This is a genomic window from Eubacterium sp. F2, assembly GCF_046244355.1.
In the GTDB taxonomy this organism is placed as follows: Bacteria; Bacillota; Clostridia; order Peptostreptococcales; family Anaerovoracaceae; genus Aminicella.
In genome coordinates this window covers 1,211,103-1,268,773 of sequence record NZ_CP176393.1, presented here as the reverse complement: position 1 = coordinate 1,268,773, position 57,671 = coordinate 1,211,103, and the positions used below count along the sequence as shown (strand labels likewise).

Genomic DNA, 57,671 nt, shown 5'->3' with positions numbered 1-57,671 from the left:
ATAAGAAAGTTAATGGCAAAACCCTCTGGACGAAGTACAGTAAGGTAAAATCTGTCCGAGTAAAATAGAAACACCTATAAAGAACAGCAAGGGCCGCCGCGCCAGACATGAACGAACAATGGCGCGGCGGCCCGTTTTCCTATTACCAGATTCCATGGGTGTCAAATATCTCGAGACATATGGAAATTTTCTCCCATCTTTTTCTCTAAAAATTCCCCCAGCATTTCTCACAGCACGGATAAGCCTCTAATCACAGAAATTCGTTGGTAAAAATCAAGAAAAACGATATCCTGTACCAACGCGGAAAATATTTTGGTAAAATTGAATAATAATCATGATTCATCCCAACAAATTGTACAATTTTTAGCACATGCCAAATGTCTGTTTTTCGAAATCTGTGATTATAAAATTTCGCGTATACATATACACTATTACATACATCTGGCTCGCATAAAATATAACATGACGAACGATTTTTCAGAATAAATTGCAAAGTGTTTGGGCAAAAGCCCTCCAAATTACGCATTTTTACCAACATACATCCCGACCAGTAAAGTAAGTTTTAGGTAAGAAACATCAATTTTGCCCAATTATACCAAATGACACCGCACATTTGGTATGATCGACGATTATTCAGCGATTTTCCCAACTCCCTGCCCGTATTAAATCCAAAATCACCGGAAATCCTACCCGTGACTCCTGCATAAATGATGAATAGACGAAGCTGGGAACAAATCTCCAGGAATTGCGTCAGTATGCGTATACAGTATACCCTCATCGTCACTTCTCCCTTCCCTCGCCCGGCTGCCTCGCATTCTTCTGCACATGCCTGTCTCGCATTTTCCCGCAGCCGGCATTTTCGGCGGCCCAGTTTTTCCCGGTGGCCTTTTATTATCCTCTACGCTTACGTTACTCGTCAGCTTTTCTTCTCCCGGTCCCGGCATTTCCCAACGGCCAGTAAATAACCCGCACGCCGCTGAAGCCGCGGACGGATCCCGGGATTCATTTTATTGTCTGCCTGTAAGCGGATGAGAAAAACCGCCGCGCGGGCTCTATGCTTCTAACCATTCCGCGCGGCGGTTTCTTCAATCTCTATCCTCTGATATTCGCGATAATTTTCTTCATCAGTCCCACGCGTCCAAACGGCGTAATCAGATACCATCCGTCCGTGTAAGGCGCGATCTTTTCTGCGATGTCTGTGGAGAGGGAAACAGCAAGTTCTGCCGCCTCTTCCTTAGACAGGCCGTGATACTTTTCGATGATCTCCGGCGCTACGCTGATGCCGCTGATCTCACCGTCCATAAAGCGCGCATTCCGCTCGCTGACGATCGGAATGATGCCGCCCAGGATGTAGCCGCCATTCAGTTCCTTTCTGGCCAGTTTCAGATTTTCCAGGGCCTGATCACTCAGTACCGGCTGGGTGAGAAAGCCCACCATCCCGCGCTGCAGTTTTTCCTTTGCGCGGTTCAGCTCTACTTCAAAATTTCTGGCGTTCAGGTTCAGAGCGCCGAAAACGTGGAAAGGCGCAGGCAGCTCGGTTTTTCCAAGGCCCTGAATGAACGACGCCATCTTTCTGGAATTGAACTGGAAGACGCTCTTCACTTCATCGCGCTCCGCCGTCGGAATCGGGTCTCCGGTCACCACCAGTACATTTCTCACCCCAACCGCGCTGAGGCCCAGCAGAAGGCCCTTGGTGGCGTTCAGATTGCGGTCCCGGCAGGTCATATGCGGAAGCGCTTCCATGCCCAGATCTGACCTGATTTTACAAGCCAAAAGCGAGGAATCCATCCGGGCCCTGGCCACCGGGCAGTCAGCAATCGTCACAATATCCGTCCCCGCAACACCCAGCTGCGCGGCTCCGGCCATGTATTTCAGCAGATTTGTATCCGCCGGAGGGTCCATCTCCACCGCGATCACTTTTTCTCCGCGTTTCAGCTTTCTCCAGAACAGACTGTCATCCGGGTCTGTTTTTTTCTCCCTTGCCGCTTTGTGTTTTGTCTGAGGGGTGAATCCGCCTGCCTCAAGCGCTTTCCGGACTGCCTCGATATGCCGTGGTGTCGTGCCGCAGCAGCCGCCCAGAATCTTCACCCCGTCTGCCGCCAGCTGCGCCATGCCATCACCGAAATACACCGGGTCGCTGTCATAGAAGGTCCGGTTGTCGATAACCGTTGGATAGCCAGCGTTTGGCATGATGGACAAAGGCAGATCCGGCAAGGTCATATCGGAAAGCAGTTTCGCCATCTGACGGACACCAACCACGCAGTTCATGCCAACTGCATCGAAGAGCCCGCTCTCTGCAGCTTCATTGATCAGATCATTTCCAAACTGGCCGTCCCTGGTATATCCCTCCGGAAGCAGCGCAAAGGACACCACGATAAAGGGATCGGAAACGCGGCTGCGGATATAGGCAGCAGCTTCTTTCACCCCGTCCAGTGACGGAAGTGTCTCAAACAAAAAGTTCTCCGCGCCCATGTCGATAAATTTTCCGGCTGTCCAGCGGTATTCTTCTGCCGCCTCTTCTGCAGAGCGCCCGGTCACCGGGCCGAAATCTGCGAAAACTTCTGCCTGAAAGGGCTCTGCAGCTTTCACCGCGAGATTCCAGGAAGCATGAAGGATTTTTCCGCAGGTCTCCTCATCATAGATGGTGCGGTTTGCTGCAAAGGTGTTGGTTTTCAGGGCGCGGGCGCCGGCTTCCAGATATTCTCTGTGAATGGCGGAGACCAGGACCGGCTTATCGACAGAGGCCAGTTCACAGCCCTGGCCGGAAGTGTGCTCCTTTGCGGAGATGTATGTGCCCATGCCGCCGTCAAACAGCAGCCTTCCCTTTTTCAGTATTTCTTTTACGTGGTTCATCGCAGTTCTCCTTTTCCTCTCTAATCAGCCCAGCACTTCTTTTGCGGCATCGGCAGATGCCTTGGCATCACGGACGTAGTAATCGGCGCCCATCTCATCGGCGTATTCCTGGGTCATGACGGCTCCTCCTACCATGATTTTACACGGGTGGCCGGAGGCGTGAAGGGCGTCTACGGTTTTCCGCATGGAGACCACGGTGGTCGTCATCAGGGCGGACAGGCCGATCAGATGAACATCCTGCTCGATTGCCGTGTCCACGACTTTCTGCACCGGAACATCGCGTCCCAGGTCGATGACCTGATAGCCGTAATTTTCCAGAACAACTTTTACGATATTCTTTCCGATATCGTGAATGTCTCCTTCTACGGTTGCCACGATGATTTTTCCTTTGCTGACAGAGTCCCCGCTTCCGGCGATCTTCGATTTAATGTAGTCCAGTCCCGCGCAGGCGGCATCGGCAGCGTTGATCAGCTGCGGAAGGAAGAGGATCTGCTTCTCGTACTGGTCGCCGACAATGTCCAGGGCCGGAATGATCATCTGGTTGATGATGTCCATGCCTTCCATGGTTTTCATCAACTCGATCGTGATGTCCCTGGTTTCCCTCTTCATTCCCTTGAGAATGGCCCGTTCGATTCTGGCTTTTGGCGACTGGTCGGCATCGGATGGTCCTGAAGAAATGCTGCCGGACGGCGCCGCTGTTCCTGCTGCGGAAGGGGATGCTTTGGAAGCTGATTTTTCCATTTCCTTCTTTCTTTCCGGATCGGACATGCGTTCGATATAGGCCATGCAGTTTTCATCCTGCCCGGACAATGCGCGGAAGGAAGCGACAGCATCCATAATGGCGCGGCTGTTCGGATTGATAATCGGAAAATCCAGACCGCAGTACATGGCCTGGGTCAGAAAACTCTCTGTCACGTGCGTTCTTTCCGGAAGGCCGAAGGAAATGTTGCTGACTCCCAGAGCCGTGTGAAGTCCGAGCTCCTGTGTAACGCGGCGGACACCATCCAGGGTTTCTATGGCCTGGCTTTGCTGCGCAGAAACAGTCAGAGTCAGACAGTCGATGATCAGATCCTCTTTTGGAATTCCGTATTCACCGCAGGCCTTCTGAATATTTTCCGCGATCCGCACACGGTCGTCGGAAGTCTGTGGAAGGCCGGACTTATCCATGGTCAGGCCGATAACCGCCGCACCGTATTTCTTTACAATTGGAAGAATGGCCGCCTGCTTTTCCGGCTCTCCGTTTACGGAATTGACGATGGCGCGGCCATTGACGGCCCTGAGGCCGGCTTCTACGGCCTCCGGCTCGGGAGAATCGATCTGAAGCGGAATGGAAACAACGCTCTGCACGGCTTCCACGACTTCCTTCATCAGTTCTGCCTCATCCAGTCCCGGGACGCCGACGTTGACATCCAGAATTTCTGCTCCGGCATCCTGCTCGGCAATCGCGGTCTCCATGATATAGTCCAGGTCATGATCTTTCAGAGCCTGCTGAAAACGCTTTTTCCCGGTCGGATTAATTCTCTCTCCGACGACGTGGACATTTCCATTGAACTCTGCCATATATCCTGCCGAGCAGATGCCTCTTCTGCCTGCCCGCTGTGTCCGGCGCTCCTCTTCAGAAGGCCTTTCTGCTCCGCGGAAAGCCTCTGCAAGCCTTTCGATAAACTCCGGTGTTGTTCCGCAGCAGCCTCCCACAGCGCTGACCTGAAGCTCCTGATATTTACTCATCTGCTCTGCAAACTCAGCCGCGGCGATGGCATATTCACCTGTTTTCGGATCAGGAAGTCCTGCGTTCGGCTTAACAATCAGCGGAAGATCTGTCCAGTCACGCATTTCTTTAATCAGAGGATAAATTTCCTCCGGTCCCAGGGAACAGTTGATGCCGATGGCATCTGCGCCAAGGGAAGTCAGCGTCTGCGCCGCGCAGGACACGGAGGCCCCCAGAAAGGTTCTTCCGTTATCTTCAAAAGTCATCGTCACCCAGACCGGGAGATCGGTGTTTTCCTTAATCGCGAGAAGAGCCGCCTTTGCCTCATACAGATCCGTCAGGGTCTCGACAACGGCCAGGTCTGCCCCGGCCTTTTCTCCTGCCTCTGCCTCTTCTTTAAAAATATCATAGGCCTCTTCAAAACGCAGCGTCCCAAGGGGAGACAGAAGCTCTCCGATCGGTCCGATATCCAGTGCGGTTTTCGCGCGGCCTGCCGCCGCGGCTTTTGCGATTTTTACATTTTCTGTAATTACTTTCTCAGCGGAATGGCCCGTTCCCTCCAGCTTTCTCCGGTTGGCACCGAAAGTGCAGGCATAAATCACCTGACTTCCCGCGTCAATATAGTTCTGATGAATGGAACGGAGGACTTCAGGATGCTGCATGGCGAAAACTTCCGGATTTTCTCCGGTTTTCAGTCCTCTCTGCTGCAGCTCCGTTCCCATGGCTCCATCCAGAATGATTACCTTACTCATTGCTGATCTTCTCTCTTTCCCTTATCGGTCTATCCTATTTCCGGCCCCTGCGGGCCTTCCTTTTACCTTCTGATACAAGACTGCTCTTCCGACTATTACAGCGGCTCTCCCGTGCAGGTCACGCCTTTCTCCCGGAATCTGCAGTGTCTGAACATCGGGCAGTTTTCACAGCCCTTTTCTCTCAGTTTCAGCGGATGATCGGAAATTCCCATGATGGCCATAACCGATTTTCTCGGAATCATCAGATGCGTCGGGCTCTGGGTGACACCGATGCGTTTTTCTGCATTCAGCATCGAACAGAAATCCGGATTCTCGGAAAATGGGAGATCGCCATAGCCCGGACTGTAGCGGTCAGACAGGAACATGCCTTGCTCTTCAATTTTTGTCCTCAGATCCTGCTCAAAATTGTTACAGACGTTCTCAACGGCAGTGCTGGCGCAGGCATCCATAATCAGCGCATCGGACATGCTCTTTACTTCATAACGCATGAGCAGACGCTCCACCATGGCTCCGATGGTTGCCCCCAGCAGGACGGCCTCCTGACAGTTTTCCAGAAGATGGGCCATGTCGTTTCCTGCAAGGGTCAGCCCCTCCACATGACGCCGGCCGCCGCTTGCTTCAACCGGAAGACGCTTCCAGACGATCCGCGGAACAGATACGCGCATAACCTCTGCAATGCAGCTTCTGATCTGGCTGTGCAGGGCATCATCGATCTCCTGTCCGCGGTAGCCCAGATATTTCAGTATTTCATTCTCATTCAGATCGGTCAGTCTTGCCGAAATCATAGCAGTCTCCCTTCTTTACTCAAAACGTACTGCCATTATATCAAAAGAAAAGGACCTCTGCAGTGATTTTTGTGAAATCACCGCAAAAGTCCCCTGGTATTTTATTTCTGATTAACAAACCTGCAGCTGAGCATCTGTCTGATGCATCAGGAACTGACTTCCATCTACTCCTGAATCTGCTCGTCGGCTTCCGCTTCCTTCTCCAGCGGATCGTAGAGCGGCTGCTCTCTGTGACGGGAGAATCCGGACAGGTCGAACTTCTCCAGGTTCTCTACGATAGAACGTGTATCTGCCTTGTCCAGAATTTCCTTACGTGTATGCAGAGCCTTCGGGCTGTCGTCACGGCTGCTCGGTCCGTGGAAGCATCCGCCTTCACAGCACATTCCCTCGATGAACTCCTCAGGGAGTTTTCCGCGCTCAGCCAGAAGAAGGGTCTTCTTCAGTTCTGCGCCGCCGCTGACTCTGGCAACCTTCAGATCGCTGTTCTTTCCGGTTTCCTTCAGATACTCCAGGCAGGATCCGGAAACACCGCCGGATGTCGCATATTTCTTTCCGTAAACACTGGACTCCTGGTATTCGGTCTCAACCGGCTCCAGCTTGACGTCCTTAGCTCTCATGATGGCTTCGATCTCACTGTAGATCAGGGCATAATCTGCATTTCCTTCGATCTGCTGATCGACGATCTCCGACTTCTTTGCTACGCAAGGTCCAATGAAGACAACGACACATCCCTGATGACGGGCCTTCAGATAACGGGAAATCTCGCACATCGGGCTGACTGCCGTAGACACGGCATCTCTCAGCTTCGGATAATGACGAACGATCATGTTTACAAATCCCGGGCAGCAGGATGTGGTTCTCATTTCACCTTTTTCTGCAGCCTCGGCCCACTCATCTGCCTCTGCAGATGTGGTCAGGTCAGCGCCCAGGCCGACCTCGATAAAGTCTGTGAATCCGACTTCCTTCATGGCCTTCTTCCAGGATGCCATGTTGATGCCCTTGCCGAACTGTCCTTCTGTCGCAGGAGCGGCAACGGCGTAAACTTCCTTATCGGACTTGATTGCTTCGATGACCGGAACGATGGCATCCTTACTTCCGATTGCTGCGAACGGGCAGTGGTGGATGCACTGACCGCAGCGGATGCATTTTTCCTCATCGATGACGGAAAGTCCGTTCTCATCATAAGTCAGAGCATTAACCGGGCAGCTTGCCTTGCACGGACGCTTTAAATGCACGATGGCATTGTACGGACATGATCTCGCGCACATTCCGCACTCCTTACACTTATTCGGGTCGATGACCGAACGTTCTTTTCCCGGATGAATTGCGTCAAAACGGCAGCTCTTTACACAGGACTTGCCGACACAGTTCTGGCAGTTGTCGGTAACCACGTAGCTGGAAATCGGGCAGTCTGCGCATGCCGCCTCGATAACCTGAATGACATTTCCATTATCCTCAGGACCAGGTGCCTTGCCCAGGGCCAGATGTACTCTGCCCCTTACGATTTCTCTTTCCTTATACACGCAGCATCTCCAGTGAGGAATGGTACCCGGGATGATCTTCTGCGGAATAAACTCCGCCTTCTCCTCGAGCTCCCCCTCGAAGGCGAGTTTGGCAACCTCATACATGACGTCACGCTTCAGGTCCAAAATACTCTCATCTGCACGCATTTTATCCTCCATATCTTAATCTGGTATACAGTATCCGACTTAACTCTTTCATCATCGTATCAATCTTCGATTGGAATGTACAGTGAAATAAGCTTTTATTCAAGTACTTTTTTTGGACCATTGTAAATTTATGATAACGCACAAGAAAAGGCGGATTTTCTATAGATTGATAACAAATTATCATGTTCTCTCACTATAAAACACCCGTCTTTCTGGTATAGATGTATTGAATTATATTGTATACATAAATTCGTGAAATCTATCGGACATCCCTTCCGCAGATCGTGCTTCCCGCCGTCCATCCGGTGGACCAGGCAATCTGCAGATTGTATCCGCCCGTTTCCGCGTCCAGGTCCAGAAGCTCGCCAGCAAACTTCAGCCCGGCGCATTTCTTCGACGCCATCGTCTTCTGGTCGATCTCCTGTGTCCGGATTCCGCCCTGAGTAATCACGGCATCCCGGAAACCCTGGCTCCCGGTAATTGTCAGCTCCAGATTATGAAGATTCTCAAGCAGCCGATTCCGCTCCTTTTTCTTCAGCATCCCGGCCTCTTCATCCGGACCGATCCCGCTCTTCTCCAGCAGATCCCTTACTGCTGCCTGCGGAATCCCGGTGAACTTCACGTTCTTCATCCTCCGGTGGGGCTGTTTCTTCTGCTCTTCCTGCAGAAAATTATCCGTCTCTTCCCAGCTCTCCTCCGGCAGCAGGTCCAGAATCAGGCGCGCGCCCTCCGGGCTTTTCCCCTTCAGCGCGGACAAAAAATGACTGGACAAGTTCAGAACGGCGGGGCCGCTCAGACCGTAATGCGTCACCATGACCGGGCCTTTCCCCTCGGCCAGTTTCTTTTTGCCGCTTCTTACCTGAAGGCGGACATCCGGAAAGCTGACCCCCTGAAGGCCGCTCAGATCTTCCTGAAGAATCAGGGGAACCAGCGCCGGGCGGCAGGGCGTAATCCTGTGTCCGCAGGAGCTGGCCATGCGGCAGCCGTCGCCGTCTGAACCAAGGGCCGGTGCGGCCAGACCGCCGGTCGTTACGATCACCCAGTCCGCATAATATTCTTTTCCGGATTCTGTTCTCACCCCGCTGCAGCGCAACCTTACAGAGTTCTTTCCAGTCTGCTCTTCCGGCTGCTTTTCTTCCAGCAGCAATTCTTCCGCCCGGCAGGAGCAGCGGATATCCACGGAATACCTCTTCAGGAGGGTAATCAGCGCGTCCCGGACATCTTCCGCGCGGCCGGATGCCGGAAAAATCCTTCCGTTGTCTTCTTCTCTGGTTTTCAGGCCCGCGCTTCCAAGAAGCTCCAGCAGGTCCTGATTCGAAAATGTCTGAAAGGCAGAATACAAGAATCTCGGATTCGAGATCACGTGTCCGCGGATCTCCTCCATGTCCCGGCTGTTGGTCAGGTTGCAGCGCCCGTTTCCCGTAATCAGAAGCTTTTTCCCGAGAACAGGATTTCTCTCCAGCAGCAAAACACGGCAGCCGGCCCGGCCGGCGGCAATTGCCGCCGTCATGCCTGCCGGGCCGCCGCCCACAACAATTACGGATGGTTTTTCTTTAATATTCTTCATAGCTTCCCAGATATCTGAACTCCAGACTCATTTCCTGCAGCTGGTTGATCATCTGTGCGAACTCTTCCGAGTACACGGATTCCTCGATATCGAAATAGAACATGAACTCGAATTCTCTGCTCGGAAGCGGACGGCTCTCCAGCTTCAGCAGGTTGATGCCCATGGCGTTGAATCTTGCCATAACCTGATAGAGGGAGCCCGGCTCATGTTTCAGGACGATCATGATGCTGGTTCTGTCTGCGCCCGGATAGATCTCAAGATCCTTGGCGATGCAGATGAAGCGTGTGTAGTTATTGTCTCTGTCCTGAATGGATTCTTCCAGACACTCCAGTCCGTAAAGCTCACCGTTTTCCACAGAGCCGATTGCAGCCGCGTCCTTCCTCCCGGACTCAGCAACCATTTTGGCTGCCTGCGCGGTGTTCTCGCAGACGTGGAGGGTTGCCATCGGGAAATGCTTCAGATAGTCCTCGCACTGGGAAAGAGCCTGTTCATGGGAATAAATATCTTTGATCTCTTCCTTATTGGTTCCCGGGTTGACCAGAAGGCAGTGGTCAATTCTGATTCTCATGCTTCTTACGATGTGGAAATGGTATTCCTGCATGAGGTCGTAAACCTGGTTGACAGATCCTGCCGTGCTGTTTTCAATCGGAAGAACGCCGTAGTGGCAGAGACCGGAATCGATGGCCGCGAATACGCCTCGGAAATTCTTCATGTACATGATCACCGGCATCTTGAACATCTTATCGCAGGCCTGCTGGGAATACGCACCCTGCACGCCCTGGCAGGCAACGGCCGGTGCATCCGGGAATTTCTTCGGTGTATTTTTAATCGCGTCCATGATCTGCTCAACCAGCGGGGACGGCTTATCAAGGGTTCTGACCTGGTGGTCTCTGCTCATCTCCATAATGGAAGAGAAGAGAAGACGGTTGTAGTAAGCCAGATCCGGAGAGGAAATCTCCTGAATATGATCCAGAAGTGTGCGTTCTCTTATCGGGTCCAGAATTCTTAGACCCTTTTCATCCTTGTATTCGGCGATTTTTTCCGAAATACGCATTCTCTCTTCGATTTTCTCTACCAATTCACGGTCAATAGCATCAATCTGCTTTCTATAGTCCTGAATATCCATTCTGTCTCCTGTCCTTTAAATTAAGTCTGCCGGATTCATTAAATTGATCAGAGCCAGCGCAGCGGCAGACTCGACACAAGGAAGGGCTCTCGGCACAATGCACGGGTCGTGGCGTCCTTTGATTTCCAGCACCGCATCTTTTCCCGTGGACCAGCTGATGCTGTCCTGCGGCTTTGCGATGGACGGTGTCGGCTTGAATGCGCAGCGGAATACGATCTCCATTCCGTTCGTGATTCCGCCTAAGATTCCTCCACTGTTATTGGAACGGGTACGGATTTTTCCGTCCTCATCCATGTAAAACGGGTCGTTGTTCTGACTGCCTCTCATTCCGGCTGCAGAGAATCCCGCGCCGAATTCAATTCCTTTTACCGCCGGAATCGCGAACACGGTCTGCGCAATGGTATTTTCCACACCATCGAACATCGGATCTCCGATTCCCGCCGGCACGCCGGTTACTCTGCATTCTACAATACCTCCGACCGAATCCAGATCCTCTCTGGCCCGGTCAATTTCTGCGTACGGATCCTCACTGTTTCCGCCGATCTCCACAATCCGCGCGTCGATTTCTATCCCTTTCCGCTGCAGAATCTGCTTGAAAATTCCTCCCGCAACGCACAGCGGCGCCGTCAGACGTCCGGAGAAGTGACCTCCTCCACGAACATCCTCAAAGCCTCTGTATTTAATGTGGGCGGTCAGATCTGCGTGACCAGGACGCGGAATATCCCGGATATTATCGTAATCCTTAGACTTGGTATTGGTGTTACGGATCAGCGCTGTAAGCGGCGTTCCACAGGTGATATCCTCCACCAGTCCGCTGATAAATTCCGGACGGTCCGCTTCCTTTCTCGGGGTAGAATACCGGCTCTGTCCCGGAGCCCGACGGTTCATAAATCGCTGAAGCTCCGCCATGTCGATCCTTATCCCGGCCGGCAGTCCGTCAATCGTGACGCCGATCGCCTCCGAATGCGACTGACCGAAGATTGAGATCCTCACCCATTTTCCATATGATGAAGACATAGGATTGATTTCCTTTCTTTTTCTCTGTTATTTTCTGCTCCTCCGGACAAAATCCACCCGGCAAGAGCTTTCCTTTCTACTATTTTCTGATGACCTTTCCGTCCAATCCCGCCTTTTTCATTTCCTCAAAAAAGGTCGGATAGGACTTGGATGCCGCCTCGGATCCAAGAATGGTCACCGGATTCTGGCAGGCCGTCGAAGCTGCGGCTGCCATCATGACGATGCGGTGGTCATGAAAACCGTCTGCCTCGCCGCCGGTCAGTTTTTGTCCTCCGCTGCCGTGGATCACAAGGCCGTCCGGCTTTTCTTCAATATCTGCACCCAGTCCGTTCAGTACAGCGGACACAGCCGTCAGGCGGTCGCTTTCCTTCATCCGCAGACGCTCTGCGTGGGAAATCACCGTGGTTCCCTCTGCCAGACAGGCCGTCAGCGCCAGCTCCGGAACAATGTCCGGGATGTTTCCGGCATCGATTTCCATGCCCTGCAGCTTCCCGCACGCCGGACGGACGGTCACGGTATCTCCCTGCATCTGCGCGTCGGCTCCGAACTTCTGAAGCAGCGCCAGCATCGCAGAATCCCCCTGGGCGGTGCCGCTCTGGAGGCCGTGCACGGAAACCGGCTCTTCACCGATCGCTCCCATGGTCATCCAGAAGGCTGCATTGGACCAGTCGCCTTCTACTTTATAGATGTCAGGACCGGAATAGGTCTGTTTTCCCGGAATCTCAATCCGGCTGCCGGAATCCTTAAACTGAATTCCGAAACGCTGAAGTGTCCGTTCCGTCATCTTTACGTATCCGGCAGACTGAAGACCGCCCGGGATTTCAATGACGCTGTCTTCCTCCAGAAGAGGAAGGGCGAATAATAAGCCGCTGATGTACTGGGAGGACACATTTCCCGGAATGGTGAAGGTTCCCGGGGTCAGCTGTCCCTCAATCTCAAAAGGCACAATTCCCGGTGCGCTCAGCCTGCAGCCGTGTTTTTCCAGCTCTTCATAGAGAGGAGAAAGGGGCCGCTGCGGAAGTCTTCCCTCCGGATAGAATTTTCCGTGCACGCCCAGAGCCGCTGTAACCGGAAGCAGAAAGCGGAGTGTCGAACCGCTTTCGCGGCAGTGCAGCGCTGCCTCTCCGCCCCGTCCGGCGTTCTTCAGAGCCTCCATGCAGGAAACGGTTGCGGAAATATCATCGGACCCGCCTTCAAGAGACACCCGGCAGGGATGGCCGGTCATCCCGGAAAGACAGGCGCAGATCCACGCCCGGTGCGCATCCGATTTGCTTGCTGTAATGGTAATTTCTTTCATTTCCCTTACTCCGCTCCATTTCCTTCCCGGTCGACAGCCGGCCGGCCGATCTCAAGCAGTTCCTTCAGATCTTCCACCGGAACCGTCTTGCGGACACACTTGCCGATACGCTCTGGAATCACCAGATCGATCGAGTTTTTCTCCCGCTTCTTGTCTGAACACATAATATCATATAAAGAATCGTTATCGTAAGGAACGGAAAGATCGAATCCGTATTCTTTCAACATGGCATGAAGCTCATCGAAAACAGACTGCTCACACCAGCCCTTTTTCACAGCAATGGCGGTGATGTAATTCATGCCTTTGGCTACGGAAAGGCCGTGGCTGAAGCGGAAATCACTGCATTTCTCAATTGCATGGCCGATGGTGTGACCGAAATTCAGAAGATGGCGGACACCGTAGTCGAATTCATCTTCCTCAACGAACTTCTTCTTGATGGAGACACAGGTCTCTACGATGTTTTCCAGATTCTTCCACGATGCTTCCACATCCTTCAGCTCGGCAAACAATTTTTCATCGGCGATCATGCCGTACTTGATGACTTCTGCCATGCCATCCAGCAGAACGCTCTTCGGCAGTGAGTTCAGAAGCTCCGCGTCCTGCAGAACCAGTTCCGGCTGATGGAAGGCTCCGGCAAGGTTTTTCCCCTCCGGAAGGTTGATGGCGGTCTTCCCCCCGACCGAAGAATCTACAGCCGCAAGAAGAGTGGTCGGGACCTGAATCACGCGGATGCCGCGGAGATAAGTGGCTGCGGTAAATCCGGCCAGATCGCCGACCATTCCGCCGCCCAGTGCCACGACACCGTCAGAGCGCGTCAGCGGAATCTCTGCCAGCTTGTTCAGCATCTCCAGGTAAACCCTTCCGCTCTTCGACTCTTCTCCTGCAGGAACAGTAAATGTGTATACCTGAAATCCCGCTTCCTTCAGCGATTTGGTGCAGTCCAGCAGGTATCGCGGCCCCACGTTTTCATCCGTGATCACCGCCAGTTTCCCGCCGTCCTGAATCTTTTTCACACGACTGCCGATTTCCTCCAGTTTCATTTTCTGCTCCCTTCCGTTCTCCGCTTTTTCTTCTGTTATTATGAACTACTGCGCATTGGCTGCGAGAATTTCCTTTTCTTCTCTTCCTTCTGCCAGAAGATCGGTAAGCTCATCGCGGTCGTTGTTTTCCAGCGCTTCCCTATATTTCTGCAGTTCCCCGATCAAAAGGTTCAGCTTGTCAAGGAGGTTATCCCTGTTCTCCAGGAAGAGGTCCGCCCAGACATGCTCATTAAGGAAGGCGACTCTGGTCATATCCCGGAAGCTGCCTCCGGCAACCTCTGCCTCTTCACGGATTCCGTCATCACACTTGACGAAGGAGCTGGAAACCAGGTGAGACAGCTGGGAAGTAAAGGCGATGACCTCATCATGCTCATCCGGAGTCATGACAGAGAATCTGCTGAATCCCGCTTTTCTGAGGACATCCTTGACTTCTCCCATCAGGTCCAGATTGTTTCTGTCCCGGTCGCTCGGGATGACTGCACAGACCGCACCTTCAAACATATCCTCTTCACTGTTCTTGAATCCCCAGTTTTCGCGTCCTGCCATCGGGTGGGTGCTGACAAAGGTGATTCCTGCTGTCTTTTCCAGCTCGAATCCAATCTTGCAGATACTGCGCTTGACGCCGCAGCAGTCCATGATAACCGGCTGCTTTTCACGCTTTCCGATCTTTTCTGCGTGATCCTTCAGCCAGTCTTCCGCCGCTTTCGGTGGAATGGCCAGGAAGATGTAATCACATTCATTGACGTTATTCTCATCCAGAACCTCATCGCAGCTTCCCTGCATCTGAACGAACTGAAGCGTCAGCGGCTGTACATCATAGCCGTAGACTTCAGCTCCGGATGCCTTCAATGCTCTTGCCAGAGATCCTCCGATCAGCCCAAGTCCTACGATTCCAACCTTCATTGTCTTACTCCTTTCCGATCAGATGCTTCCTGATCCTCACGCAGCCGGACCTTCCGGCCGCGCGTTTTTTTCTTGCATGTTGTATTTTGTCCTGCGGCAGTGATGCGCCGCGAAAAATTACATCTATATAGTAATAATTAGTCTTCCAATGCTGCTGCACGGACACGTCTTACCGCATTCATGGTGTCATCGAACATATCCGGGGTCTGGGACTGTGCGCCATCGCAGAGTGCCTTGGACGGATTATTGTGAACCTCGATCATGAGTCCGTCTGCTCCGCATGCTGCTGCGGCCAGAGCCATCGGCTTAACGAAGTTTCTGCGGCCCGTTGCATGGCTCGGGTCTACGACAACAGGAAGGTGGCTCTTCTCGTGAAGTGCGACAACCGCAGACAGGTCCAGGGTGTTTCTAGTGTAGGACTCAAAAGTGCGGATTCCTCTCTCGCAGAGGATGACCTTCTCATTTCCGCCTGCCATGATGTACTCCGCGCTCATCAGGAGCTCCTGCAGCGTATTGGCAAGTCCTCTCTTCAGCATGATCGGCTTGTCGAGCTTTCCGAGTGCCTTCAGCAGTTCGAAGTTCTGCATGTTTCTGGCACCAACCTGAATGATATCAACGTTCTCGAACAGTGGAATGTGGTTTTCATTCATGATCTCGGAAACGATCGGAAGTCCGGTTGCTTCCTTGGCCTTTTCCAGCAGTTCCAGACCTTCTGCGCGCTTTCCCTGGAAGGAGTAAGGCGAAGTTCTCGGCTTGAAGGCACCGCCTCTGAGGAGGTTGGCACCTGCGGCCTTGACACGCTTCGCAACCTCGACGATCTGCTCTTCAGACTCTACGGAACACGGTCCTGCGATAACGGCGAAGTTGCCGCCGCCTATCTTGACTCCATTGACATCGATGACGGTGTCTTCCGGATGGAAGGCTCTGTTTGCCTTCTTATATGGTTCTGTAACACGCTTGACATCCTGAACGATATCGAGCATGGAGAGCATTTCTACATCGATTCTGCTGACGTCACCCACCAGTCCGATAATAGTCTGGTATGTGCCCTCAGAAACGTCTGCCTTGACACCCTGCTGCTCGAGCCATTCTACCAGCTGATTCTGCTGTTCCTTCGGTGTGTCGTGTTTCAGTACTACAATCATTTCATCCTCCCTGCGCTTTTGCGCACATCCTTCTTCTTTACTTCCTGCAGATTTCTGCGTAAGGCTTTTTGATTTCATCCGGCAGCCAGCCGCGTTCCTAAAAAAACAGCCCCGCAGACTTTGCTGCGAGGCTTGATTTCAATCACTTCTGTGATGAGTTCATTCCGATTTACGCCCGATTGGCGATTGCAGCAAAACAGCTTCTTCTTTTGTTAAAGAAAAAGTAATAATAATAGTATTCTGCTGCAAACCAGAAGTTTCTCATCGTAAATGAATTCCTTTCCATTTCTGTCATTATACTGATGACTACTGTCACTATCATGATGACATTGCTAGGTTAACACGTTTTTCCCGATTCGTCCAGTACCTTTTCACAAATTTTATATGTTTTTTTGTTTTTAATATACAAACTATCGAAAGATATGTTGTAAAATAACTTGACAGAATCCTGATTCTGCGGTTCAATAGTTTTATGTTATCATGCGTTAAAGCGATAAAGCATTAAAGTGGACACAATCCGTCAGGATCGGACAAAAGAAATAAGCAAGAGGTGTACATATATGAAGATTATCAAAGAGTCAAAACAGAGAACCGCGCAGGACCGCCGCGCCGTCAGAACCGCTGTTTCGGACATCATCGATGATGTGATCGAAAACGGTGATGACGCTCTTCAGAAATACTGCAGAAAGTTCGACGATAATAACAGGGAAGATTTCCGTGTAACAAAAGAGGAAATCCAGGAAGCCTATGATGCGGTTTCCGAGCAGGAACTCTCTGATCTGAAGGCCGCACACGCAAACATCCAGGCATTCGCGGCTGCCCAGAGAAAGACACTGACCGAGGTTCATGACTTCAGCCCGAGAGAAGGCATTTACTTAAGCGACCGAGTCATTCCGGTCCGTTCCTGCCTCTGCTACGTGCCGGGAGGACGCTTTCCACTTTACTCCAGCGCGCTGATGCTGATCACCCCAGCCAAAGAAGCTGGCGTAAGGCGTATCGTCTCCTGTTCTCCTGCCATAAGAGGAACGGGAAAGATCAATCCGAAGACCCTGGTTGCCATGGATCTTGCAGGAGCCGATGAAATCTATGCCGTATCCGGTGCCCAGGCCATCGCCGCATTCTCCTATGGAACAGAAAACATCAAACCGGTAGATATGATTGTCGGCCCGGGAAATCAGTACGTTGCAGAAGCAAAACGCCAGTGCTACGGACAGGTCGGCATCGACTTTGTCGCCGGCCCGAGTGAAGTTCTGGTGGTCGCGGATAAAAATGCCCGCCCTGATGTTCTGGCCGCTGACCTGATGGCGCAGTCTGAACATGACCCGAATGCCAAGGGAATTCTGCTGACTGACAGTGAAGAACTGGGACGTGCCGTCATGAAGTATGTAGATGAAGAACTGAAGATTCTTCCAGAAGCAAACCGTGCCAATGCATCCGCTTCCTGGCAGGACTACGGAGAAATCCGTGTTCTGGACAAGCTGGAGGATGCCGTTGAAATTGCCAATGAGATCGCGCCGGAGCACCTGGAAATCAATGTCGCTGATCCGGAAGCCATCCACGAAAAGTTCGTCAACTACGGATCCATGTTCATCGGCGGAAATACTGCAGAAGTCTTCGGAGATTACGCATCCGGCACCAACCACACTCTTCCGACCATGCGGGCTGCCCGCTACACCGGAGGTGTCTGGACCGGCATGTTCCTGAAGGTCTGCACACACCAAAGCATGACCAGAGAAGCCTCTCAGAAGATTGCCCCTCTCACGGCCAGAATGGCAAGAGGAGAAGGTCTGGAAGGACACGCCATCGCCGCGGATAAGCGCAAGGCCTGATCCTCGTTTTACAGGCAGAGGGTTCTGGTCAATGCCTTCGGGATTTGACCATGATTTCCGGGGGCCGTCACCACTGATCCAGCCCTGCTGAAAGCCCCTGTGAACTTTACCACGATAAATCAAAAGTGGACTAAACTGTTTAATGAACACAAATTATGATAAATAATTTCATTAAAATTACAAAAATCGCTTGATTATTATTCTTGTAGAGCGTATACTAAGTCCAACGCCGGTAAGGATCCGGCGGTTCCGATCAGACTCGTCCTGTTCATTCATGCCGTTCAGGGCGGCAGGCAGAAAATCTGCAGTCTGATCTGTGGAACCTCCTGTTTACAAAAGAATCAAAATGCAATTGAAAAGGGAGCGGAAGCCTTTCGGAATCCGCTCCCTTTTCAATTGTGTCTGTCTTTCCGCTAAAACTCTTCTTCCAGCAGATCCAGAAGATCGTCTCTGGTAATAACTCCGCTTCCGGTTCCTTCCGTGTTCAGGATATCTTCGGCAAGCTGCTTTTTCGCATCCTGCATTTCCATTATTCTCTCTTCAATTGTATTTTTCATAATCAGTTTATATACGGTCACTTTCCGCTTCTGTCCGATTCTGTAGGCACGGTCGGTTGCCTGATTCTGCACCGCCAGATTCCACCATGGATCATAATGGATGACCACGTCGGCACCGGTCAGATTCAGTCCCGTTCCGCCCGCACGGAGGGAAATCAGAAAGACCGGCGTGTCCCCCTCATTAAATCGGTCTACCAGTTCCAGACGCTCCAGTTTCGGTGTCTTTCCGACAATCTTGTAATACGGAATCTTCCGTTCATCCAAATCCTTCTCCAGAAGATCCAACATGGACACGAACTGCGAGAAGACCAGGATCTTATGTCCCTGCTCCGCCGCGCTCTGAATCAGTTCCACGCAGGCCTCTCTCTTGGCTGATCCGCCCTTATAGTTCTGATAACAGAGTGACGGATCGCAGCAGATCTGTCGGATCTGTGTAAGCGCCGCAAAAATCCGGAAACGGTTCTTCTGGAAGTCTTTCGCATCCTGCGCCAGCAGACGGTTCCTCATCTGCTGGACCCGTGCCTGATACAGTTCCTTCTGCTCCTTTTCCATGTAGGAATAATGCACTTCTTCCAGCTTGTCCGGGAGATCTTTCAGGACATCCTGCTTGAAGCGGCGGAGAATAAACGGGGAAACCATATTTTTCAGCCTTTCCATCGTATCATCGTCATGATGGAGGACGATCGGTTTCTCAAACTGATTCCGGAAGGTATCATAGCGGTACAGGAATCCCGGCATCAGGTAATCAAAAATGCTCCACAGTTCGCTCAGACGGTTTTCAATTGGCGTTCCGGTCAGCGCAAACCTGGTCTGGCTCTGAATGATCTTGACGGACTTGGAGGCAGACGTCATGTGATTCTTTATATACTGCGCCTCATCGATGATTTCAAAGCGGAAGCGGATGTCCTCATACTCCGCGATGTCCCTCTTCAGCAGATCATAAGAAGTAATCAGCACATCGTAATTCTCTGCCGCCTTGATTTTCCGTGCTCTTTCCGGAGAGGTTCCGGTAATGGTGCAGGCACGCAGCTCCGGGGCGAACTTGGAAATTTCTGCCTCCCAGTTGTAAACCAGTGAAGCCGGGGAAACCACCAGAGACACATTGTGTCCTTGCTCTTCTTTTTTGCCGCGAGGAGGACTGCGATCACCTGTACGGTCTTTCCCAGGCCCATGTCATCGGCCAGAATCCCGCCGAAGCCGTATTTATCCAGGGTTCTCAGCCAGCGGTAGCCGACCTTCTGATAGCGGCGCAGCACGCCTTTCAGTGTGCCCGGGACGGCAAAATCCGCGTCGTCAATGGTCTTGAACTCTTTCACGAGTTCTCTGAATTTATGGTCGCGCTCGGCCTCGATATCGCCGGCATCTTCCAGCATTTTCTCGATATAGAGGGTGCGGTAAGCCGGGATCTGCATGTTTCCCTGGACGAACTCCTTAGGACTCATCTGCAGGGATTCCATAATCGCGTTCAGCCGCTGGAATTTCTCTTCATTCAGATTGATAAAACTGCCGTCCTTCAGGCGGTAGAAGCGTTTTTTCTCCTGATACTGCTGCAGGATTTCCGTCAGTTCATCCGGACTCATGTCGCCTTCTACATTCAGGTCCAGAAGATGTCCTTCCGTCAGACGCACGCCAATCTTTACCGGGGTGCTCTTCCGGATCCGGACGCGCTGGAATCTGGTCGTGGCATTGACTTCGCCGATTTCCATCAGGCGCTCTACGCCGGCGGACATAAAGCGGTATACCGTATTGGAATCTCCTCCGCAGGTAAGCATGGAGCCGTCTTCCGTCTTCTGCGGAAAGTACTGTCTCAGTTCCGTCAGAACTCGGTTTTCTCTTTCTCTGTCACGGCTCTCTGAAATCGTGTCTGCAGAAGAAAGCTGCAGCAGATCGTATTGTTCATCTCCATAACTGCTGACGGCGCGGCAGGTCACATCCTGTCCCGGCGCGTCCAGATAAAAAGTAAACTCCGGAAGCGGCGGAAGACATTCCTGTATTTTTTCTTCCTCTTCCACTTCCACAGCTGCGTAACGACGCATCCAGGGCAGAATATCATACATCAGAACCGCCAGATTCTGTCTGCCGAATACATAATCGAAGCTTCTCAGATCGCCGTTTCTGCGCAGACTGTCCCAGAGCGGCTGCATGGCTTCTACGGCATCCAGACCGATTCTCCGCAGGTGGTGCTGGCCGAAACGGTAGGCATAGTTCTGTCCCTTGAAAATCAGAGGACAGGTGCCTTCCATTCTCACGCCCTGCAGCACCCCGCTTCCAGAAGTGACCGGCTGAAGGAGAACCTTTACATGCAGGTCGCCGGTATCCGGTGTAATCCTGTACTTCTCACCGCCATACACCTTATACTCGACAGAATCGCCCTTCAGAATATCGTAAAAATCATCCAGAATACTTCCGTAGAGAAGTACCGACGCACTCAGGTCAGAAAAATCCGCCCCGTTTTCATCCGCGGCATTGTGCTGCCGGATAATGCGGTGAAGAAAACGGTAATATTCCAGCCCTCTGGAGGTAAACCGGTCATCCCCCAGTAGAAACTCCGTTTTACTGCCAAAACGCATGGACTGATGCTGCTCCACCGATGTGCAGAATTCCTGCAGGTCCTTGATCTTATACTTTCTTCCGGCTCCCACACGCATCATCATCTGAAGAGTGCCGTTCTTCAGCATGACATAAGGCTCCAGATCCAGAAGCGGCTGTGTGGAAATCAGCTGACTTTCTGCTGCCGTCCGCTCCTGACGGGAATAGGACTGCAGATAGTCTTTCCGGAAATTATCCACCAGGCGGCTGGCCCCGGAATCCGTTGCGTCTCCCGGGTTATGATCGTACAAATAGCTTCCCATCAAGTAGATAAGCGCCGCCATATGCACACAGATCTGGTTGTTCCAGTGATCACTGGAATCAAAATAGGAAAGCATGCAGTCGTCGTCATAACAGGACATTTCCGTGACCGTGTCCTGCGTAAACCAGACAAACACACTGATATCCCTGCGCTTCTTATGCAGGATTCCGGTTGCGACACCGGACTGCACACCGCCCATGCGCCGGAAAAAACGGATATCTACAGATTCCAGCTCAAACTGCCCGGATTTTGCCAGATTCATGCCCTCCGTCCAGAGCTGCATCGGAATCTTCAGCTTCCTGAGCATGCTCGGGTAGTCAAAATACCGGTACTGATCGCTGAACAGTTTTTCAAAATTCTTATAGACAGCTTCCGGGATCTCCGGACCGGAAACTTTTTTCTTTATTCTGCTGTCCTCTGCCACGCTCTCATCCCTCTCGTTCGTTCACATTCTGCCGCTGCCGACGTATCGGCTGAAGATGTTCAGCGATACACAGCCATTCATATTATTATACACGTTAGGGATATATTTTTGAAGAAAGCCCTTCTGAAAATTATTTTTCTGTTATACTGATAGTGTTATTGAAATTTCAGTTCCGCGCTTCCGCGGCGCAGATGCACCGGGAAAGTCCGGAAAATTGCAGGAGGAACAGCAGAAATGAACAGACCAGATGAGCGCCTCATCCTCGCTATGATCAACTATGATCAGGGAGATCCGCAGCGTATTCAGCATTTTATTAAAGTATATACATTCGCGACACTGATCGCAGGACGTGAAGGCATCGACCCGAATGAAAAGCACGTTCTTGAGACTGCCGCCATCGTTCATGACATCGGCATCCACGTCAGTGAAGAGAAATACGGAAGCAGCAATGGAAAATACCAGGAAGAAGAAGGCCCTGCAGAAGCAGAGAAACTGCTGCGCAAGGTCGGCGGATATTCAGAAGACCAGATTTCCCGTGTAAAATACCTGGTCGGTCATCATCACACCTATGATTCCATCGATGGCGATGACTACCAGATTCTGGTAGAAGCAGACTTCCTCGTCAACATCTATGAAGACAAGCTCGACAAGGCTGCGATCGAAAGCGCAGAAAAGAAGATCTTCAAAACAGAAACCGGTCTTCAGATTCTGCACGATATGTTTAGAGACGAATAAACTACACAGACAGAAAACAGCCGGCAGTTAACAGGTGAAAACAACGCATTTCCATTAGATGGCCGGAAATGAAGCTGACTCTTCAGACCGGGCGCAGTTTCAGAGAAATTCGAGAAACTGTGGGGCATGATGCAAATTGGTGCATCATGCCCCACAGTTTTCCTCTCATCTCTCTGACTGCGCCTGCGGTCTTTCGAGAGGCTCCATTTCCGGCCGTCATTTTCAATTGCGTCGTAATAATTCATACCTGACGATTAATGTGTTCTTGTACAATTTTTAGCTTAAATTCTAAATCATATTCCTTGTGCATGATGATCTTCCCTCCTCAAGCAGGACTGTACGTCCAACTTTATGGGGTATGATCACTTCTGAGATTTTTGTTTCTGAAATGGCAAAAATAATATTATCTGCAACAGATTTTTTGAAACTCCTCCCTGACGTTTTGAAACTACAGGAAAAAATCTGAATCGCAACGCCGCACTCTCCTTTATCCCATTCATTACTATCTGCACGAACCGCAAACGATGAACGAATTTCGGCAAAAAATACACAAACAGAAACTCAGTAAATAACAGACCGCATTTCTCTCCATGTATATTCCTTTACAGAATGCTTCCTACCGCGTACACGATAAAGGAAACAATCCAGGCAATCACGCACTGCCAGACCACGATTCCGGCTGCCCAGCGGCTGCCGAGTTCTCTTCTGATGGAAGCGATGGCCGCAACGCACGGTGTATAAAGCAGACAGAAGACCAGAAGGGCCAGTGCGGACAGCGGTGTCAGCATGTGGACCAGATTCTGCGAGGTTCCCACCAGAACGTTCAGGGTTGCGACTACACTTTCCTTGGCCATAAAGCCAGTGATCAGCGCCGTGGAAATCTTCCAGTTTCCAAAGCCCATCGGCGCAAAAATCGGCGCAATCAGGCCGCCCAGCATAGCCAGCATGCTGTTTTCTGAGTCACTGACCATATGAAGCTGCGGGTTGAAATGCTGCAGGAACCAGATCACGATCGTCGCCACGAAAATGACGGAGAACGCACGCTCCAGGAAATCCCTGGCCTTATCCCAGAGAAGCTGCAGCACGGTCTTGGCCGATGGCAGACGGTAGTTCGGAAGTTCCATGACGAACGGCACAGCCTCGCCTTTAAACAGGGTCCGCTTACTCAGAAGCGCCATGAGGATGCCGACCAGAATGCCGATAAAATACAGGCAGACCATGATCAGACCGCCCTTCCCCGGGAAGAAGGCCGCCGTGAAGAATCCGTAAATCGGAAGTTTTGCCGAGCAGCTCATGAACGGCGTCATCATGATCGTCATTTTACGGTCACGCTCCGACGGCAGCGTCCTGGTGGACATGACCGCCGGCACACTGCAGCCGAATCCCAGCAGCATCGGCACGATACTTCGTCCCGACAGGCCGAGTTTTCGCAGCTGCTTGTCCATGACAAATGCCACACGTGCCATATATCCGGTATCTTCCAGCAGCGACAGGAAGAAAAACAGGGTGACGATGATCGGAAGGAAACTGATGACGCTTCCGACACCCTTGCATATGCCGTCGATAATCAGCGAATGCACCGCACCGGTCACATTTGCCGCGGTCAGCCCCCGGTCCAGAAGATTCGTCAGGGCATCCACCCCCATCGCCATCAGATTCTGCAGGCCCGCGCCGATGACATTAAAGGTCAGATAGAACACCGCGGCCATAATCCCGATAAATGCCGGAATCGCCGTGTACTTTCCCGTCAGGATTTTATCGATCTTCCGGCTTCTCTCATGCTCCTTGCTCTCATGCGGCATGACCACCGTTTTCTCTACCAGTTTCTCAATGAAGGAGAACCGCATGTCCGCAATCGCAGCGGCACGGTCCAGTCCGCGTTCATCCTCCATCTGCACGATGATATGCTCGATGGTCTCCTTCTCATTCTGCGACAAATGGAGAGCTTCAAGGATATTCTGGTCTCCCTCCACCAGCTTGGTTGCCGCAAACCGAATCGGAATTCCGGCATTCTCCGCATGATCCTCGATCAGATGCATGATGCTGTGCAGGCATCTGTGCACCGCGCCGCCGTGCTCATCCGGACTGCAGAAATCCAGTCTGCCCGGCCGCTCCTGATAATGCGCCACGTGAATCGCATGATCTGCCAGTTCCTGAATGCCCTGCCCTTTTACCGCCGAGATCGGAACAACCGGAATTCCCAGTTCTTCCTCCATCTCATTGATGCGGATGGACCCGCCGTTTCCAGTCAGCTCATCCATCATATTCAGCGCCAGAACCATCGGAACGTCCAGCTCCATCAGCTGCATCGTCAGGTAGAGATTTCTCTCAATATTGGTCGCGTCAACGATATTAATGATGCCGCGCGGCTTTTCACCGATTATGTACTGACGGGTGACAATTTCCTCACTGCTGTAGGGCGACATCGAGTAAATTCCCGGAAGATCCGTGATTTCCGTATTTTTCTGTCCCAGAATCGCGCCGCTTTTCCGGTCCACCGTTACGCCCGGGAAATTTCCCACGTGCTGGTTGGATCCGGTCAGCTGATTGAACAGCGTTGTCTTTCCGCAGTTCTGGTTGCCCGCCAGGGCGAATGTCAGCCGCTCATCATCAGGAAGCGGATGCTCACCTGCGCGGGTGTGGTATTTTCCGCCTTCACCGAGGCCTGGATGATCCAGGAACTCCTGATCCTTTTCTTCCTCTTGCTGAATCTCTTTTGTCTGTTTCTTCTCTGCCCGGTCCTCACGGACTTTCTCAGCGTCCGCCGTCACCGGCTCAATCTCGATCTTCTCCGCGTCATCCAGCCTGAGGGTCAGCTCATAACTGTGAATCTGCAGTTCCATCGGATCGCCCATCGGGGCATACTTGATCAGCCGGACCACTGCGCCCGGTATCAGACCCATATCCAGGAAATGCTGGCGCAGCGCGCCCTGTCCTCCAACGGACCGGATTCTCGCGCTTTCGCCGATTTCCAGCTCTCTTAAATTTTTCATATTCTGCCGATTTCCTTCTCTTGCGTGCACTCACCCGAGTGCAGAGTTTTAATATTTTTGTTTACAGATATTATATAGCATCGCAGCGCTGGAGTTAAACACCTCTATTAATATTTCCAATGATTTTACAATGCGTTCTATAAGCCGCAGACAAAAAGTACTCCGCCTTCCTGTCTTCTTCACCAAGGAAAAAGCCCGGATTTTCCAGAAAACGTGACTTTCCGGAACCCGGGCTCTATGGATTTCCCGCCAGCTGCAGCGGAAAACACAAATCAAAACTACTTATACAGAACGAGGGCAATGAACTCCAGAGGCTCATCCTCTTCATTCCAGAGTGCGTGTGTTTCGCCGTCTCCGGTGAACATAACGTCTCCAGGAGCTACATCAACAACCGTTCCGTCGTTGTTCAGATACTTGCCGTGACCGCTCAGGACATAATAGGTCTCTGCGTCCCCTTCATGAGTGTGCTTTCCTACCTCGCAGCCCTTCTCCAGAACCATGTGATTGAACACACGTCCCTTGTTATACATTTCCTCATCGGTCTTCAGGATCTTTCTTACCAGGACATGACCCTTGCCGCCCTTAAATCCCTCAACGGCTGCCGGTTCACCGATATTGCGTACGAATGCCATTTCTGCCTCCTTGCTGTGTGTAATAACATCTGATGAGTTATTATACCATTGGAAAATCTGTTTGACAAAAGTTCAACGTATTTTATGATCGTACAATAATTTTCTGTAATTCTTTTTATTATCCATTGACAAACGCAAAGCAGGGTGCTATTCTAGAACCGTTCATTAAAGCAAGTGATTAAAGGAGACTAAGGTATGCTGAACGCAGTACTGAACATCGTCATTCTAGTCGTCGCGATCGTCATTATTAAGGCGGTCATTATTGACGCGCCCACAGAATGCCGGATGAAACAGACTGTAAATACCTTGAGTTGTTAGGAAGGATGCCTGGAAACATTCCTTCCGATAGAAACAGGAAACACTAACTGCAGTTTGATGTCCGGAACATCAGCTGCAGTTTTTTTATGGCATGCATGCGTAAAACAGTGAATACGTCAGAAGGCGGACGGCCGGATACCGGACGCCGGACAGCCCGGGCCTTGTGGATTGGATTGAGCCTGGTATAACGGACCACTTACTTTGGATGAAAATGGAGAGCTTAAGAAGCACGGGGCCTTGGATTGGAGCCTCTGCTTCTGCGGGACCCGGAGAATCCCGCAGAGCGGATTTCCATGAATGGATTGACATGGAAATCTGCCAATTGGAAAAATGTTGAATGTATAACGGAAGAGCTTCCGGAGCGTACGTGCAGGATTTCAGGATTGGATTGATTGGAACTGGATGAGAGCCGACGGAAATTTATTGGATTGGATATTTATTCTGCGGGAGCTGAGGAAGGAGAAAAGCTATGGAAATGACAGGAGCCAAGGTTTTAATGGAGTGTTTGCTAGAACAGGGATGTGATACGGTGTTCGGATACCCTGGCGGAGCAATTCTGAATATCTACGATGAACTCTACCGCTACAAGGCAAAGGGGCTGATCCGACACATCACCACATCTCATGAACAGGGTGCCGCTCACGCTGCAGACGGATATGCGAGATCCACCGGAAAGACCGGTGTATGTTTTGCGACTTCCGGACCGGGAGCAACCAACCTGACGACAGGAATTGCAACATCCTATCTTGACTCTTCCCCTGTTGTTTTCATCACCTGCAATGTTGCCAAGCCGCTTCTCGGAAAGGACTCTTTCCAGGAAGTAGACATCAAGGGCATCACGAAACCGATCACGAAGAAGAATTACCAGGTTCAGAACGTTGACCAGCTGGCAGAGACGATCCGCGACGCATTTGCAACCGCAGAAAGCGGCCGCCCGGGTCCGGTTCTGATCGATATCCCGAAGGATGTCACTGCAGCCAAGACAGAGTACACCCGCCTGACACCAAAAGCTGTCGATAAGAGAAAGCATACTTTCCGCGCACCGGAACCGGAAAAAGAAGATCTGGATACGCTTCTTGAAATGATTTCCAAGGCGGAGAAGCCGATGCTGATCTGCGGCGGCGGTGTTACACGCGGAAAAGCCACAGAAGAATTCCGTGAGTTTGCCCGCAAAGTCGATGCGCCGACAGCCATCACTCTGATGGGCGGCGGTGCTATGGACGGTTCTGACCAGCTTGCTACAGGAATGATCGGAATGCATGGAAGCCAGGCTTCCAACAGAGCCTGCGCAGGATGCGACCTGCTCATCGCTGTAGGATGCCGTTTCAGTGACCGTGTTGCCCTGAAGCCTTCAACCTTTGCCGCAACGGCAAAACTGGTCCAGATCGATGTAGATCCGAAGGAAATCAATAAAAACGTCCAGACGGACCACTACATCCTCGGCGACGCAAAGCGCGTGCTGGAACTGCTGAACGAGAGACTTCCGCAGTACCATCATGAGGATTGGAAATCTTACGTATTCTCTTTCCCGACGGAGACGAAATACGATGACGTTCCGGGCACACTGACGCCAAAGCAGGCTTTGAGCACGATTCAGAAGACCTTCCCGGACGATGTCATGGTCACAACCGATGTCGGCGAACATCAGATGTGGGCGATCCAGCACTTCCACTTCCATTATCCGGGACAGCTGCTTACTTCCGGCGGATTCGGAACGATGGGCTTCGGACTCGGCGCTGCAATCGGCGCGCAGGTCGGAAACCCGGACAAGATGGTTCTGCACATTACCGGCGACGGTTCTTTCCGCATGAACTGCAATGAACTCGCGACGGAAGAGCACTATAACCTGCCGATTGTCACCATCATCTTCAACAACGGCTGCATGGGAATGGTTCACCAGTGGCAGAAACTGATGTATGACAAGCGTTACAGCGAGACAACTCTGGACAGAGGCCCGGATTTCGTCAAGCTGGCAGATGCTTACGGACTGAAGGGCAGACGCGTTTCCAGCACAGAAGAACTGAAAGACGCGCTTGCAGAAGCTCTTGAAGAACATAAAAAAGGAAAGGGATATGTCGTAGACTGCATCATCCCAAAAGAAGAACTGGTACGCCCGATGGTTAACGGCGGAACCAATATTACAGACTTCCTGCTGGACTAACAGCATCAAGGATATCACCCGTCAGGCGCGGGGCGGAACATTCTGCATGGATGATGTTCATCGATGCGGAAGGCTGAAAGTCCGCGCCCGACAACATCTGCAGGCCTGCTCCTCTATTTTATTCAGAGAGACAGAATATCTGCAGAGAAAAATGCCGGTTATTCCTGTATGGACGCGCGCCCGCAATCCAGGGCCTCCCGGCCGCAGGAATTCCAAAAATGACCATAGCGTCATGACCATAGCAGTGGAGAGTGCGGGGAAACGAATCCGTGTTTCCCCGCACTCCCTTTTTATGCCGCATTCTGTCAAAGTGGTTCAGCCCAATTTTTCCTTGCAGTTGCCCGCTTCTGACGTTATAATATCTATGTTGTGGTCTTCACCAAAATTTTATGGAGAGATGTCAGAGTGGTCGATCGTGCGGCACTCGAAATGCCGTGCCCTTCACCGGGCCTCGGGTTCGAATCCCGATCTCTCCGCCATACAGAAAACGGTTCCGCCTGCACCATGCAGCTGCGGAACCGTTTTTTCTTAACTTCAGTCTGCCGACATCTTCCGCGGCACTTTCTACCCTTTCGCGGAAACAGATTTACCCCGGATTTTACCTTTCCTTCTTCTTCCCTCTGCAGATTTATGGTATACTTATAAAAATCATTTTACCATCATACACGCAACAGAAAGGTGTGAAACTATCAGTACCCAAAACAGCAAACTGCGCATCCGGGATGAAAAGAAGGCCATCCGTGTATCCAGCACTCTCGGTGTCATCGTCGCCATTGCGGAAGTTCTCATGTATTTAGCGACCCACTCTCAGGCTATTCTGATCGACGGAATTTACGACAGCATGGACGTGGTGATCCTGGTGATCTACCAGCTTCTGATCCCGCTGCTCTATAAACCGGTCAGCGAAAAAATCCCCTATGGATTCGCGCAGGTGGAATCCCTCTTCATTCTGATTAAAGGTTCCATCCTTATTCTTGTCACCCTGCTGGTCATTTACGATAATATCCAGGTCATCCTTCACGGCGGATCCCATCTCGATACCGGACTGATCTTGTATTTCGAATTTGCCCTGACCATGTTCTGCGTCGCCGGATGGCTGCTGATGCGCTATCTGGGACAGCGGCTGAAAACTCCGATGATCAAGGTTGAAGTCATCACCTGGAAGATCGACGTTTTCCTGAGCCTGGGCGCCTTCCTGGGCTTCGGTCTGGAGATTCCCTTCCACTATTTCCACCTGCTGGAATGGACCATTCCCTACATCGATTCCGTGATTTCCTGCATTATCGCCGCCCTGATGCTGCCAGAGCCGACCCGGGCATTTATCAATGCCATCCGCGAGCTCGTCCTCATGGCACCTCCGGCGGAGAAAATCGAGGAAATCCGCACCATCACCGCAGAAGGTCTGAAAGATTATCCTTACGATGTTGATTTTATCGATGCCGTGCGCACCGGCCGCCGCCTCTGGATTTCCCTCTATGTGACGACAAAGGGAAACATCATGAACATCAAACAGCTCAAGGAAGCAACGGACAAGCTCCGTGCCATGCTTTCCGCCCGCTACACCGGCGTCTACCTGGAACTCATTCCGGATGTCGCTCCGGATTCCCCGGCCGTTATTTCGCGAGAGGATCAAGGACCTCTTTCAGATCTGCGATGATATCATCCGGATCCTCCAGTCCTACGCTCAGTCTTACCAGGCCTTCGGAAATTCCCGCGGAAGCGAGCTCCTCCGATGAATAAGTGGAATGTGTCATCGATGCCGGATGCTCCACCAGGGTCTCTGCGTCACCCAGTGATACCGCGACGATGCAGAGCTGCAGCTTGTTCAGTGCGGCAGCAACCTGGTCACGGTCTGCCTTCAGCTCAAAACTCATCATGCCGCCCATCAGATCCATCTGCTTCAGCGCGGTCTTATGACCTTCAAAACTCTCCAGTCCCGGATAATACACTTTCTTTACCGCAGGATGGCTCTCCAGGAACTTCGCAATCTTCATGGCATTGGCACAGTGACGCTCCATGCGGATATCCAGTGTCTTCATGCCGCGGGCCAGAAGGAAGGCGTTGAACGGGCTCATAATGGAACCGGTCATATCCTTCATGCCAAACATCTTTACCTTCTGAATAAACTCCGCGTCACTGATAACAGCTCCGGCAACGATGTCTCCATGTCCGTTCAGATACTTGGTTGCGCTGTGTACGACGATATCCGCGCCCTTGCTCAGCGGTCTCTGGACATACGGTGTGCAGAAGGTATTATCCACGATCACTTTGATCTCCGGGTTATATTCATGCGCGATCTTCGCCGCCTCTTCAATGTCGATTACCGTCAGCGTCGGGTTGCACGGCGTTTCGAAATATACAACCTTTGTCTTTTCACTGAGGGCATTTTTCAGATTGTCGAGACTGCTCATGTCGATGAACTTCGCCGTTACGCCGAACTCCGACAGTCCGTGACTCATCAGCGAGAATGTACAGCCGTACAGCGCTTCCTCCGCGATGATTTCATCGCCCTGCTTCAGAATACTCCACAGTGTGGAAGAAATCGCTCCCATTCCGGAGGCCGTTACAGCCGCATCCTCTCCGCCTTCCAGCGAGGCCAGCTTCTCCTCAACCGCACGCTGAGACGGGTTGCCCAGGCGCGTGTAAATATATCCGTCTTCCTCTCCGGCAAAGCGGCGCCCGCCCTGCTCCACGGAATCAAACGCAAAGGTCGAGGTCATGTAGATCGGATCACACAGTGCTCCGACAGAATTTTTCTGTTTTCCGACATGAATCTGTCTCGTTGCAAACGATAAATCCTTTAAATCTTTCATGTTCAGCACTCCTTTCTGCGCATTTTCTCAACTTCAGAACTTTTATGAATAAACAGTATTCTTTATTTACATATATCGTATCATAACTTTACAATGATGTGTTAATATGTATACATGCGAACTTGTTCCAGGTTTTTCTTGGGACAAAATATGAATGATGCAAGGAGTAAAGGGATGACATTCAAACAACTGCAATATATCGTGGAAATCTACAACTGCGGCTCTATGAACAAGGCCGCCCAGAAACTCTATGTTTCTCAGACCGCAATTTCTTCCTCTGTAAAGATGCTGGAAGATGAACTCGGGGTTAAACTGTTCCAACGTACCACGCACGGAATTAAGTACACAGATGAAGGAATCCGCTTCGTCAGCTACGCCTCTTCCCTGCTTTCTGAAAAGGAACGGATCGAGTCCATGTACAGCCACGGGGAAAGCGAATCCAACAAGCTTTCCTTTGCCGTCTCCTCTCAGCGTTTTCTCTTCGTCCAGGATGCGGTTCTTCGTCTCTCCTATAATTCCGGAGAGGCTGGATTTCACATCATTTACCGGGAGACGAATCTGCAGAAGGTCATCGAAGATGTACAGTCCTCCCGGTCCGATGTCGGCGTAATCTCCATCAGCAGGTATGCGGAGCAGTTCCTGCTTCACCAGCTGGAGCTTGCACACTTGCTCTTTCACCCTTTGTCAAAAATCTACCCGAGAATCTTCTGCCGCAAGGGACATCCGCTGACAGAGAAATCCCTGGTTCACGAGGAGGATCTGAGAGAATTCCCTTACCTGTGTTATGAGCTTCCTCCGGGGACGCCGGCGGATTTCTCCGAAGAGTATCAGATGATGTCGCTGAAAATGCCGGACCGGTCATTTACGACGGACAGCAGTGCCTTCGCCTGCCACGCCTTTCTGCAGTCTGACGCCTACACCATCGGCACGGGTCTTCCGTTCGCCCACGCCAAGGATATGAGCCAGCTCGTCAGCATTCCTTTTGCCGGCGCAGACCCGATCCGCATCGGCTGGATCGGCCATAAGAACAGCAGTGAATCCCAGGTTTCCAGAATGTTTACCGACTGTCTGACGGAAGCCATCCATGATTCCATGGAAGAACAGCGCAGAAAGGAACAGGAACTGAAACAATAACGCCGAAAAAAAGACTGATACTGGCGCGTCACAGCAGCTGGCATCAGTCCTTTTCATTTTCTATATATTCATTTTCAATGGCTCAGACTTGACTTATAGACAATCCTGACGAGTTTATACGGCTCTGGTGTACTTCTTCAGCCACTCTTTCTCCTCATCGTTCAGATATGGAGAAGTTACCTCATAAACCTTCTTGTGGTAGTCGTTCAGCATCTGACGTTCTTCATCCGTCATGAAGTCAGGGTTGATCGCATCCAGGTCCATCGGAACCCAGGTGATCGGTTCCAGATGCATGAACTGACCGAATTCATTCTTTTCATCCTTGCAAACGAGCAGCTCGTTCTCCAGACGCACTCCATGGGATCCTTCAATATAGATTCCCGGCTCGTCAGTAATGACCATGCCCTCTTCCATAATCGCGGTATCTCCATCAATGAATCTGGAACGGAAGCTTGCCGGGCTCTCGTGGATGTTCAGCAGATAACCGACACCATGTCCGGTTCCGTGATTGAAGTTCATGCGGCGCTTCCAGAACGGATTTCTTGCCAGGTTATCTACGGCAACACCGGTTACTCCGTACTGGAATACAGCATTTCCAAGGGACAGGTTGCTGATGGCAACCAGGGTGAAATCGTCCTTCATCTTCTGCGTGATCGGTCCCAGGACATAGGTTCTGGTAATATCCGTAGAACCTTCCCAGAATCCTGCGCCTGTATCGGTCAGCAGCATGCCTTCCGGCTTCAGCTCAACATCTGTTTCCGGTGTAGGAGCGTAATGAACGATTGCAGCATGCTCTGCATAAGAAGAAATCGGCTCAAAGCTCGGCTTGATGTAGTTACCCATTTCTTTTCTGAACTCATCCAGCTTATCGGATGCACTGATCTCTGTGATCCTGATCTTTCCAACATTCTCCTTCAGCCACTTCATGAAGCGGATATGAGCAACACTGTCCTTGATCTCGGCTTTCTTGATGTTCTCGATTTCTACCGGATTCTTGACGGTCTTGAAGGTCTCTTCCGGGCTCATGCAGTTGATCTTCTCAACACCGTCCGGGATGTTGCTGTACAGGGCGTAGTTGATCTTCAGCGGATCCAGCATGATGGACTGTCCTGCAGGAACCATCTTGATGTCTTCATAAACATCATTGTACGGATGAAGGGTAACGCCCAGCGCAGCAAGGTGTTCCTTAATCTCATCGCTCAGCTTGCTTTCATCAACATAGAGATGATAGTCATTCTGTGTAATGATCGCATAGGACAGGAGCAGCGGGAAATAGTCGATATCATCGCCTCTGATGTTCAGTGTCCAGCAGATGTCATCCGGTGTAGTCTCGACATGAACGTCTGCTCCGGCATCCTTCATTTTCTCACGAATGTCAGCAATCTTCTCTTCTGCAGTCTTTCCCGCATATTTAACAGGAAGCTCCCAGGCCGGCTTGTCGGACATCGGCGGACGGTCCTTCCAGATGACATCGATCAGATCCTTTGTGTACTCGATCTTCGCGTGATTTCTCTCCGCAACATCCGCGTACTCCTGACCCTCATCCATGGAAACTACACGGCCGTCAAAACCGATGGTCTCGCCTTCTTTTACGGTATCTTTCAGATATTCTGCCAGTGTCGGAACGCCAGGCTCATACATCTTCATCAGCTGAACCGTTGTTCCCTCCAGCTGCTTTCCTGCCTGGATGAAGTAGCGTCCGTCTGTCCAGAGGCGGGCGTCATTCATGGAAATCAGCGCAGTTCCTGCAGAACCCGTAAATCCGGTAATGAATACACGAGCCTTGAAATGCTCGCCTACATACTCATCCTGATGAAAGTCTGCAGTCGGAACGACAAAATAGTCAATGCCGTTTTTCTTCATCTGCTCACGAAGAGCAGCCAGTCTTTCTGGAATTATACTCATTATTACACACTCCCTTCTTATCAGAACCGCCCTGCCCTTCGGGCAGAGCGGTCTCTTACACATCTTTCAGTTTTGCTTATTTCTCTGCTTCCTTATCTTTGTTTTCAACAAGTGAACGCAGCGGCTTATCCATGATGAACAGGATGATCATGCAGGCAAATGCTACAACTGCAACGCCGATGCAGGCATGAATGAATGTGAACTTGCCGTTGAACGCAAATGCGTAAACGTTCGCATACAGTTTTGCGGCAAAGAAGATTCCCAGGCTCCATACGGCCTGCATCACTCCCATCAGACGGCTCGGGGAATATTCTGCGATGAAGGCATTTCCCAGAGGGGAGAAGAACATTTCGCCGAGTGTCAGGAATACCAGGAAGATGATCAGCAGCAGGCAGGTCGGCTTTGCGCTTCCGCGTGCAGCGTCGATGATTGCGAAGTAGATGTATCCGCAGCCGAGGAAGGCAATTGCGATACCCAGCTTCTTGAAGATACTCATGTCGCCCTGCGGACGTGCTTCCAGCTTATGCCAGAGAGCAGCGGTGATCGGTCCGGAAATGATGCAGAACAGAGCATTGAGGGAGTCGAACCAGCTCTGCGGAATCGTGAAGTTTCCGACAGTCCAGTTCATGTTTGTCCCCCAGTAATAGTAAGCCGGGAGGTAAGCCAGATACCAGAACAGCCAGAATACAATTTCAAATGCAGAAATCAGGATGATTGCCCAGATACGCTTTTTCTCAAGTGTGTTCAGAGTCAGCTTGACTTCCTTCTGCGCAGCCTTCTGAGCCTTTTCACGAGCGATCTCCTCATCAGTAAGTTCTTTCTTAAACGGAACCTTTCCGGCATCTCCACCCTTGAAGTGAATTCCGAGAGTGAACCATACGCAGCCTGCAAGCATTACGATGGATGCCAGTCTGAAGCAAGGACGGAATCCCATAACGCTTCCATGAGCAAATACCTTTGTGTACAGAACGCCGGCAATCAGCGGTCCGACACAGGCTCCGACATTTACAAGTGAGTAGCGGATTGAATATGCAGACTTCAGATCCTCTTTCTTGACGATTTTACCAACCATCGGGCCTGTCTTGAACAGTCCGAGTCCGAATGCTACGCAGAAAATCATCGCGTAGATCATTCCTGCGGAATGAGCAATGGATCCGCAGAAATAGCCGGCAGCTACGATCAGAAGACCAACCGTTGTAGAATAACGAGGACCGATCCATCTGTCGACGACATATCCGCCGAGGATAGCCAGCAGGTAGGAGAACGCAGTCAGGTTAGACTGCATCTTCGCACCAGTAACCTGGGAAAGACCAAGTCCGCCGTTCGCTACTGCTGCAGTAACGAACATCAGAATCAGTGAACGTCCGAGATAGAAGGACATTCGCTCAAAAATTTCAGTACTTCCGCATACCCAGAAGGCCAGCGGGTACCTTCTCTTTTGGTTTCAGGCATTTTACACCTCCACACAAACACAATACGATAAAATATATAACTCCACTAAACGAAAATCTGTATATCAAATCTTTATGAAATTTAAAAGATTTGAAAATGATTTAAAATTAGAACGCGATGCACCTGTGTTCTTATTTCGTCGTGACTTGATTATATCATTTATCTATCACAATTGTAAATATGTAGAGTGCATATTTTTTGTGTATTTCTCTTATGTTTATGCATAACCGACTATTTATTTTTTTACATTATATGCTTCTGCAATTCTGTATATCACTGCTATATCGCGGATAATGACACTTAGAACAGAGTACAGTGTTGCCTATATGTTTTATGCTGTATCATGCATATTTATTCACATTGTCAATTATACGTCAAAGCCATGGTATCATCGGACATGCGCCATTTTTCACCCATTACATTTTATTTCTGCAATGTATGAAATATCCCCTTTTTACCTATCATTTCGACGCGAAATATTTCTTGTATAAAAACGATAATTTTCTTTTCCGTACAATATGATTGCATATTACTCATCAAATCAAAATAATACATTTTCAAAAATAACGCAGATCAGGAAATAATTTTTCCTGATCTGCGTGAAAATATGTTTGTGTGGAGTTTAACAACTTTTTACACGGCTCGTGTATATTTTGCGAGCCATTCTTTTTCTTCCGTTTCCAGAAGCGGAGCGATGACTTCATATACCTTTTTATGGTAATCATTCAGCATTTTCTTCTGCTCCTCTGTCATCAGATCCGGATTGATGGCATCCAGATCCATCGGAATCAGGGTCAGCGGCTCAAAGCTCATGAACTGTCCGTCACCATTGCATGCATCCTTACGGACCAGCAGCTCATTTTCCAGTCTGACACCATGGGATCCTTCAATATAGATTCCCGGCTCATCGGTAATGACCATACCTTCTTCAAACACTGCAGTATCTCCCTTGCGGTATCTCCAGCGGAAGCTTGCCGGACTTTCATGAATGTTCAGCAGGTAGCCGATTCCATGTCCGGTTCCGTGATTGAAGTTCATGCGGCGGTCCCAGAACGGTTTTCTCGCATAGGTATCCAGAGGAATTCCTGTGCATCCGTACGGGAACACTGCGTTAGCCAGGGACAGATTGCTGACTGCGACAAGGGTGAAATCTTCTTTCATCTTATCCGTAACCGGTCCCAGGACATACGTTCTGGTGACGTCAGTCGATCCCTCGTAGAATCCTGCGCCTGTATCGGTCAGCAGCATTCCCTCCGGTTTCAGTTCAACGTCGGTCTCCGGGGTCGGCGCGTAGTGCACGATCGCAGCATGCGGCCCGTAAGATGAAATCGGCTCAAAGCTCGGCCTGATGAAGTTTCCCATTTCTTTTCTGAACTCATCCAGCTTGTCGGAAGCGCTGATCTCAGTAATCTTCATCTTTCCGACGTTTTCTTTCAGCCACTTCATGAAGCGGATGTGCGCGATACTGTCTTTGATCTCCGCCTTGCGGATATTTTCAATCTCAACGGGATTCTTAACAGTTTTAAATTCCATTTCCGGATTCATGCACTCAATCGTCTTTACAGCATCCGGCAGATTACTGTACAGTGCATAGTTCATCTTGGACGGATCCATCATGATGACTTCATCTTCACCGGTCTTCTTGATATCCTCGTAGATGTCGTTGTACGGATGCAGAACGACACCGACCGATTCCAGACCTTGTTTAATCTCATCGGAGAGTTTTCTCTCATCAATATATAAATGGTACTCTTCCTGCGTCATAATAGCATACGATAAAATCATCGGGAAGAATTCAATATCATCGCCGCGGATGTTCAGTGTCCAGCAGATATCATCCAGTGTCGTCACGACGTGCTGTGTTGCGCCGGCTTCCGCCATTTTCTTACGGACATCTTTTATCTTTTCCGCAGCGCTTTTTCCTGTATACTGCAGATCCAGGCAGAATGCCGGTTTTTCTGAAAGCGGCGGACGGTCTTCCCAGATCTCATCAATCAGGTCGACGGAATAATTGACCTGACCATGATGCATCTCTGCAATCTGCTGGTACTCCTGACCCTCGCTGACGGAGACTACGCGTCCGTCAAAACCGATCGTCTCGCCGTCTTTTACAGCCTCTCTCAGATAATCCGGGAGCGTCGGAACATCCGGCTCGCCCATCTTCATCAGCTGAACGGTCGTTCCCTCAAGCTGCTTTCCAGCCTGAATAAAATACCGGCCGTCTGTCCACAGTCTTGCATCATTCATGGAAATCAGCGCCGTTCCCGCAGAACCGGTAAATCCGGTAATAAACGCGCGGGCTTTGAAATGCTCTCCCACATACTCCGTCTGATGGAAGTCAGCTGTCGGCACTACATAGTAATCAATATTATTCTGCGCCATCTTTTCTCTGAGCGCAGCTAATCTTTCCGGAACAGTCACGATATACTCCTTTCTGTCCACATCGGCCCCTAGGCCGCTTTTTCCTTTGTCTGGTTCTTTGAATCGCTGTTTTTATCCTTGACCAGCGATGTCAGCTTGTTATCCATCGCAAACAGCACAACCGTGCAGAAGAACGCAACGATGGCGATGCCGATGCAGGCATGGGAGAACTGGAATCTTCCGCCAAATACGAATTCATAGACATATCCGTACAGCTTTGCTGCTGCAAAAATTCCCAGTCCCCAGACACTTCCCAGAATGGCAAGCATGCGGCTCGGCGCATACTCAGCGATAAATGCATTTCCAAGCGGTGAGAAGAACATTTCTCCCAGTGTCAGGAACGCCATGAAAATGAGCAGGAACAGTACAGACGGTTTGCTGCTGCCTCTGGCAACATCCAAAATGGCAAAGTAGATGTATCCGAGTCCGATAAAGGAAAGACCAAATGCAAGTTTCTTAAACAAACTCATATCTCCCTGCGGACGTCTGGACAATCTCTGCCAGAGTGTCGCTGTGATCGGTCCCAGAATGACGCAGTAGAGTGAGTTCACAGAATCAATCCATGCGGTCGGAATATGGAATCCGCCGATGGTCCAGTTCAGGTTATCTGTCCAGTGGTAGTAAATCGGCAGGAATGCCAGGTACCAGAAGATCCAGAAGACGATCTGGAACGCGGAAATCAGGATGACTGCCCAGATACGTTTCTTCTCAATCGGAGTAAGCTTTTCTTTATATTCACCCTTATTCTTTGCTCTTTCTTCAGCTTCGCGAGCCAGCTCTTCTGCAGTCTTTTCTTTCTTAAACGGTTTCTTACCGGCATCTCCGCCTTTCAACCAGATTCCGACAGTAAACCAGATGCCTCCGGCAAGCATGACGATAGCCGCCATACGGAAGCAAGGACGGAATCCGAGCACATCTCCATGCGCAAAGACATGTTCATACAGAATTCCTGCGACAAACGGCCCAATAAACGCGCCTATATTAACTAAAGAATAGCGAATAGAATACGCGGAATTCAGCAGCTCTGGCTTAACGATTCTTCCGATCATCGCTCCGGTCTTGAAGAATCCAAGTCCCAGCGCTACGCAGAAAATCATAACGTAAATCAATTTTGAAGACTGCGCAATAGATCCGCAGAAATAACCGAACGCAATAATCAGTGCGCCGATCGGTGTGGTATAGCGTGCGCCGACGACACGGTCAACAAATACACTTCCGAGCATACCTGCGAGATAGGAATACGCGGTCAGGTCAGCCTGCATTTTTGCTGCGGTGGTATCCGAAAGTCCCAGTCCTCCGTGCGCGATCGTGGCTGCGACAAACAGCAGGATCAGCGAACGTCCGAGATAGAACGACAGTCGCTCAAAAATTTCTGTACATCCGCAGACCCAAAAGGCAATCGGGTACTTTCTGCCTTGTGTTTCTTGCATGTTAAACCTCCAGTTTTCATTTTGCATTACATACTTCTATTTCTTTACTTCAACGCGTTAAAGACAGAAAGAACTAAATATTATAAACATACGCTTTGTACGTTCATTGCTTCTGACACAACGATATGGTATCATATCCAGTACATGAAACGCAACCTGTTTTTTATGTATTATTCAGATACTTGTGTTGATTTCGTTTTTCGTTTATTTTTCTTAACACGATTATTTATTTCTCCATCTATCAATCAATAGTCTCATCTTAAAAAATATCTCGTTTAATTTTCAGACTTTTATTACGCATATATATTCGCATGTGCGCATGCCGTCCTCTGGTTTATACTATGTTCTAAACCGCGTTCTAATTAATTGTAAAAAAAACACCAAGACTGCGTTCTAGCAGTCTTGGTGAATAATCATGCACAAAATAACGTGCAGGTTTACAGCTTGCTCATCAAATAATCGGTGAACTCTGCTCCGGTCGCACCGTCCTTATGTCCGGTGATGACGACCTTCTTTTCCTTCTCACAGCACTCATCCAGTGCCTGATCCAGCTTCTCTGACTCTTTATCATAGCCAATGTGAGAAAGCATCATAGCTGTTGCCTTGATCAGGCTGGCAGGGTTAGCGTACTGGCCTCTTCCCTCTTCAATCATGCGGTCGGCGCTGCCGTGAACGGCCTCAAACATAGCGTACTGATCGCCCAGATTGGAACTTCCTGCCGTGCCGACTCCTCCCTGAATTTCTGCAGCCTCATCGGTGATGATGTCACCGTACAGGTTCGGAAGAACGAATACCTGGAAGTCTTTTCTTCTGGTTTCATCCAGCAGCTTGGCGGTCATGATGTCGATGTACCAGTCCTGAAGCTTCAGTGTCGGATATTTCATCGCTACTTCATGGCAGATTCTGGAGAAGTTTCCGTCGGATTTCTTCAGGATATTGGCCTTGGTGACGATATTGACGTTCGTCTTTCCGTTTGCAACTGCGTAATCATAGGCAGCTTTCGCAATGCGGCGTGTTCCCGGCTCTGTGATTACTTTAAAGTCGATGGAGAGTTTTCCCGGAACCTCAATTCCGCGGCTTCCTACCGCATACAGGTCCTCGGTATTCTCTCTGAAGAAGATCCAGTCAATGCCTTTTTCCGGAACCTGAACAGGGCGTACATTCGCGTACAGATCCAGTTCTCTTCTCAGGGCAACATTAGCGCTTTCCAGTGTACCGCCCTTCGGTGTCGTTGTCGGCCCCTTCAGCAGAACATCGCATTTTTTAATCTCCTCCAGAACATCATCCGGAACGGCTTTCTTCTGGGCCAGACGGTTTTCAATCGTCAATCCGTCGATCTGTTTCAGAACGACCTTTCCTTCCTCAATCGGTCCGCTGAGAAGATGTTTCAGCACACGGACTGCCTGCTCGGAAATGCTTGGTCCGATACCGTCTCCCGGGCAGATGCCGATAGTGACAACCGGCAGATTGCGGAAATCTTTCTTATTTTTTGCTGCCTCTTCCATACGCATGACGCGGCCGAGCTGTTCTGTCAGCAGTGTGCGGAACTGGCCGCACACATCACTTACAACTGTCATCTCATTAATTTCCTTTAAACTCATGTTAATCAGCTCCTTCAGTCCGCCGCCCTGTTCAGCAGCTCTCTTGTCTCTTTCACTTGTCATATTCCTTGTCTCCTTGCCGCTTTGATTTTTGTCTAAGCGTTCTGTGCAGCGACCATGCGGAGGAGGCCTCCGTCCTTAATCATGGTCTTCTGACGTTCGGTGAACTGGCCCACAAGAGGAATTTCCCCGCCGGTAGTCAGGTCCTTCAGTGTGAAGGATCCGGATTCCAGTCCTTCCAGAACGCCGCTGATCTCGAGCTTGTCGCCCTGGGTCAGCTTCTCGTAGTCCGCAGGATTCTTAAAGGTCAGCGGAAGAATTCCCGCGTTGATCAGGTTCGCGGCATGAATGCGGGCAAAACTCTTGGCAATGACTGCGCGTACGCCCAGGTAGAGCGGAACGAGCGCAGCGTGCTCACGGGACGAACCCTGGCCGTAGTTCTCGCCGCCGACGATGATTCCTCTGCCTGCCTTCTTCGCACGCTCCGGGAAGGTCGGATCGACAACTTCGAAGCAGTACTGGGACAGGTGCGGAATGTTGGAACGGTACGGCAGAATCTTGGAACCGGCCGGCATGATATGGTCGGTCGTGATATTATCTTCTACCTTCAGAATCAGCTCGGCATCAAGCGTTTCTTTCGCCGGCTCTCCCAGCGGACATTCCTTGATGTTCGGTCCCTTGAGGATCTTCACGTCTGCAGCCTTGTCTGCCGGTGCCGGATCGATAACAGCGGTATCGTTGATCTTGAAGGATTCCGGCATACTGATCTCCGGCATCTCGCCAAGGAGTCTCGGATCGGTGATTTCTCCGGTCAGTGCAGCGGCAACGGCCGTCTCCGGAGATACAAGGAATACTTTTGCGTCCTTGGTTCCGCTTCTTCCCAGGAAATTACGGTTGAAGGTACGCAGAGAAACGCCGCCGGAGTTCGGGGAGAATCCCATTCCGATGCAAGGGCCGCAGGCACATTCCAGAACTCTTGCGCCGGATGCGATGATGTCAGACAGTGCGCCGCAGTCTGCCAGCATGGTCAGAACCTGCTTGGATCCCGGTGAAATGGAGAGGCTGACGGACGGATCGATGACCTTTCCCTTAAGGAGAGCCGCAACCTTCAGCATATCGAACAGGGATGAGTTGGTGCAGGAACCGATGCAGACCTGATCAACCTTGGTTCCCTTCAGAGAAGCAACGGTCTTTACCGCGTCCGGGCTGTGCGGGCAGGCAATCATAGGCTCCAGCTTATCCAGATCGATGTCGATGACCTTATCGTACTCCGCATCCGGATCACTTGCCAGCGGCGTGTAATCTTCTTCTCTTCCCTCTGCTTTCAGGAATTCGTGGGTAACCTCATCGGACGGGAAGATGGATGTGGTCGCGCCGAGCTCCGTTCCCATGTTGGTGATGGTCGCACGCTCCGGAACAGACAGCTGCTTAATTCCAGGGCCGCCCCACTCTACGATGTATCCGACACCGCCCTTTACAGACAAAATGCGAAGGATTTCAAGAGAGATATCCTTGGCAGTGACAAATGGCTGAAGGGTTCCGGTCAGGTTGACTTTAATCATCTTCGGCATGTTGATGTAGTAAGCACCGCCGCCCATGGCAACGGCTACATCCAGTCCGCCGGCTCCCATGGCCAGCATTCCGATTCCGCCGCCGGTCGGGGTGTGGCTGTCAGAGCCGATCAGAGTCTTTCCCGGCTTTCCAAAACGCTCCAGATGAACCTGGTGGCAGATGCCGTTTCCCGGACGGGAGAATTTCAGTCCGTGCTTATAGGCCATGGACTGAATGAATCTGTGGTCATCTGCATTCATAAAACCGGACTGCAGGGTGTTATGGTCGACATAGGCAACGGAGAGTTCTGTCTTTACGCGGGGAATTCCCATCGCCTCAAACTCCAGATATGCCATCGTTCCTGTTGCATCCTGGGTCAGGGTCTGGTCGATTTTCAGGCCGATTTCCTTTCCCGGAATCATTTCTCCCTTTACCAGATGATTTTTTATGATTTTCTGTGCAATGGTCAGTCCCATTATTCCTCTCCTTCCACAATACCTGCAGCCTGTTTGCGCTCTTCCTCTTTTTTCTTTGTCAGAATTTCGTAGCTCTGCAGAACGCCCTTATAGGCGTGTTCGATATGCATCTGCATCAGTGTCTCGACCTTATCGCCGTCATGGTCGGCCAGAGCGTCCATGATCTGATGGTGCTCCGCGATGGATTCCACAAGACGTTTTTCCGTCTGCTCCAGGGATGCCTTTCTGTAACGCATCAGCTTGTGGTGCAGCGGCTGCAGAATTCTTTTCAGCACGCGGCTCTTGCTGGCAACGTACAGAAGATCATGGAATTCAGTATCCAGGTCTCTGACCTTGTCGGTGTCATTTTTCTGTGCGTAGAATTCCTGTTTTTCGATGATTTCCTTCATGTCAGCAAGCTGTTCATCCGTGATATGCTCTGCTGCTCTTCTGGTGGCCAGAACCTCTACACGGCGCTTGACCTCATAAATGTCGCTGACGTCATCGAAGGTCATGCCCAGAACAACCGTGCCGTTCGTGGATTCTTCAATCAGGTCTTCTGCCATCAGCCGGTTCAGCGCTTCTCTGATCGGGGTGCGGCTGACGCCCAGTTCTGCGGTCAGTCTCTTTTCACTGATGATTTCTCCTCTGGCATAGGTGCCGTTCAGGATATTGTGCTCCAGCTGGTCGAAAACCCGGTCAGCCAGAGAGATTGTCTTATATTCCATTTTCACTGTTTTTTCTCCTTGGTTGATTCGCTTTTGTCTATTTCTGAAATGGGTGCTCGCCCCAGTGTTTCTTTACCTGTTTCTCCAGCTCGCCGGTGGACAGTGCAGTGGTTCTTCCGTCTGCGTACTGTTCATCAACCCATTTCTTGATTTCATGGATTTTCGGATCGTCTTTCTCGATCTCGCGGTCCTTCGAAAGGCCGTAGTGCTCATTAATCCAGTAAGCAATTCCGGCATTGCCACTAGTCTTGCTGACGACAACTCCAGGCTTTCTGTTCAGCAGCTTCTTGGTGTTGAAGATGTTGTAAATTTCCTCATCTTTCAGCAGGCCGTCTGCGTGAATGCCCGCGCGGGTGACGTTGAAGTCCTCGCCGACAAAAGGCTGCATCGGCGGAATATCGTAATGCAGTTCGTCCCTGTAATAGCGTGCGATTTCCGTAATGACTGTCGGATCCATACCGTCCATGGAACCTCTCAGCGATGCGTATTCAAATACCATTGCCTCCAGCGGAATGTTACCGGTACGCTCGCCGATTCCCAGCAGTGTGCAGTTGACGGCACATGCGCCATACAGCCATGCGGTTGCTGCGTTTGGCACCGCCTTATAGAAATCGTTATGACCGTGCCACTCCAGCATCTCGCTCGGAACACCGGCGTAATGCTGCAGACCGTAAATGATGCCCGGCACACTTCTCGGCAGCGCAACTTCTGAATACGGTATACCGTATCCCATCGTGTCGCAGGCGCGGATCTTGACCGGAATGCCCGCCTCATCAGAAAGCTTCATGATCTCCGTGATGAACGGCAGTACAAATCCGTAGAAGTCTGCTCTGGTGATGTCCTCCAGGTGGCAGCGCGGAATCAGTCCGGCATCGAAAGCAGAGCGGATTGTTTCCAGGTAGTAATCCACAGCCTGGCGGCGCGTCATCTTCATTTTATGGAAGATGTGATAATCACTGCAGGATACCAGAATTCCCGTTTCCTTGATTCCCAGATCCTTTACCAGCTGAAAGTCCTTCTTGGACGCACGGATCCAGGTCGTGATCTCCGGGAACTTATAGCCCAGCTCCATACACTTTTCCAGCGCTTCCCTGTCCTTCTTCGTATACACAAAAAACTCCGACTGGCGGATAATTCCATATGGTCCGCCCAGCCGGGCCATCATCTTATACAGATCAACAATCTGCTTTACCGTATACGGCTCTCTGGACTGCTGACCGTCACGAAAAGTCGTGTCCGTAATCCAAATGTCTTCCGGCATATTCATCGGAACGCGGCGATGGTTGAACGCAACTTTAGGCACGTTGTCGTAGTCATAAATATCGCGGTAAAGATTCGGCTTTTTCACATCCTGCAGGGTGTACTTGTAACTTGCCTGCTCAAGTAAATGTGTCTTTTTAGATTGTTCCAGCATGTAATCACCTCTTCCGTTATTTTCGTATTTACGTATACAAGTATATGGCCAGCAGAGCATTCTGTCAATGAAATGCACCCGATTTTACAAGTATTTATTTTGTACAACGGATATTTATTCACTGTCGTTGTTATTAACGCATAAATATCCATGGATTATTTGTTATTTTTATAACATTTTCGACAAAAACCACCTGCCAAGGGGTTAATTCCTTGTGTGACACATACAAGCGTGTATACAGTATCCCGACTCCAGCCGATGCCTGTGCCGTCCACCAGCTGGCGAAATACAGCCGGATGCATTATAAAATCAAAGGATTTTTGTATACACACATACAACATTTTGGTTCATTATATGTCATATGTTGATGGCTCCGAAGGTCAAGTCCTAAAAGTGGTGCAAATTGAAGATTTCATAACAAAAGCCTGGCCAATCATTATCTGCATTGGAGGGTGTAAAGTATTAGTGGGAGTTTAGAAACTGGAAAAGGGATCTCCAAGTGCTAAGATAAAAGTGAAGAAATTACATCTATGCACTCGAAAGGAGATCCCTATGCCATCTATTATACATGAAATTGCAGCTGAATTCCTGGAAAATATTCTGGAAACACTAAAACCTCACGAAGGAATGAATTGGGAGGAAACCAGCGCAAAACTCATGAAGTACTGCAGGGAAACAACCGCCAGGTTCATTCGTGCGGCAGCAGAGGGATTTGATCAGGAATTGAGGAATGACAAAGCTGGCCGGAAACAACTCGGACTCACGATCAAAGCCAGAGGCAGGAAACGGACAATTTATACAGAATTTGGGACGATCGGGATCGAACGGAGCTATTACTATGACAAGAACAGCGGGAAGCACCGGTTTCTTCTGGATGAGATTCTTGGACTGCCAAAGTATGAACGTGTTGACCGGGTCGTAGGAAAGAAGCTGGCTGAAAATGCAGCCTGTGTATCCTATGCGAAGAGTTCTGAGATCGTGACGGGAGGTGAACTGAGCAGACAAACGGTAAGGAACTGTATCATGAAGGTGAATGTTCCAGAGACCGCAGTACCAGAGGTGAAGCGAAAGGTCAGTGTGCTCCATGTTTTTGCTGACGAGGATCACGTGCACATGCAGAAAGCAGGAAAGAAGCCCGGAAAACGGAGCAGAATCGTGCCACTGGTGACAGTGACAGAAGGAATCCGGATGATCGGCACCCATCGGAATGCGACGGTAGAGCCGGTAAGCTTCGTCGATGAAGAGTTCAATACCAGACGTCTGTGGAAGACGGTAGAGGGATTTATCGAGAAGAAATATGACATGGATGTGCTGGAGAAAATCGTGCTGCATGGAGACGGCGGGAACTGGATCCGGAATGGTCTGGACGATTTTTGTCATGTAGTTCACGTTATGGATGGTTTTCATTTCCAGAAGGCCCTTCGGTCACTGGCAGTCAGGTTTCCAAAGAGAAGAGTGAAGAAAGTGATCATGGATGCTGTGAAGGGAAATGATCAAAGCAGAGCTGACCGGTGCATACAGGAACTGCTGGATGACGCGAAGGAAGACAAGGAGCTGACAGAAAAAGTCAACGGATTCGGTGTCTATCTGAATGGGAACTGGAAGCCAATCGTGAATCGTTTCAAGAAGGATATGCCGGGAAGCTGTACAGAAGGACTGGTTAGTCATATTCTGTCGAAACGGTTCAGTCGTGAGCCGCAGGGATGGAGCGATGAAGGGCTCGGAAGACTGAGTGACATCAGAGTGTATCTGATCAATGGCGGTGAACTGAAGGCGAGTGATCTGCAGAAAAAAGAGCCTGAGAATATTCTCCGGGAGAAGTACGCTGAATATGCGGACCGTGTCATCCAGCATGCGGAAAAAGAACTGCATGACTGGAGTATTTTTGACGGAGAGCCTATTGTCATGGACGGAGCTTCCGGAACTCAGATGCTGATCAAGAGCTGTGGAGCAGTAAGAGAACTGCTAAGCTGATTGAACGTGAGACTGTAATGCAGCCTGATGCCTGGACTTCTGAGCGCCTCGCTGCCAGACGATCGACGGCCTGAATCCGGGGAAGGAAACAGCTGTGTGGAATGGAACCGTTCCGGGCATGAAATGCACGGAAACGGTGACAGGACACACAGGGCGTACCGAGGACGGGTCCGAAGGTACGCAGCCCGGAGAAGGCCGGCGGAGTCGGAAGCGTGAGCATGCGCGAAGGGAGCCGGGAGGCGTTCCAGGCACAGGCTGCGTACAGCTCACAAAACAACTTGGAGATCTGTCAACAAAAACTCCCACTAGCTCTTGACACCATCTCTGCATTGATTGGCGTTGACTTAATTTTAAAAATTCGATATTCTTATTCATATGCAAATGTTATTTAAGTTTCATGAAAGAGGAGGAAATTATGAGTTTAAAAAAATGTCCTGAATGTGGCGGCTCTGTTTCTGATAAAGCTGTTGCATGTCCTCATTGCGGAGCACCACTCTCCACTAAAGTCGATGACGTTGAAAGAGAAGAAAAATCTGCTGTAGACAACGTACACTACGATCAAAATGATCACCAAATTCAACCCAAAAATGAGCCTGCTTCCACTAAGCCTCAGATGAAAAAAACAGGTTCTAAGAAAAGAAAAAGGATCATTAGCTTAATTATCTTAATCGTCATAATCGGAGCTATTATTGGATATTCGCGTTATGAAAAGGAAATCGAATATTACAACACTGCGATCAACTATTATAATACTACAACTGCATGTGGTGACAATCTCTATAAACTGGCTGAGAAATATGTGGATCACTGGTATGATCCCGGTGATAGTATTAATAACTACACAGAAGGAGATGGTGCAGCATTATATAGCAAAATGATAAAGAGCTATAAAAAGTCACAAAAAATATATGCAACTTTATCTGATTACCCTGAGAAATACGCCAAGCTTCACAATCAAATACAAACGACAAATAAAAGTTTAAATGCCTTGTACAGCCAAATTACATATTTCCCTACAATGAGTGAGGACACATTCGAAAATCGAGCCTCAAGTAAATTCAATACGTTGGATTCTGATTTAAAAGATTTGAACACCACTTTAAGTTCAAACTGATCCCCTAATAATCTCATAGAAAAACTAATTATAGTATGGCATAAAAGCAACGGTGTATAAGTGTAAAAGCCACAATACACACGTTGCTTTTTAATAATTCTATTAAAATCCGCGAACAAAAATGTCGACTACTATATTGTTACATTCTTTCACCCATCACCCGGTCCAAGATCAGCGGCTCTTTCTCCGGCGCCTTATTACCAATCGTATAGGCTGCTTCCAGTTTTTCCACACCTTCGATCAGCTTGCGTTTGGAACCGGCGTAAACCACAGCGAGTTCATCCTTCACACTGACTTTGTCGCCGACTTTCTTCCGAAGCAGGATTCCGGCACTCGGGTCGATTTCCTGATCCAGGGATTCACGGCCGGCACCGGTGCTGCGGGAAGCCTGCCCGACCAGATGGGCATCCAGATCCTGCACATAGCCGCTGGTTTTCGCCGTGACAGACTGATGGAACTTTGCCTGCGGGAACTGGTGGTCCGGATCGTCTATTACCGATGGATCGCCTCCCTGTGCGGTTACAAGCGCCCGGAACTTATCCAGCGCGGCACCGCTGGCCAGGGCGCCATGTGCCATCATCGGCCCTTCCTCAAGCGACCGGACACGCCCGCCCAGGTAAATCATAATCCCGGCAAGCTGCTCGCAGAGCTCCACCAGGTCGTCCGGCCCATTTCCTTTCAGCGTATCAATAGCCTCCTTTACTTCCAGCGCGTTTCCGACCGCGTAACCCAGCGGCTGATCCATATTAGTGATCAGGCAGCAGGTCCGCCGGCCGGCATTTTCGCCGATCCGGCACATCAGCTCCGCCAGCTCACGTGCGTCTTTCTGCCTCTTCATGAAGGCGCCCTTTCCGGTTTTGACATCCAGAACGATGGATTCATTACCGGCTGCAAGCTTCTTACTCATAATACTGGAGGCGATCAGACTCATATTTTCCACCGTCCCAGTCACATCACGGAGCGCGTAGATTTTTTTATCCGCCGGCGTAATATTACCCGTCTGGCCCGTCAACGCTATTCCAATCTGCTGCACCTGTTCCAAGAACTCCTCTTCCGTCAGTGACGTGCGGAATCCCGGGATAGATTCCAGCTTGTCAATGGTTCCGCCGGTGAATCCGAGGCCCCGTCCGCTCATCTTTGCCACCGGCACCAGGCAGGCCGATACCATAGGCAGAACGATCAGCGTCGTCTTATCCCCGACACCGCCGGTAGAATGCTTATCCACCGTATGGCCCCTCACACTGCTCAGGTCGATCGTATCTCCGGAATCCTTCATCGCGTCCGTCAGCTCGAAGGTTTCCTCATCCGTCAGTTCATTCAGATACATCGCCATCAGCAGCGCCGATGCCTGATAATCCGGAATCGAGCCATTCGTGAATCCCTTCACGAAATAGCGGATTTCCTCCCGGTTCAGTTCATCCCCATCCCGTTTTTTCTCAATAATGTCAATTATATCCATGATGATACCCCTCTTTGAGTAATCCTCTGATTTTCAATAGCATCGTTTAATTACGATTCATTTACCCTTTCAGCACCTCGCTCAGGAAGCTCTTTCCGTGCGCCAGCGGCGCCGTCCTCAGGTATTCGGCCGCGGTCTGCCCCAGATCGGCAAAGGTCATGCGGGTCCCAATGTCGACCCCTTGCTTTATTTTTTGTCCGTAAAGCAGGACTGGCACGTACTCTCTGGTATGGTCGGTGCCTGCATGAATCGGGTCATTGCCGTGGTCGGCGGTCAGAATCAGAATGTCGTCTTCACACATTGCGGCCTGGATCTCCGGAATTCTGCGGTCGAAAGCCATGATGGCCTCGCCGTAGCCCTTTGGATTTCTGCGGTGGCCGTAGAGGGAGTCGAAGTCGACCAGATTGGTGAAAATCAGCCCGTCTTCCACCGTTTTCTCCGCCTTGATGGTGCAGTCCACGCCGTTTTCATTTCCAGTGGTGTGAACAGATGTCGTAATTCCCTGTCCGTTGAAAATATCGTGGATTTTTCCGACGGCGTATACGGTCTGGCCGGTTTCTTTCACGTGGTCCAGCAGAGTCCGCCCGCTCGGAGACACGGAATAATCCCTGCGGTCGCTGGTGCGGATGCGCTTTCCATCCTTGATGATGTAAGGTCTCGCGATGACTCTGCCGCAGGCCCAGCCGCCGACCAGCATGCTTCTGGCAGTTTCGCAGATTTTATACAGCTTCTCCAGAGGAATGACGTCGGTGTTTGCGGCGATCTGGAAAACACTGTCCGCACTCGTGTATACAATCGGCTTTCCCGTGGATTCGTGCTCCGGTCCGAGTTCCTCGATGATCACCGTTCCGGATGCCGGCTTGTTTCCGATGACTTCCATGCCGATCGCCTTCTGGAATTTCTCGATGAACGCTTTCGGAAAGCCCTGTGGGTAGGTCTTGAACGGAATATCCGTCTCCAGGCCTGCGATTTCCCAGTGACCGGTGATGGTGTCCTTGCCCTTGGAGCGTTCTCTCATACGGCCATAGGCGCCGGTGATTTTCTCATTCGGCAAAGTCAGCCCGCAAGCTTCACAGCCGCTGATGTTTCCCATACCGAGTTTCTGAAGATTCGGGATGGAAAATCCCGGGGTTCCCTGCTGTGCGTGCAGAAGAGTATGGGAGCCAAGATCACCATACTGCTCTGCATCCGGTTCTTCTCCGATTCCAAGACTGTCCATGACAATCAGTATTACTCGTCTGCTCATCTCGTCCTTCCTTTCTGTTTCCTTCATTCTGTAAAATTCAATTTTCTGTTCCTCTTTTGCTCTGCGGCGGAACAAGGCTGAAGGTTCAATATATTCAACAGCCCGGCTGCATGGCCGGAAGGTGTTCACGCAGATTTTCAGCGGAGCTTCACCAGGCAGCATTTTACGCTGTCCAGGGAAACCAGCTTGTAGTGTACACCATTAAAGTACCCGCGGATGCCGCGGCGGAAATTTTCACTTCCGTGAAGATGGCCGTAGATGCAGGTCGTGACGCCGGCTTCTGACATTCTTCTGGTAAATTCTGACTCTTGGAATTTATCATTTGTCGGCGGATAATGGAGGGCCGCGATGATATCCGAAGCGCCTGCCTTTACGGCTTCATCCAGGGAAAAACTCAGACGCATCGCCTCCCGGTCATAGATCTTGCGGTCATGCTGGGTGAAATCATCGCTTCCCGGGCAGATCCAGCCGCGGGTGCCGCAGATCCAGGTTTCCGTTCCCGGCACGTGATAAGCGTGGTTCTGCAGGAACAGCATATCATCGTAGAGTTTGTTCAGCTTTCCAATCGAAGTCCACCAGAGATCATGGTTTCCCTTGGTCAGAACCTTGAATCCGGGAAGATTGTGGATCCACTCCAGATCTGCCATGGCTTCATCAAGCTTGAGGCCCCAGGAAATATCTCCCGGGATGATCACCGTGTCTTCCGGACGGACGGTCTTCAGCCAGTTTTCCCGTACTCTTCTGGGATGATCAGACCAGGAGTCGCCAAAAATATCCATCGGTTTTTCGATCCGCTCATCCATGGATAAGTGTAAATCTCCAATCGCGTATATACTCATTACCTTTCCTCTTCATCATCCGTATGAAGGATTTTTTCTGCTTCCCCTTCATCCAGCCTTCCGACCTGATCCAGTGTTTTCCGGACGGCGCGGGTTCTCACGCCCACCAGGCGGTTCAGGCGCTCATTGACCTGGTCGATGTTTTTCTGTGCCCGCAGAAGTTCATCCTCAAATTTGGCAAATTCTGTCTTTACGGCGGCCAGGGTTTCCCAGACCTGACTGGACCTTTCCTGAATCGCCAGGGTCTTGAAGCCCATCTGCAGGCTGTTCAGAAGCGCTGCCATGGTGGTCGGCCCGGCGATGCTCACCTTATATTCCCGCTGCAGGGTTTCCGCCATGCCCAGGCGCAGCGCCTCGGCGTAAAGTCCTTCCGATGGAAGGAACAGAATGCCGAAATCCGTTGTCCGAGGCGGCGCAATATACTTTTCGCGGATGTCTTTTGCCTCATTTTTCATCGTGCGGATCAGCTGATTCTTTGCGCTCTTTACGGCATCTGCATCACCGGATTCATAGGCATCCGTCAGCTGCAGATAACTGTCCGCCGGAAACTTACTGTCAATCGGGAGCCAGACCGGATGGTCACCGTTTCCCGGAAGTTTCACCGCAAATTCGACGAATTCTCTTCCCGTTCCCTTCGTGTTAACGTTCGTCTCATACTGTTCCGGCGCCAGAATATCGTCCAGAATCGCTCCCAGCTGGATTTCTCCCAGATTTCCTCTGGTCTTGACGTTGGAGAGAACCTTTTTCAGATCGCCCACGCCCCGGGCCAGATTCTGCATTTCACCAAGTCCCCGGCTGACCTGTTCCAGCTGTCTGTTCACCAGCTGAAAAGACTGTCCGATACGTTCTTCCAGCGTTTTCTGCAGTTTCTCGTCAACCGTCTGCCGCATCTGGTCCAGATGTTTGGAATTTTCCCGGTTCATCTGGGTCATCTGCTCGTTCAGACTGGCATTAATCGTAGACAGCTGCTGGGCCATCATGTTCCTGATGTTGTCCAGTTTCTGCTCATTCGTCATTTCCAGGACACGAAATTTTTTATCCAGCTCTTCCAGCCGCTCATTCTGCAGATCCGAGGCATCACGCATGTTCCTCCAGATGCCTTCGCTGTAGGAATGAAAGGCGTCCCGGACTGCCTGGTCGGTTTCCTGGGGGCAGCGGTCTAGGTCGCGCCGCATCTGTTCCGTTTTCAGAAGGACCAGAATGGAGACAGCCGCTGCTGCCAGAGCCAGTAGCATAATTATGATTGTCATTTTCTTTCTCTTCTCAATGCATCTGTCCCCCTGGCCGGGTAATTTTTGTCCCGAAAGGAGGATGTAAATCGCTTCTTTCCTAATGTAAAGTATAACACAGGAATACGTCCAGTCCAAATCATGCCGGATCCTCTACATATTCTTCACAATTCCGTCCTATAATACTCGGGATGTATACGAAATACATCCAAGAAATGCACAGCAGAAAGGATGAACGCTGTAATGTCAGATAATACCAATTCACTGCTCCGATCGAGCCTCCAGAACATCCGCCAGGAGAAGTTTCTGCAGAAGAAGACCCTGCTGAAAATCCTGATCTTTCTCGCGGTGATTCTGGTCGTCTGGACGGGAATGCATAACGATTACTTCCTTTATCACAAGATCATCGCCAATGTCACTTCCACCCGGCAGACCTACATCAAGACCCAGACAGGCAGCGACGGAAGCTACGAATATGATGAAAAACTGTACCGCCAGCAGATCACGGCGGTCATCAAGAACGGAAAATATAAGGGACAGACGGTCCATCTCAGCAGCGAATACAGTCAGTCCCAGGTTTACGACACAAAATACAACAAGGGCGACAGCATCTTCATCGACACCCTGCGTCACAGCTCGTCGGGCCTGAAAGCCAATGTGGTCAGTGTCAAGCGCGACTACCTGATTGTCACGATTCTTGCCGCGCTGTTCGGCCTCTTCCTGCTGGTGGGCGGAAGGCTCGGCATCCTGACGATTTTCAGCCTGGTACTGAATATGGCTGCCTTCTACTGGGTTCTGGTTCTGTACACGAAAGGCCACAATATTCTGTTTATGACCATACCGATGACGGTCTTCTTCACGATCATGCTCCTCTTCTTCATGCTGGGAAAGAATGAAAAAACGCTGATCGCCTCGATTGCAACGCTCGTCACAGTGGGCGCGGTGACCCTGCTCTCCGCTGTGGTCATGCGATTCTCCGGGCGTATCGACTTCGATTTCATGGAATACCTGAGTCAGCCGTATTCCCAGGGCACGGCCAACCTGATCTTCCTCTCCGAAGTGCTGGTCGGCGGCCTCGGCGCAGTCATGGATGTGGTCGTCACCATGGTCATGACCGTCAGTGAAATCGTCCAGACCGGCGAGCACGTCACCAGAAGGAGCCTGATCCGCTCCTGCAGAAGCGTAGGCGATGATCTGGTCGGCACCATGATCAATCTGATGTTCCTGACCAACATCGCGTCCTGCATCCCGGCATTTATCCTGTACATGCGCAACGGAATCCACTTTTCCAGCATCCTGCACTACAACGTGTTCTTTGAGCTGGCGCGATTCCTGACCGGAAGCATCGGAACCGTTCTGGCCATCCCGGCTGCCGCATTCATCGCCATCGGCTGGTATGAACGCCGGCACATGATCGAACGGGATCCTTCGACAAAAAACAAAACGCGCAAGAAGACCCCTGTATTAATAACCAGAAAAACTGACAATGGACAGAAAGGAGATGAATAATCATGATGCTGATCATTTTAACGGTTGTTCTCTTTCTTCTGATCTTTACGATCTGCGGAGACAAAGGCAGCAAATCGATTGTATCCACCGCCATCAACGCCCTGGCTATGGTCGGCACGCTCTTTCTGATTTACCGGAATTTCAATCCGCTCCTGGTGATTTTCCTGACCAGCGTTCTGATCACTGCCATTACCCTGTTTTACCAGAACGAACTCAACGTGAAATCTGTCGCATCCTTCATTTCTGTTGTAGTGACGGTGCTGGCGCTCCTGGGTCTGATCTTCTTTATGGCGCACAAGGCCAACGCACAGGGTTTCAACGCCGAGCAGTATGAAATCACGGACTCCAACGGCTACACCAGAAACGTCCACATCAGCATGCTGCAGCTGCAGATCGCCACGATGATCATCGCGCTCCTGGGAACGGTCATCGACACCGCCGTTGCCGTGACCGCCTCCGCCTACGAGATTTATCAGAACAACAGCTCGCTTTCCCTGCAGGAACTGTTCCGCTCTTCCTTCCAGGTCAGCAAGGCAGTTATGAGCACGTCGATTCACACGATCTTCTATGTCTATATCGCGGAATACATGACCCTTCTGATGCAGTATATTTCCGATTACCATTTCAGCTACATCATCAACAGCCAGTCCCTGGCCAGCGAGTTCATCAGCGTGTCCATCAGCGGAATCGGCTGCTGCCTCGTCGTACCGATTGCGACGATCATCGGAGCAGCCATGATTCAGGCTGCCGGGAAAGGAAACGGGCAGAAAGACCTGCAGAAAAACGCGCTGAACAAAGAAACTGCAGCGGAAACTGCGGAAAAATAATTTCCTTCTCAGCTTCTGCCAGCAGAAGCTGATCGAGTATCTTCTCGGCAAGATGCTTGAGCGCTTTCTCGCGGTCACCTGCAATTAGTTCTAGTAATTCTGCTCTTTCCATAGTGAGATTGATTTGTGCCATGTTGGTTCCTCCTTGGTGTTTGTTTTAGCGCTGTACATTATATCAGGAGCCAGCATGGCTTTCCTTATGAAATTTTCAAGTTACACCATTATACGGACTTAATGGTTATAATCTCAGACATGTTAAGATTTCAGGGATGTTTTAATTCAGAGATGTTAAACTCCAGGGATGTTAAAGCACCGGGCTGGGTCCTTGTAAAATGAAACTGCCGATCCCGGCGGATCGAGTATACTGTATACTCGCATTTCATCTCATCGTCTCATATGCACCTTTTATGCAGTTATAATTTCAAGTTTCCGGTACTGATTTCCATTTATTTTGGTAAAAAATCTCCGAAATCACAGACTTTACCAAGTATACAATATTATTTGTGTAAAACTAATCGAAATCGCTGTTTTTTACCAACTACCTACAATCACTGACGGTTGATTGGCTTATGAGAAGGTAAAATAATTACTATTTCCTACTTATGCAATCACGCAATACTCTGTATTTTAGTGACTGATACCATTTTCGATTTGCCCGCACAACGGTAATACAGAGTTCTTATTCATTTACACGCATAATTATTAATCGCGGCTTTTTCCAACTGATCCAATTTCATAATTGTACTTGTGTAAGAACAATATTTGGGAGAGAACCATGATTAATATCGTTTCTTCCCAAAACGTTTTCTCCATTGGTATAAAAATGTAATTATCGCGGTTTTTACCAACGATTTTTCCAGGGCTGCGGTCTGTTTAATCCAGAAAATGACTCAGTCCTGTATTCTGAAGCGCAGCCTAAGGAAAAAATAACCAGAGCAGATATGACGATCGTCGAGAGCACGCTGCACGGCAATGGAGAGCAGCCGTGCGCGTCCTATAAGTTCTCGACGTATCCATAAAGTACCCAAAAACTGCCGCTTTATTAATCTGACAAATCTCCGTTACTGAGCAGTTCCAGTTTTACTTTCCCTCTTAGGGCAGCGGTCAATTGAATTATGCAGGGTCACCGGGCGCTCCTGCTGGCAACAGCAGGAGTTCCCGGTGACCGTCGCTGCTTAATGTCCTGAAATGCTGAATTCATGCATTCTTTCTTGCCAACTGTCCGCCTTACTGTCTTGAAATCTTCTCTTCCCCTCTGTAGCGGATGGCCTTATAAATCTGAATGATCACGGTCGGCAGGAAGGCCAGCAGCCAGACCCATCCGAGGAGATGCGGATTCAGTCCGGATGTGCCGAATGCGCTGTGCAGGGCCGGAATCAGCAGGATGCAGTGAAGCAGTCCGGCGCCCAGAACAAAGGCTCCGATCGTATACATATTGCTGAATACGCCCAGCTTGAAGATGCTCTCTCTTCCTCTGCAGTTGAAGCCGTGCCAGAGACGGGCAAGACATAGTGTCGCAAAGGCCATGGTGCATCCGGTTGTCGCGTTGAAGCTGACTTCCGGCATCATGGAAGAAATCGCCGGGATTTTTCCAAGGCCGATCAGGAAGGATACGGCAACGGCGATGGCAATCAGAATTCCCGTTCCGGATACCACACGCTGCGTTTCCTTATTCAGTACAGAATCGTCTCTGGAACGCGGTTTATCGTGAATCAGTTCCGGATTGGACGGCTCCATGCTGATGGCCAGAGCCGGAAGGCTGTCCGTAATCAGGTTGATAAACAGCAGCTGCACCGCAGTAAACGGAGCGGACAGGCCGGCAAGCGATGCGAACAGCACGTCTAGAATCGCCGCTGCGTTTCCGGAGAGCAGGTAAGTAATCGCGTTCTTGATGTTGTTATAGATATTTCTTCCGTTCAGCACGGACTTGATGATGGTCGCGAAGTTATCATCCGTCAGAATCATCGCCGCGGAATCTTTTGCGACTTCCGTTCCGGTGATTCCCATGGCGACACCGACATCTGCAGCCTTCAGGGCCGGTCCGTCATTGACGCCGTCACCGGTCATGGCAACAATCTTTCCCTTTTTCTGCCACGCATTGACGATCCGGATCTTATTGCTCGGGGATACACGGGCATACACACTGATGTGCTCCAGCTTCTCATCCAGCTCTTCATCGCTCATGGCATCGATTTCCGGTCCGGTAA

38 protein-coding genes, 1 tRNA gene and 1 pseudogene (1 of these 40 only partly in view) are annotated in these 57,671 nt (G+C 50.5%); 11 read left to right on the top strand and 29 right to left on the bottom strand.

Going from position 1 to position 57,671, the window contains the following annotated elements:
* Window positions 1–1,092: 1,092 nt before the first annotated feature.
* The 11 genes from ACI77B_RS05245 to aroF form a co-directional block, all read right to left on the bottom strand.
* Complete coding sequence (locus ACI77B_RS05245; protein WP_409335858.1) at window positions 1,093–2,853, bottom strand: bifunctional homocysteine S-methyltransferase/methylenetetrahydrofolate reductase; 1,761 nt, start codon at window positions 2,851–2,853, stop codon at window positions 1,093–1,095.
* Window positions 2,854–2,877: 24 nt separating this feature from the next.
* A complete protein-coding gene (locus ACI77B_RS05240) occupies window positions 2,878–5,313 on the bottom strand; it encodes a homocysteine S-methyltransferase family protein (protein ID WP_409335857.1) in 2,436 nt (811 codons plus the stop codon).
* 95 nt (window positions 5,314–5,408) lie between these two features.
* A complete protein-coding gene (locus tag ACI77B_RS05235) occupies window positions 5,409–6,098 on the bottom strand; it encodes a methionine synthase (RefSeq protein ID WP_409335856.1) in 690 nt (229 codons plus the stop codon).
* 164 nt (window positions 6,099–6,262) lie between these two features.
* Window positions 6,263–7,768 carry a 4Fe-4S dicluster domain-containing protein gene (locus ACI77B_RS05230; protein WP_409335855.1) on the bottom strand — a complete coding sequence of 502 codons (1,506 nt, stop codon included), beginning with the start codon at window positions 7,766–7,768 and terminating at the stop codon, window positions 6,263–6,265.
* Between the two features lie 259 nt (window positions 7,769–8,027).
* Window positions 8,028–9,335 carry an NAD(P)/FAD-dependent oxidoreductase gene (locus ACI77B_RS05225; RefSeq protein ID WP_409335854.1) on the bottom strand — a complete coding sequence of 436 codons (1,308 nt, stop codon included), beginning with the start codon at window positions 9,333–9,335 and terminating at the stop codon, window positions 8,028–8,030.
* Complete coding sequence (gene pheA / locus ACI77B_RS05220) at window positions 9,322–10,461, bottom strand: prephenate dehydratase (RefSeq protein WP_409335853.1); 1,140 nt, start codon at window positions 10,459–10,461, stop codon at window positions 9,322–9,324. The genes ACI77B_RS05225 and pheA overlap by 14 nt, the downstream gene beginning before the upstream one ends.
* A 15-nt stretch (window positions 10,462–10,476) precedes the next feature.
* Window positions 10,477–11,478, bottom strand: a complete 1,002-nt coding sequence (locus tag ACI77B_RS05215; RefSeq protein WP_409335852.1) for a chorismate synthase — start codon at window positions 11,476–11,478, stop codon at window positions 10,477–10,479.
* A 79-nt stretch (window positions 11,479–11,557) separates the two neighbouring features.
* Window positions 11,558–12,775 carry a 3-phosphoshikimate 1-carboxyvinyltransferase gene (gene aroA / locus ACI77B_RS05210; RefSeq protein WP_409335851.1) on the bottom strand — a complete coding sequence of 406 codons (1,218 nt, stop codon included), beginning with the start codon at window positions 12,773–12,775 and terminating at the stop codon, window positions 11,558–11,560.
* Window positions 12,776–12,780: 5 nt separating this feature from the next.
* A complete protein-coding gene (aroB, locus tag ACI77B_RS05205; RefSeq protein ID WP_409335850.1) occupies window positions 12,781–13,815 on the bottom strand; it encodes a 3-dehydroquinate synthase in 1,035 nt (344 codons plus the stop codon).
* Window positions 13,816–13,860: 45 nt separating this feature from the next.
* Window positions 13,861–14,718, bottom strand: a complete 858-nt coding sequence (locus ACI77B_RS05200) for a prephenate dehydrogenase (RefSeq protein ID WP_409335849.1) — start codon at window positions 14,716–14,718, stop codon at window positions 13,861–13,863.
* A 137-nt stretch (window positions 14,719–14,855) separates the two neighbouring features.
* Window positions 14,856–15,863 carry a 3-deoxy-7-phosphoheptulonate synthase gene (gene aroF, locus ACI77B_RS05195; RefSeq protein ID WP_409335848.1) on the bottom strand — a complete coding sequence of 336 codons (1,008 nt, stop codon included), beginning with the start codon at window positions 15,861–15,863 and terminating at the stop codon, window positions 14,856–14,858.
* Window positions 15,864–16,423: 560 nt separating this feature from the next.
* Between aroF and hisD the strand changes: the two genes are divergently transcribed.
* Window positions 16,424–17,692, top strand: a complete 1,269-nt coding sequence (gene hisD, locus ACI77B_RS05190; RefSeq protein WP_409335847.1) for a histidinol dehydrogenase — start codon at window positions 16,424–16,426, stop codon at window positions 17,690–17,692.
* 413 nt (window positions 17,693–18,105) lie between these two features.
* Here the strand turns inward: hisD and ACI77B_RS05185 are convergent, their stop codons facing one another.
* Window positions 18,106–18,669, bottom strand: a complete 564-nt coding sequence (locus ACI77B_RS05185) for a DEAD/DEAH box helicase (RefSeq protein WP_409337698.1) — start codon at window positions 18,667–18,669, stop codon at window positions 18,106–18,108.
* Window positions 18,670–18,708: 39 nt separating this feature from the next.
* A pseudogene (locus ACI77B_RS05180) lies at window positions 18,709–20,819 on the bottom strand (SNF2 helicase associated domain-containing protein); the annotation flags it as partial.
* A 939-nt stretch (window positions 20,820–21,758) separates the two neighbouring features.
* On the opposite strand from ACI77B_RS05180, the gene ACI77B_RS05175 reads away from it, so the two are divergent.
* The gene (locus tag ACI77B_RS05175) at window positions 21,759–22,259 is read left to right on the top strand and encodes an HD domain-containing protein (RefSeq protein ID WP_409335846.1); all 501 of its coding nucleotides are present in this window, start codon (window positions 21,759–21,761) and stop codon (window positions 22,257–22,259) included.
* A gap of 602 nt (window positions 22,260–22,861) precedes the next feature.
* On the opposite strand, the gene feoB is transcribed toward ACI77B_RS05175, so the two are convergent.
* Complete coding sequence (feoB, locus tag ACI77B_RS05170) at window positions 22,862–25,252, bottom strand: ferrous iron transport protein B (protein WP_409335845.1); 2,391 nt, start codon at window positions 25,250–25,252, stop codon at window positions 22,862–22,864.
* 278 nt (window positions 25,253–25,530) lie between these two features.
* Entirely contained in the window at window positions 25,531–25,884 is a 354-nt protein-coding gene (locus ACI77B_RS05165; protein ID WP_409335844.1) for a cupin domain-containing protein, read from the bottom strand.
* 195 nt (window positions 25,885–26,079) lie between these two features.
* On the opposite strand from ACI77B_RS05165, the gene ACI77B_RS05160 reads away from it, so the two are divergent.
* The 4 genes from ACI77B_RS05160 (at window position 26,080) to ACI77B_RS05145 (ending at window position 30,020) form a co-directional block, all read left to right on the top strand.
* Window positions 26,080–26,202 (top strand): hypothetical protein, encoded by a 123-nt coding sequence (locus ACI77B_RS05160; RefSeq protein WP_409335843.1) that lies wholly within the window; start codon window positions 26,080–26,082, stop codon window positions 26,200–26,202.
* Between the two features lie 469 nt (window positions 26,203–26,671).
* Window positions 26,672–28,363, top strand: coding sequence for a biosynthetic-type acetolactate synthase large subunit (gene ilvB / locus ACI77B_RS05155; RefSeq protein WP_409335842.1), 1,692 nt, complete (start codon window positions 26,672–26,674; stop codon window positions 28,361–28,363).
* Between the two features lie 391 nt (window positions 28,364–28,754).
* Window positions 28,755–28,842 (top strand) — tRNA-Ser (locus ACI77B_RS05150).
* A 68-nt stretch (window positions 28,843–28,910) separates the two neighbouring features.
* Complete coding sequence (locus ACI77B_RS05145; protein ID WP_409337697.1) at window positions 28,911–30,020, top strand: cation diffusion facilitator family transporter; 1,110 nt, start codon at window positions 28,911–28,913, stop codon at window positions 30,018–30,020.
* On the opposite strand, the gene megL is transcribed toward ACI77B_RS05145, so the two are convergent.
* Window positions 29,977–31,176, bottom strand: coding sequence for a methionine gamma-lyase (gene megL / locus ACI77B_RS05140; RefSeq protein ID WP_409335841.1), 1,200 nt, complete (start codon window positions 31,174–31,176; stop codon window positions 29,977–29,979). The two genes, ACI77B_RS05145 and megL, sit on opposite strands and share 44 nt — an antisense overlap.
* 174 nt (window positions 31,177–31,350) lie before the next feature.
* Here megL and ACI77B_RS05135 point away from each other — a divergent pair, with 174 nt between their 5' ends.
* Window positions 31,351–32,310 carry a LysR family transcriptional regulator gene (locus tag ACI77B_RS05135; protein ID WP_409335840.1) on the top strand — a complete coding sequence of 320 codons (960 nt, stop codon included), beginning with the start codon at window positions 31,351–31,353 and terminating at the stop codon, window positions 32,308–32,310.
* 114 nt (window positions 32,311–32,424) lie between these two features.
* On the opposite strand, the gene ACI77B_RS05130 is transcribed toward ACI77B_RS05135, so the two are convergent.
* The 8 genes from ACI77B_RS05130 to ACI77B_RS05095 form a co-directional block, all read right to left on the bottom strand.
* Entirely contained in the window at window positions 32,425–34,215 is a 1,791-nt protein-coding gene (locus ACI77B_RS05130; protein WP_409335839.1) for an aminopeptidase P family N-terminal domain-containing protein, read from the bottom strand.
* 76 nt (window positions 34,216–34,291) lie between these two features.
* Window positions 34,292–35,596: a peptide MFS transporter gene (locus ACI77B_RS05125; RefSeq protein ID WP_409335838.1), complete on the bottom strand. Its 1,305-nt coding sequence runs from the start codon at window positions 35,594–35,596 to the stop codon at window positions 34,292–34,294.
* 704 nt (window positions 35,597–36,300) lie between these two features.
* A complete protein-coding gene (locus tag ACI77B_RS05120; RefSeq protein ID WP_409337696.1) occupies window positions 36,301–38,088 on the bottom strand; it encodes an aminopeptidase P family N-terminal domain-containing protein in 1,788 nt (595 codons plus the stop codon).
* 29 nt (window positions 38,089–38,117) lie between these two features.
* Window positions 38,118–39,518 (bottom strand): peptide MFS transporter, encoded by a 1,401-nt coding sequence (locus ACI77B_RS05115; RefSeq protein WP_409335837.1) that lies wholly within the window; start codon window positions 39,516–39,518, stop codon window positions 38,118–38,120.
* Window positions 39,519–39,955: 437 nt separating this feature from the next.
* Window positions 39,956–41,182 carry an isocitrate/isopropylmalate family dehydrogenase gene (locus ACI77B_RS05110; protein ID WP_409335836.1) on the bottom strand — a complete coding sequence of 409 codons (1,227 nt, stop codon included), beginning with the start codon at window positions 41,180–41,182 and terminating at the stop codon, window positions 39,956–39,958.
* 32 nt (window positions 41,183–41,214) lie between these two features.
* The gene (locus ACI77B_RS05105) at window positions 41,215–43,146 is read right to left on the bottom strand and encodes an aconitate hydratase (RefSeq protein ID WP_409335835.1); all 1,932 of its coding nucleotides are present in this window, start codon (window positions 43,144–43,146) and stop codon (window positions 41,215–41,217) included.
* Window positions 43,146–43,853, bottom strand: coding sequence for a GntR family transcriptional regulator (locus tag ACI77B_RS05100; protein WP_409335834.1), 708 nt, complete (start codon window positions 43,851–43,853; stop codon window positions 43,146–43,148). Before ACI77B_RS05100 ends, ACI77B_RS05105 begins: the two co-directional genes overlap by 1 nt.
* 37 nt (window positions 43,854–43,890) lie before the next feature.
* A complete protein-coding gene (locus ACI77B_RS05095) occupies window positions 43,891–45,267 on the bottom strand; it encodes a 2-isopropylmalate synthase (protein ID WP_409335833.1) in 1,377 nt (458 codons plus the stop codon).
* Between the two features lie 552 nt (window positions 45,268–45,819).
* On the opposite strand from ACI77B_RS05095, the gene ACI77B_RS05090 reads away from it, so the two are divergent.
* Window positions 45,820–47,241, top strand: a complete 1,422-nt coding sequence (locus tag ACI77B_RS05090) for an ISLre2 family transposase (RefSeq protein ID WP_409335832.1) — start codon at window positions 45,820–45,822, stop codon at window positions 47,239–47,241.
* A 415-nt stretch (window positions 47,242–47,656) separates the two neighbouring features.
* Entirely contained in the window at window positions 47,657–48,355 is a 699-nt protein-coding gene (locus tag ACI77B_RS05085) for a zinc ribbon domain-containing protein (RefSeq protein ID WP_409335831.1), read from the top strand.
* Window positions 48,356–48,494: 139 nt separating this feature from the next.
* On the opposite strand, the gene ACI77B_RS05080 is transcribed toward ACI77B_RS05085, so the two are convergent.
* The 4 genes from ACI77B_RS05080 to ACI77B_RS05065 all read right to left on the bottom strand — a co-directional run bounded on the left by ACI77B_RS05080 (window position 48,495) and on the right by ACI77B_RS05065 (window position 53,149).
* Window positions 48,495–49,814, bottom strand: a complete 1,320-nt coding sequence (locus ACI77B_RS05080) for a thymidine phosphorylase (protein ID WP_409335830.1) — start codon at window positions 49,812–49,814, stop codon at window positions 48,495–48,497.
* 61 nt (window positions 49,815–49,875) lie between these two features.
* Window positions 49,876–51,060: a phosphopentomutase gene (locus tag ACI77B_RS05075; RefSeq protein ID WP_409335829.1), complete on the bottom strand. Its 1,185-nt coding sequence runs from the start codon at window positions 51,058–51,060 to the stop codon at window positions 49,876–49,878.
* Between the two features lie 137 nt (window positions 51,061–51,197).
* Window positions 51,198–51,899, bottom strand: a complete 702-nt coding sequence (locus ACI77B_RS05070) for a metallophosphoesterase (RefSeq protein ID WP_409335828.1) — start codon at window positions 51,897–51,899, stop codon at window positions 51,198–51,200.
* Complete coding sequence (locus ACI77B_RS05065; protein ID WP_409335827.1) at window positions 51,899–53,149, bottom strand: DNA recombination protein RmuC; 1,251 nt, start codon at window positions 53,147–53,149, stop codon at window positions 51,899–51,901. The genes ACI77B_RS05070 and ACI77B_RS05065 overlap by 1 nt, the downstream gene beginning before the upstream one ends.
* 222 nt (window positions 53,150–53,371) lie before the next feature.
* On the opposite strand from ACI77B_RS05065, the gene ACI77B_RS05060 reads away from it, so the two are divergent.
* Both ACI77B_RS05060 and ACI77B_RS05055 read left to right on the top strand, forming a co-directional pair.
* The gene (locus ACI77B_RS05060) at window positions 53,372–54,637 is read left to right on the top strand and encodes a YibE/F family protein (RefSeq protein WP_409335826.1); all 1,266 of its coding nucleotides are present in this window, start codon (window positions 53,372–53,374) and stop codon (window positions 54,635–54,637) included.
* 2 nt (window positions 54,638–54,639) lie between these two features.
* Complete coding sequence (locus ACI77B_RS05055; RefSeq protein WP_409335825.1) at window positions 54,640–55,464, top strand: YibE/F family protein; 825 nt, start codon at window positions 54,640–54,642, stop codon at window positions 55,462–55,464.
* A gap of 1,227 nt (window positions 55,465–56,691) precedes the next feature.
* Here the strand turns inward: ACI77B_RS05055 and ACI77B_RS05050 are convergent.
* Window positions 56,692–57,671, bottom strand: partial view of a cation-translocating P-type ATPase gene (locus tag ACI77B_RS05050; RefSeq protein ID WP_409337670.1) — the end only. It continues 1,636 nt past the right edge of the window; the window shows 980 of its 2,616 coding nt (coding positions 1,637–2,616); the start codon falls outside the window, past its right edge; its stop codon occupies window positions 56,692–56,694.

What these genes read in the sequence shown, in the direction of transcription:
- ACI77B_RS05075 (WP_409335829.1), bottom strand. Translation starts at nt 51,060, where the DNA reads ATGAGCAGACGAGTAATACTGATTGTCATGGACAGTCTTGGAATCGGA.
- ACI77B_RS05095 (WP_409335833.1), bottom strand. Translation starts at nt 45,267, where the DNA reads ATGCTGGAACAATCTAAAAAGACACATTTACTTGAGCAGGCAAGTTAC.
- aroB (WP_409335850.1), bottom strand. Translation starts at nt 13,815, where the DNA reads ATGAAACTGGAGGAAATCGGCAGTCGTGTGAAAAAGATTCAGGACGGC.
- ACI77B_RS05245 (WP_409335858.1), bottom strand. Translation starts at nt 2,853, where the DNA reads ATGAACCACGTAAAAGAAATACTGAAAAAGGGAAGGCTGCTGTTTGAC.
- ACI77B_RS05175 (WP_409335846.1), top strand. Translation starts at nt 21,759, where the DNA reads ATGAACAGACCAGATGAGCGCCTCATCCTCGCTATGATCAACTATGAT.
- ACI77B_RS05235 (WP_409335856.1), bottom strand. Translation starts at nt 6,098, where the DNA reads ATGATTTCGGCAAGACTGACCGATCTGAATGAGAATGAAATACTGAAA.
- hisD (WP_409335847.1), top strand. Translation starts at nt 16,424, where the DNA reads ATGAAGATTATCAAAGAGTCAAAACAGAGAACCGCGCAGGACCGCCGC.
- ACI77B_RS05105 (WP_409335835.1), bottom strand. Translation starts at nt 43,146, where the DNA reads ATGGGACTGACCATTGCACAGAAAATCATAAAAAATCATCTGGTAAAG.
- pheA (WP_409335853.1), bottom strand. Translation starts at nt 10,461, where the DNA reads ATGGATATTCAGGACTATAGAAAGCAGATTGATGCTATTGACCGTGAA.
- ACI77B_RS05085 (WP_409335831.1), top strand. Translation starts at nt 47,657, where the DNA reads ATGAGTTTAAAAAAATGTCCTGAATGTGGCGGCTCTGTTTCTGATAAA.
- ACI77B_RS05200 (WP_409335849.1), bottom strand. Translation starts at nt 14,718, where the DNA reads ATGAAGGTTGGAATCGTAGGACTTGGGCTGATCGGAGGATCTCTGGCA.
- ACI77B_RS05160 (WP_409335843.1), top strand. Translation starts at nt 26,080, where the DNA reads ATGCTGAACGCAGTACTGAACATCGTCATTCTAGTCGTCGCGATCGTC.
- ACI77B_RS05240 (WP_409335857.1), bottom strand. Translation starts at nt 5,313, where the DNA reads ATGAGTAAGGTAATCATTCTGGATGGAGCCATGGGAACGGAGCTGCAG.
- ACI77B_RS05230 (WP_409335855.1), bottom strand. Translation starts at nt 7,768, where the DNA reads ATGCGTGCAGATGAGAGTATTTTGGACCTGAAGCGTGACGTCATGTAT.
- ACI77B_RS05055 (WP_409335825.1), top strand. Translation starts at nt 54,640, where the DNA reads ATGATGCTGATCATTTTAACGGTTGTTCTCTTTCTTCTGATCTTTACG.
- ACI77B_RS05090 (WP_409335832.1), top strand. Translation starts at nt 45,820, where the DNA reads ATGCCATCTATTATACATGAAATTGCAGCTGAATTCCTGGAAAATATT.
- ACI77B_RS05130 (WP_409335839.1), bottom strand. Translation starts at nt 34,215, where the DNA reads ATGAGTATAATTCCAGAAAGACTGGCTGCTCTTCGTGAGCAGATGAAG.
- ACI77B_RS05100 (WP_409335834.1), bottom strand. Translation starts at nt 43,853, where the DNA reads ATGGAATATAAGACAATCTCTCTGGCTGACCGGGTTTTCGACCAGCTG.
- ilvB (WP_409335842.1), top strand. Translation starts at nt 26,672, where the DNA reads ATGGAAATGACAGGAGCCAAGGTTTTAATGGAGTGTTTGCTAGAACAG.
- megL (WP_409335841.1), bottom strand. Translation starts at nt 31,176, where the DNA reads ATGAAAGATTTAAAGGATTTATCGTTTGCAACGAGACAGATTCATGTC.
- feoB (WP_409335845.1), bottom strand. Translation starts at nt 25,252, where the DNA reads ATGAAAAATTTAAGAGAGCTGGAAATCGGCGAAAGCGCGAGAATCCGG.
- ACI77B_RS05135 (WP_409335840.1), top strand. Translation starts at nt 31,351, where the DNA reads ATGACATTCAAACAACTGCAATATATCGTGGAAATCTACAACTGCGGC.
- ACI77B_RS05060 (WP_409335826.1), top strand. Translation starts at nt 53,372, where the DNA reads ATGTCAGATAATACCAATTCACTGCTCCGATCGAGCCTCCAGAACATC.
- ACI77B_RS05225 (WP_409335854.1), bottom strand. Translation starts at nt 9,335, where the DNA reads ATGAAGAATATTAAAGAAAAACCATCCGTAATTGTTGTGGGCGGCGGC.
- ACI77B_RS05080 (WP_409335830.1), bottom strand. Translation starts at nt 49,814, where the DNA reads ATGGATATAATTGACATTATTGAGAAAAAACGGGATGGGGATGAACTG.
- ACI77B_RS05215 (WP_409335852.1), bottom strand. Translation starts at nt 11,478, where the DNA reads ATGTCTTCATCATATGGAAAATGGGTGAGGATCTCAATCTTCGGTCAG.
- ACI77B_RS05065 (WP_409335827.1), bottom strand. Translation starts at nt 53,149, where the DNA reads ATGACAATCATAATTATGCTACTGGCTCTGGCAGCAGCGGCTGTCTCC.
- ACI77B_RS05165 (WP_409335844.1), bottom strand. Translation starts at nt 25,884, where the DNA reads ATGGCATTCGTACGCAATATCGGTGAACCGGCAGCCGTTGAGGGATTT.
- ACI77B_RS05125 (WP_409335838.1), bottom strand. Translation starts at nt 35,596, where the DNA reads ATGTCCTTCTATCTCGGACGTTCACTGATTCTGATGTTCGTTACTGCA.
- ACI77B_RS05110 (WP_409335836.1), bottom strand. Translation starts at nt 41,182, where the DNA reads ATGACAAGTGAAAGAGACAAGAGAGCTGCTGAACAGGGCGGCGGACTG.
- aroA (WP_409335851.1), bottom strand. Translation starts at nt 12,775, where the DNA reads ATGAAAGAAATTACCATTACAGCAAGCAAATCGGATGCGCACCGGGCG.
- aroF (WP_409335848.1), bottom strand. Translation starts at nt 15,863, where the DNA reads ATGATTGTAGTACTGAAACACGACACACCGAAGGAACAGCAGAATCAG.
- ACI77B_RS05070 (WP_409335828.1), bottom strand. Translation starts at nt 51,899, where the DNA reads ATGAGTATATACGCGATTGGAGATTTACACTTATCCATGGATGAGCGG.
- ACI77B_RS05115 (WP_409335837.1), bottom strand. Translation starts at nt 39,518, where the DNA reads ATGCAAGAAACACAAGGCAGAAAGTACCCGATTGCCTTTTGGGTCTGC.